This is a genomic window from Thermoproteota archaeon (assembly GCA_003352285.1).
Taxonomy (GTDB): domain Archaea; phylum Thermoproteota; class Nitrososphaeria; order Nitrososphaerales; family Nitrosopumilaceae; genus PXYB01.
Window position 1 is genome coordinate 115,344 of the sequence record QQVN01000004.1, and the last position, 55,962, is coordinate 171,305.

The 55,962-nt window shown below is 37.5% G+C and carries 61 protein-coding genes and 1 tRNA gene (1 of these 62 cut by a window edge); 35 read left to right on the forward strand and 27 right to left on the reverse strand.

The genetic code is table 11. The features are described from left to right. The 3 genes in view from DWQ18_05875 to DWQ18_05885 are tightly spaced (each overlapping or abutting the next) and all read left to right on the forward strand, a layout consistent with a single transcriptional unit that may run on beyond the window. Positions 1-726, forward strand: partial view of a nickel pincer cofactor biosynthesis protein LarC gene (locus DWQ18_05875; protein ID RDJ33567.1) — the 3' portion only. The gene continues 501 nt to the left of window position 1, outside the view; 726 of the gene's 1,227 nt are visible here — the last part of the coding sequence; its start codon lies beyond the left edge, outside the window; its stop codon occupies positions 724-726. Beyond that, a complete protein-coding gene (gene larE, locus DWQ18_05880) occupies positions 723-1,523 on the forward strand; it encodes an ATP-dependent sacrificial sulfur transferase LarE (GenBank protein RDJ33568.1) in 801 nt (266 codons plus the stop codon). Before DWQ18_05875 ends, larE begins: the two co-directional genes overlap by 4 nt. Beyond that, positions 1,520-2,677 (forward strand): cysteine desulfurase, encoded by a 1,158-nt coding sequence (locus DWQ18_05885; GenBank protein ID RDJ33569.1) that lies wholly within the window; start codon positions 1,520-1,522, stop codon positions 2,675-2,677. Before larE ends, DWQ18_05885 begins: the two co-directional genes overlap by 4 nt. A gap of 1 nt (position 2,678) precedes the next feature. Here the strand turns inward: DWQ18_05885 and DWQ18_05890 are convergent, their stop codons facing one another. The 4 genes from DWQ18_05890 to DWQ18_05905 form a co-directional block, all read right to left on the reverse strand. Continuing rightward, positions 2,679-3,500, reverse strand: coding sequence for a PEFG-CTERM sorting domain-containing protein (locus DWQ18_05890; GenBank protein ID RDJ33570.1), 822 nt, complete (start codon positions 3,498-3,500; stop codon positions 2,679-2,681). Positions 3,501-3,578: 78 nt separating this feature from the next. Beyond that, entirely contained in the window at positions 3,579-4,451 is an 873-nt protein-coding gene (locus DWQ18_05895) for a PEFG-CTERM sorting domain-containing protein (protein RDJ33571.1), read from the reverse strand. Between the two features lie 59 nt (positions 4,452-4,510). After that, positions 4,511-5,359 carry a PEFG-CTERM sorting domain-containing protein gene (locus DWQ18_05900; GenBank protein RDJ33572.1) on the reverse strand — a complete coding sequence of 283 codons (849 nt, stop codon included), beginning with the start codon at positions 5,357-5,359 and terminating at the stop codon, positions 4,511-4,513. 247 nt (positions 5,360-5,606) lie between these two features. Next, positions 5,607-6,434 carry a PEFG-CTERM sorting domain-containing protein gene (locus DWQ18_05905; GenBank protein ID RDJ33573.1) on the reverse strand — a complete coding sequence of 276 codons (828 nt, stop codon included), beginning with the start codon at positions 6,432-6,434 and terminating at the stop codon, positions 5,607-5,609. Positions 6,435-6,615: 181 nt separating this feature from the next. Here DWQ18_05905 and DWQ18_05910 point away from each other — a divergent pair, with 181 nt between their 5' ends. The 9 genes from DWQ18_05910 to DWQ18_05950 all read left to right on the forward strand — a co-directional run bounded on the left by DWQ18_05910 (position 6,616) and on the right by DWQ18_05950 (position 18,824). Next, on the forward strand, positions 6,616-6,867 hold the full coding sequence (locus tag DWQ18_05910; GenBank protein ID RDJ33643.1) for a DNA-directed RNA polymerase subunit H: 252 nt from the start codon (positions 6,616-6,618) through the stop codon (positions 6,865-6,867). Further along, positions 6,868-10,215 (forward strand): DNA-directed RNA polymerase subunit B, encoded by a 3,348-nt coding sequence (locus DWQ18_05915; protein RDJ33574.1) that lies wholly within the window; start codon positions 6,868-6,870, stop codon positions 10,213-10,215. Beyond that, positions 10,215-14,018 carry a DNA-directed RNA polymerase subunit A' gene (locus DWQ18_05920; GenBank protein RDJ33575.1) on the forward strand — a complete coding sequence of 1,268 codons (3,804 nt, stop codon included), beginning with the start codon at positions 10,215-10,217 and terminating at the stop codon, positions 14,016-14,018. The genes DWQ18_05915 and DWQ18_05920 overlap by 1 nt, the downstream gene beginning before the upstream one ends. 51 nt (positions 14,019-14,069) lie before the next feature. Next, positions 14,070-15,248 (forward strand): hypothetical protein, encoded by a 1,179-nt coding sequence (locus tag DWQ18_05925; protein RDJ33576.1) that lies wholly within the window; start codon positions 14,070-14,072, stop codon positions 15,246-15,248. Positions 15,249-15,309: 61 nt separating this feature from the next. Then, entirely contained in the window at positions 15,310-16,833 is a 1,524-nt protein-coding gene (locus tag DWQ18_05930; GenBank protein RDJ33577.1) for a tetratricopeptide repeat protein, read from the forward strand. A gap of 90 nt (positions 16,834-16,923) precedes the next feature. Continuing rightward, the gene (locus tag DWQ18_05935; protein ID RDJ33578.1) at positions 16,924-17,235 is read left to right on the forward strand and encodes a 50S ribosomal protein L7ae; all 312 of its coding nucleotides are present in this window, start codon (positions 16,924-16,926) and stop codon (positions 17,233-17,235) included. Between the two features lie 81 nt (positions 17,236-17,316). Further along, positions 17,317-17,781, forward strand: a complete 465-nt coding sequence (locus tag DWQ18_05940; GenBank protein ID RDJ33579.1) for a NusA-like transcription termination signal-binding factor — start codon at positions 17,317-17,319, stop codon at positions 17,779-17,781. Between the two features lie 3 nt (positions 17,782-17,784). Further along, positions 17,785-18,222, forward strand: coding sequence for a 30S ribosomal protein S12 (locus DWQ18_05945; protein RDJ33580.1), 438 nt, complete (start codon positions 17,785-17,787; stop codon positions 18,220-18,222). 2 nt (positions 18,223-18,224) lie between these two features. Then, positions 18,225-18,824: a 30S ribosomal protein S7 gene (locus tag DWQ18_05950; protein ID RDJ33581.1), complete on the forward strand. Its 600-nt coding sequence runs from the start codon at positions 18,225-18,227 to the stop codon at positions 18,822-18,824. Between the two features lie 11 nt (positions 18,825-18,835). Here DWQ18_05950 and DWQ18_05955 read toward each other — a convergent pair. Then, positions 18,836-18,938: transfer RNA gene (locus DWQ18_05955), tRNA-Gln, on the reverse strand. Positions 18,939-18,980: 42 nt separating this feature from the next. Continuing rightward, positions 18,981-19,301, reverse strand: a complete 321-nt coding sequence (locus DWQ18_05960; protein ID RDJ33582.1) for a hypothetical protein — start codon at positions 19,299-19,301, stop codon at positions 18,981-18,983. Positions 19,302-19,335: 34 nt separating this feature from the next. Between DWQ18_05960 and DWQ18_05965 the strand changes: the two genes are divergently transcribed. After that, positions 19,336-20,037, forward strand: coding sequence for a YkgJ family cysteine cluster protein (locus DWQ18_05965; GenBank protein ID RDJ33583.1), 702 nt, complete (start codon positions 19,336-19,338; stop codon positions 20,035-20,037). Here the strand turns inward: DWQ18_05965 and DWQ18_05970 are convergent. Then, complete coding sequence (locus tag DWQ18_05970; GenBank protein ID RDJ33584.1) at positions 20,034-20,234, reverse strand: hypothetical protein; 201 nt, start codon at positions 20,232-20,234, stop codon at positions 20,034-20,036. The genes DWQ18_05965 and DWQ18_05970 overlap by 4 nt on opposite strands. Positions 20,235-20,304: 70 nt before the next feature. Here DWQ18_05970 and DWQ18_05975 point away from each other — a divergent pair, with 70 nt between their 5' ends. Next, the gene (locus DWQ18_05975) at positions 20,305-20,601 is read left to right on the forward strand and encodes a rhodanese-like domain-containing protein (protein RDJ33585.1); all 297 of its coding nucleotides are present in this window, start codon (positions 20,305-20,307) and stop codon (positions 20,599-20,601) included. Positions 20,602-20,606: 5 nt separating this feature from the next. On the opposite strand, the gene DWQ18_05980 is transcribed toward DWQ18_05975, so the two are convergent. Continuing rightward, positions 20,607-21,620 (reverse strand): NAD(P)/FAD-dependent oxidoreductase, encoded by a 1,014-nt coding sequence (locus DWQ18_05980; protein RDJ33586.1) that lies wholly within the window; start codon positions 21,618-21,620, stop codon positions 20,607-20,609. A 115-nt stretch (positions 21,621-21,735) separates the two neighbouring features. Here DWQ18_05980 and DWQ18_05985 point away from each other — a divergent pair, with 115 nt between their 5' ends. Continuing rightward, a complete protein-coding gene (locus DWQ18_05985; GenBank protein ID RDJ33587.1) occupies positions 21,736-22,125 on the forward strand; it encodes a carboxypeptidase regulatory-like domain-containing protein in 390 nt (129 codons plus the stop codon). 129 nt (positions 22,126-22,254) lie between these two features. Here DWQ18_05985 and DWQ18_05990 read toward each other — a convergent pair whose 3' ends face one another. Further along, positions 22,255-22,443: a hypothetical protein gene (locus DWQ18_05990; GenBank protein RDJ33588.1), complete on the reverse strand. Its 189-nt coding sequence runs from the start codon at positions 22,441-22,443 to the stop codon at positions 22,255-22,257. A 135-nt stretch (positions 22,444-22,578) separates the two neighbouring features. After that, positions 22,579-22,773 (reverse strand): hypothetical protein, encoded by a 195-nt coding sequence (locus DWQ18_05995; GenBank protein RDJ33589.1) that lies wholly within the window; start codon positions 22,771-22,773, stop codon positions 22,579-22,581. A gap of 132 nt (positions 22,774-22,905) precedes the next feature. On the opposite strand from DWQ18_05995, the gene DWQ18_06000 reads away from it, so the two are divergent. Genes DWQ18_06000 through DWQ18_06010 form a run of 3 tightly spaced genes read left to right on the forward strand, consistent with a single transcriptional unit; the run spans position 22,906 to position 25,618 of the window. Beyond that, a complete protein-coding gene (locus tag DWQ18_06000; protein RDJ33590.1) occupies positions 22,906-24,639 on the forward strand; it encodes a hypothetical protein in 1,734 nt (577 codons plus the stop codon). Positions 24,640-24,690: 51 nt separating this feature from the next. Next, entirely contained in the window at positions 24,691-25,041 is a 351-nt protein-coding gene (locus tag DWQ18_06005; GenBank protein ID RDJ33591.1) for a hypothetical protein, read from the forward strand. Positions 25,042-25,072: 31 nt separating this feature from the next. Further along, positions 25,073-25,618: a DNA-3-methyladenine glycosylase I gene (locus tag DWQ18_06010; protein RDJ33592.1), complete on the forward strand. Its 546-nt coding sequence runs from the start codon at positions 25,073-25,075 to the stop codon at positions 25,616-25,618. A 2-nt stretch (positions 25,619-25,620) separates the two neighbouring features. Here DWQ18_06010 and DWQ18_06015 read toward each other — a convergent pair whose 3' ends face one another. Further along, a complete protein-coding gene (locus DWQ18_06015; GenBank protein RDJ33593.1) occupies positions 25,621-26,175 on the reverse strand; it encodes a bifunctional (p)ppGpp synthetase/guanosine-3',5'-bis(diphosphate) 3'-pyrophosphohydrolase in 555 nt (184 codons plus the stop codon). Positions 26,176-26,265: 90 nt separating this feature from the next. Here DWQ18_06015 and DWQ18_06020 point away from each other — a divergent pair, with 90 nt between their 5' ends. Beyond that, a complete protein-coding gene (locus tag DWQ18_06020; protein ID RDJ33594.1) occupies positions 26,266-26,442 on the forward strand; it encodes a DUF1059 domain-containing protein in 177 nt (58 codons plus the stop codon). Between the two features lie 278 nt (positions 26,443-26,720). Beyond that, positions 26,721-27,461 carry a hypothetical protein gene (locus DWQ18_06025; GenBank protein RDJ33595.1) on the forward strand — a complete coding sequence of 247 codons (741 nt, stop codon included), beginning with the start codon at positions 26,721-26,723 and terminating at the stop codon, positions 27,459-27,461. Positions 27,462-27,541: 80 nt separating this feature from the next. Here the strand turns inward: DWQ18_06025 and leuS are convergent, their stop codons facing one another. From leuS to DWQ18_06040, 3 genes are read right to left on the reverse strand one after another with little or no spacing between them, the layout of a single operon-like run. Further along, positions 27,542-30,406, reverse strand: coding sequence for a leucine--tRNA ligase (leuS, locus tag DWQ18_06030; GenBank protein RDJ33596.1), 2,865 nt, complete (start codon positions 30,404-30,406; stop codon positions 27,542-27,544). A gap of 4 nt (positions 30,407-30,410) precedes the next feature. Further along, positions 30,411-33,083: an alanine--tRNA ligase gene (locus tag DWQ18_06035; GenBank protein RDJ33597.1), complete on the reverse strand. Its 2,673-nt coding sequence runs from the start codon at positions 33,081-33,083 to the stop codon at positions 30,411-30,413. A 47-nt stretch (positions 33,084-33,130) separates the two neighbouring features. Then, on the reverse strand, positions 33,131-35,347 hold the full coding sequence (locus DWQ18_06040) for a copper amine oxidase (GenBank protein RDJ33598.1): 2,217 nt from the start codon (positions 35,345-35,347) through the stop codon (positions 33,131-33,133). Between the two features lie 162 nt (positions 35,348-35,509). Between DWQ18_06040 and DWQ18_06045 the strand changes: the two genes are divergently transcribed. Continuing rightward, positions 35,510-36,394: a hypothetical protein gene (locus DWQ18_06045; GenBank protein RDJ33599.1), complete on the forward strand. Its 885-nt coding sequence runs from the start codon at positions 35,510-35,512 to the stop codon at positions 36,392-36,394. Positions 36,395-36,432: 38 nt separating this feature from the next. Here DWQ18_06045 and DWQ18_06050 read toward each other — a convergent pair whose 3' ends face one another. Beyond that, positions 36,433-36,738 (reverse strand): hypothetical protein, encoded by a 306-nt coding sequence (locus DWQ18_06050; protein ID RDJ33600.1) that lies wholly within the window; start codon positions 36,736-36,738, stop codon positions 36,433-36,435. A 94-nt stretch (positions 36,739-36,832) separates the two neighbouring features. Here DWQ18_06050 and DWQ18_06055 point away from each other — a divergent pair, with 94 nt between their 5' ends. From DWQ18_06055 to DWQ18_06070, 4 genes are all read left to right on the forward strand, one after another. Beyond that, the gene (locus tag DWQ18_06055) at positions 36,833-37,294 is read left to right on the forward strand and encodes a VOC family protein (GenBank protein ID RDJ33601.1); all 462 of its coding nucleotides are present in this window, start codon (positions 36,833-36,835) and stop codon (positions 37,292-37,294) included. A 71-nt stretch (positions 37,295-37,365) separates the two neighbouring features. Then, a complete protein-coding gene (locus DWQ18_06060; protein RDJ33602.1) occupies positions 37,366-37,881 on the forward strand; it encodes a hypothetical protein in 516 nt (171 codons plus the stop codon). A 230-nt stretch (positions 37,882-38,111) separates the two neighbouring features. Next, positions 38,112-38,423, forward strand: coding sequence for a 50S ribosomal protein P1 (locus DWQ18_06065; protein RDJ33603.1), 312 nt, complete (start codon positions 38,112-38,114; stop codon positions 38,421-38,423). Positions 38,424-38,496: 73 nt separating this feature from the next. Then, positions 38,497-39,132, forward strand: a complete 636-nt coding sequence (locus DWQ18_06070; protein ID RDJ33604.1) for a trimeric intracellular cation channel family protein — start codon at positions 38,497-38,499, stop codon at positions 39,130-39,132. On the opposite strand, the gene rplJ is transcribed toward DWQ18_06070, so the two are convergent. Further along, positions 39,129-39,995, reverse strand: coding sequence for a 50S ribosomal protein L10 (gene rplJ, locus DWQ18_06075; protein ID RDJ33605.1), 867 nt, complete (start codon positions 39,993-39,995; stop codon positions 39,129-39,131). The genes DWQ18_06070 and rplJ overlap by 4 nt on opposite strands. Continuing rightward, entirely contained in the window at positions 39,988-40,650 is a 663-nt protein-coding gene (locus tag DWQ18_06080) for a 50S ribosomal protein L1 (GenBank protein ID RDJ33606.1), read from the reverse strand. The genes rplJ and DWQ18_06080 overlap by 8 nt, the downstream gene beginning before the upstream one ends. 170 nt (positions 40,651-40,820) lie before the next feature. On the opposite strand from DWQ18_06080, the gene DWQ18_06085 reads away from it, so the two are divergent. Next, positions 40,821-41,276 (forward strand): Lrp/AsnC family transcriptional regulator, encoded by a 456-nt coding sequence (locus tag DWQ18_06085; protein ID RDJ33607.1) that lies wholly within the window; start codon positions 40,821-40,823, stop codon positions 41,274-41,276. Here DWQ18_06085 and DWQ18_06090 read toward each other — a convergent pair whose 3' ends face one another. The 3 genes from DWQ18_06090 to DWQ18_06100 are packed head-to-tail and all read right to left on the reverse strand — an operon-like array spanning position 41,277 to position 42,425. Further along, positions 41,277-41,759 carry a 50S ribosomal protein L11 gene (locus DWQ18_06090; protein RDJ33608.1) on the reverse strand — a complete coding sequence of 161 codons (483 nt, stop codon included), beginning with the start codon at positions 41,757-41,759 and terminating at the stop codon, positions 41,277-41,279. Positions 41,760-41,793: 34 nt separating this feature from the next. Then, positions 41,794-42,249, reverse strand: coding sequence for a transcription elongation factor Spt5 (locus DWQ18_06095; GenBank protein RDJ33609.1), 456 nt, complete (start codon positions 42,247-42,249; stop codon positions 41,794-41,796). A gap of 2 nt (positions 42,250-42,251) precedes the next feature. Further along, positions 42,252-42,425 (reverse strand): protein translocase SEC61 complex subunit gamma, encoded by a 174-nt coding sequence (locus DWQ18_06100; GenBank protein RDJ33610.1) that lies wholly within the window; start codon positions 42,423-42,425, stop codon positions 42,252-42,254. 38 nt (positions 42,426-42,463) lie between these two features. Here DWQ18_06100 and DWQ18_06105 point away from each other — a divergent pair, with 38 nt between their 5' ends. Then, the gene (locus DWQ18_06105; GenBank protein RDJ33611.1) at positions 42,464-43,240 is read left to right on the forward strand and encodes a D-tyrosyl-tRNA(Tyr) deacylase; all 777 of its coding nucleotides are present in this window, start codon (positions 42,464-42,466) and stop codon (positions 43,238-43,240) included. Beyond that, positions 43,237-43,536, forward strand: coding sequence for a methylated-DNA--[protein]-cysteine S-methyltransferase (locus tag DWQ18_06110; protein ID RDJ33612.1), 300 nt, complete (start codon positions 43,237-43,239; stop codon positions 43,534-43,536). The genes DWQ18_06105 and DWQ18_06110 overlap by 4 nt, the downstream gene beginning before the upstream one ends. On the opposite strand, the gene DWQ18_06115 is transcribed toward DWQ18_06110, so the two are convergent. After that, positions 43,533-43,988, reverse strand: a complete 456-nt coding sequence (locus DWQ18_06115; GenBank protein RDJ33613.1) for a 50S ribosomal protein L19e — start codon at positions 43,986-43,988, stop codon at positions 43,533-43,535. The genes DWQ18_06110 and DWQ18_06115 overlap by 4 nt on opposite strands. Next, positions 43,972-44,376: a 50S ribosomal protein L32e gene (locus DWQ18_06120; protein ID RDJ33614.1), complete on the reverse strand. Its 405-nt coding sequence runs from the start codon at positions 44,374-44,376 to the stop codon at positions 43,972-43,974. Before DWQ18_06120 ends, DWQ18_06115 begins: the two co-directional genes overlap by 17 nt. Before the next feature lie 188 nt (positions 44,377-44,564). On the opposite strand from DWQ18_06120, the gene pckA reads away from it, so the two are divergent. Both pckA and DWQ18_06130 read left to right on the forward strand, forming a co-directional pair. Continuing rightward, positions 44,565-46,136: a phosphoenolpyruvate carboxykinase (ATP) gene (pckA, locus tag DWQ18_06125; protein ID RDJ33644.1), complete on the forward strand. Its 1,572-nt coding sequence runs from the start codon at positions 44,565-44,567 to the stop codon at positions 46,134-46,136. 37 nt (positions 46,137-46,173) lie between these two features. Then, on the forward strand, positions 46,174-46,416 hold the full coding sequence (locus tag DWQ18_06130) for a hypothetical protein (GenBank protein RDJ33615.1): 243 nt from the start codon (positions 46,174-46,176) through the stop codon (positions 46,414-46,416). Here DWQ18_06130 and DWQ18_06135 read toward each other — a convergent pair. The 3 genes from DWQ18_06135 to DWQ18_06145 form a co-directional block, all read right to left on the reverse strand. Next, positions 46,413-48,185 (reverse strand): HAMP domain-containing protein, encoded by a 1,773-nt coding sequence (locus DWQ18_06135; GenBank protein RDJ33616.1) that lies wholly within the window; start codon positions 48,183-48,185, stop codon positions 46,413-46,415. The genes DWQ18_06130 and DWQ18_06135 overlap by 4 nt on opposite strands. A gap of 225 nt (positions 48,186-48,410) precedes the next feature. After that, positions 48,411-48,653 carry a hypothetical protein gene (locus DWQ18_06140; protein RDJ33617.1) on the reverse strand — a complete coding sequence of 81 codons (243 nt, stop codon included), beginning with the start codon at positions 48,651-48,653 and terminating at the stop codon, positions 48,411-48,413. Between the two features lie 287 nt (positions 48,654-48,940). Then, entirely contained in the window at positions 48,941-49,321 is a 381-nt protein-coding gene (locus DWQ18_06145; GenBank protein RDJ33618.1) for a hypothetical protein, read from the reverse strand. Positions 49,322-49,431: 110 nt separating this feature from the next. Here DWQ18_06145 and DWQ18_06150 point away from each other — a divergent pair, with 110 nt between their 5' ends. Further along, positions 49,432-50,052, forward strand: coding sequence for a hypothetical protein (locus tag DWQ18_06150; protein RDJ33619.1), 621 nt, complete (start codon positions 49,432-49,434; stop codon positions 50,050-50,052). Here the strand turns inward: DWQ18_06150 and DWQ18_06155 are convergent, their stop codons facing one another. Then, complete coding sequence (locus tag DWQ18_06155; GenBank protein ID RDJ33620.1) at positions 50,053-52,074, reverse strand: peptidase S8; 2,022 nt, start codon at positions 52,072-52,074, stop codon at positions 50,053-50,055. 82 nt (positions 52,075-52,156) lie between these two features. Between DWQ18_06155 and DWQ18_06160 the strand changes: the two genes are divergently transcribed. Further along, entirely contained in the window at positions 52,157-53,230 is a 1,074-nt protein-coding gene (locus DWQ18_06160; GenBank protein RDJ33621.1) for a hypothetical protein, read from the forward strand. A gap of 48 nt (positions 53,231-53,278) precedes the next feature. Continuing rightward, a complete protein-coding gene (locus tag DWQ18_06165; GenBank protein RDJ33645.1) occupies positions 53,279-53,899 on the forward strand; it encodes a superoxide dismutase in 621 nt (206 codons plus the stop codon). 17 nt (positions 53,900-53,916) lie between these two features. On the opposite strand, the gene DWQ18_06170 is transcribed toward DWQ18_06165, so the two are convergent. Continuing rightward, positions 53,917-54,309: a cupin domain-containing protein gene (locus DWQ18_06170; protein RDJ33622.1), complete on the reverse strand. Its 393-nt coding sequence runs from the start codon at positions 54,307-54,309 to the stop codon at positions 53,917-53,919. A gap of 55 nt (positions 54,310-54,364) precedes the next feature. Here DWQ18_06170 and pfdA point away from each other — a divergent pair, with 55 nt between their 5' ends. Both pfdA and DWQ18_06180 read left to right on the forward strand, forming a co-directional pair. After that, positions 54,365-54,787 carry a prefoldin subunit alpha gene (gene pfdA, locus DWQ18_06175; protein RDJ33623.1) on the forward strand — a complete coding sequence of 141 codons (423 nt, stop codon included), beginning with the start codon at positions 54,365-54,367 and terminating at the stop codon, positions 54,785-54,787. 9 nt (positions 54,788-54,796) lie between these two features. Further along, on the forward strand, positions 54,797-55,962 hold a 1,166-nt coding region (locus DWQ18_06180), incomplete at its 3' end, for a signal recognition particle-docking protein FtsY (protein RDJ33624.1).

Consider the following 55,962-nt stretch of genomic DNA (forward strand, 5'->3'; position numbering starts at 1 on the left):
AGCTTTTCACATGGTACCACAACAAATCCTGCAAGTGCAATATTGGAGATATTCAAAAACACCTCTATCATAATTAAAGGAGGGCAAGCAGTTGAAGAGCTTACCACTCCTACTGGAGCTAGCATGTTAGTTAATTTGATTTCTTCATGTCAAGAATTTTACCCATCCCTACAGGTGGACGGAATTGGATATGGTGCAGGGTGTAAGAATTTTGAAAATTTTTCCAATGTTTTAAAAATTGTTACAGGAAAAAAATCCACTGGATACATCCATGATTCTGTGCAAATTCTTGAAACAAATCTTGATGATGTTTCTGGAGAAGTGTTGGGAAATACAATAGAAAAAATCATGAATAGCGGAGCAAAAGATGTGACCGTAACATCAGCAATTACAAAAAAAGGCAGACCAACTCATTTAGTATCAGTCATTTGTGATTCTTCAAAAATGAATGATCTCTTAGAGTTACTCTTTTCAGAAACTGGAACACTTGGAATTAGAATTAGGACCTCAGACAGAGTTACTTTGACACGCACCATAAAATCTACTTCTATTGTTATAGAAAACAAAAATTTCATTGTTAATTACAAAACCTCTCCGAATCAGCCGTTAAATTTTAAAATTGAATCTGATGATATTCAAAAAATTTCTCATGAGATAAAAAAATCCTTTAGATATACCGAGGACTTGCTTAGAACTGAAATTAAAAAAACCTTGGAGCAAAAATGAACAAATTAGATTCTCTTTGTAATTGGTTTTCAGATAAAAAAAGTGTAATTGTTGCAGTGTCTGGTGGCGTAGATAGTGCTCTGGTAGCATATGCAGCATATGCCCAATTGGGTAATTCCGCTATTGCAGTAACCGCTGATTATAAGACATTATCTAATGACGAACTAGACTCATCAAAAAAGATCTGCAAAGAAATTGGAATTAATCAAATAATCATAAACTACAGTGAATTAGAAAATGAAGATTTTGTGCGTAATGATAAGAATCGTTGTTTTTACTGTAGGACAGAACTATCTCATTATCTAATCAATATTGCAAAAGAAAACCAAATTGAAACTATAGTTGATGGTACAAATCTTGATGATTTAGGAGACTATCGTCCTGGGTTAGTCGCATTACAAGAAAACAACATCTTACATCCATTAGTGGAATGCAATTTCACAAAAAACGAAGTCAGGGACATCTCAAAAGACATTGGACTGTCAATTCATAATAGACCTTCAAACTCGTGTCTTGCTTCAAGAGTACCTTGGGGACAACGTGTCACTGCAGAAAAACTTACGCGAATTGAGATGGGTGAAACTTTTGTCAAACAAATTGTTGGCGCAAAACAGGTACGCGTTCGTGATCTTGATGGTTCTGCAAAAATTGAAGTAGGTGTTGATGAACTGTATCTTCTCAATGATCCATCAAAAATTAATGAAATTAACATGAAATTGAAATTTCTTGGGTTTTCTTCTGTTCAAATAGATCCTGATGGATATTCACCCGGAAAACTAAATGTGATTGTAGATTGATTTACCTAGATAATGCAGCATCTACACAAATTCATGAAGAAGTTTTAGATGCAATGCTCCCATTTCTCAAGGAACAATATGGCAATCCTTCATCAATCCATAGGTTTGGAAGACTAACTGAAAAGGCAATCAACAAAGCTCGAAAGGAAATATCAGCCCTGATTAATGCTTCTCCTGATGAAATTTTAATTACTTCTGGTGGAACTGAATCAAATAATACTGCAATTTGTGGGATAGCAAACCTGAATGATGGAAATCATATCATTACTTCTTCTATAGAACATGAGGCAATTTTGGAACCTTGTAAAAAATTAGAAAAACAAGGATTTGATGTGACCTACCTTTCGGTAAACAACAAAGGACAGATTAATCCTGATGAATTAGCCAGTGAGATTTCTGATAAAACATGTCTTGTTACAGTAATGTTTGCCAATAACGAAGTTGGTACGACTCAACCAATATCGGATATTGCAAAAATCTGTAAAAATCATAATGTACCATTTCATTCTGATGCAGTTCAGGCTGTAGGAAAAATTCCAATTGATGTCAAAAATCTAGGGATAGATCTACTCTCAATATCTTCTCATAAAATTAATGGTCCAAAAGGAATTGGCGCCTTATTCATACGAAATGGTATCAATATTGATCCATTAATTCTGGGCGGGGGACAAGAACACGGCTTAAGATCTGGAACAGAAAATGTTTCAGGAATTGTAGGCTTTGGAAAGGCATGTTCCCTAGCTTATCAAAACCTTAATGCAAATATCTCCCACATGAAAAACTTGCGAGATTACATGGTATCCAAAATCACAAATGAAATCTCTCATACCACATACAATGGACATGAAACGCTTAGAACCCCAAACAATGCCCACTTTACATTTCTTGGAGTAAATGGTGAGGATCTCATCATAAAATTAGATGAGAATGGAATTGCGGCATCTACTGGATCTGCATGTTCTGTAAAGACACAAAAGGCATCTCATGTTTTACAATCAATGGGTTTTTCTCATGAGAAAATTACTGGTTCATTACGACTAACTGTAGGGATTTTCAACACAAAAGAAGAGATTGATTCTACAGTTGATATCCTCAAAAAAGTAGTTTCTGAATTACGTTCTGTATCTCCTTTCAAAGAAAAATATGGATTCTAGATTAAATTCTCATTCTGAGTGGATTTTTTGACGTCGCTGCAATTATTGAGATAATTGCTACTGCCAAAATCAAGGCTGCAATTGCGCCAAATTCTGGTACTACACAAGTACCGATTATTTCAATATCTGAATCACCTTCTTCAAAATTTATAGTAATAGTTCTTGATGCAGAGTTTGTATCTTTTTCTGAATATGTCACTTCTACACCGTCAATTAGAATTATGAAAACATCATCACTACCATTACACATGTTGACTTTTGCATCTATTGATTCCCTAGGGAGCTTTAAGGTTATTGCTCCATCTGCTGTTGAATCAATAACTGTGATTAACGCATAGATGTCTGGATCAATTAACATATTTTTGACAGTACCTCCTTTGATTGAATACTCTACATCAAAGGTTCCTGATGTACCGGCATCAACTTCGAACCTATCTGTTGTCTCAACCATTGCCTGCTTTGTTGCAAATTCAAATGTTGCCTCTGCAACTACTCCCTGACCATATGATGCTCTAACTGTATATTCTCCATTATTTTTCCAAAGGGGACCTTGTGCTAAGATAGTCTTTGTAAACGTACCATCATTTGCTACGTTAAGCTGTGCAACTTCTACTAGGTTTCCTTGATGGAATAACTGAAGTGTAACCGGTGTCTCTCCAATTACCGTTGTAACGGTTCCTGAAATTACAATGGTTTCTCCTTCTGTGTATATACTCTTTGAAGAACTAACAGATAGTAGTGATTGTGATTGTGCAAATACAGGAATTACACTAAACGCAAAAACTCCAATTATTATTACCACCAGAAGATTTCGCACAAGCAACTTGTAGTGCAATTCTATATTTCCTTTACTATTATGAAATTAGCTAGAATAAATGAAAAAATGAAAAAAGTGTAGTTGTTAGTATTTTGGCATAATACTAAGTCTTGATCTTGCAGATACTGCAATTATTGAGATAATTGCTACTGCCAAAATCAAGGCTGCAATTGCGCCAAATTCTGGAATTACTTTTGCACCAAAGATTTCTATCTTCTCAGCCCCTCCAAGGAACATTATGGTGATTTCGTTACCGTTGATAGTAACATCATCCCATTGTTCGCCATCAACTAAAATGGTGTGAACGCCACTGATGATTTCTTGTGATGGAGTCAAAGTCAATGTACCGTCATTAACAGATTCAATCATTATTACTAATGATTTGCTTGCTGTATTGATGCTTGCACTTGTTACTGAGCCAGTAGATATTGTAAATGGAATGCAACTTCCACTTGCATTAAGTTCTGATGCAGAACATACTTTTGGTTTATCTGTAGATTTGCCGACTCCGCCTGTTAGTTCAACAAGTACTCTATTGTTGATATCTTGTGAACCATATTGAGCTCTGATAACATAAGTTCCGTCATATTTCCACAGGCTTCCTGCAGTGTTTAATGCAGTCTTGAATGTTCTATCTTGATTTACATCAATTTGTTGGACAGTGACAATATTGTTTGATGGGCTTACCACAGTTATTGTAACTGGGACTCCTGTTTTGTAATATGCAACTGTGCCGCTAACATTGATTGTAGTGTCATGACCATAAGTTTTCTTGTCAGTCTTGACCGTTATAGGAATCTCATTGTCTGCTGAAGCCATGGCTTTCTGACGATTATCAGCACCGTCACAATCTGGACAGGCTTCTTCAGAATAAGCGCCAAAGGCTGCTGGTGCAACTGATAAAGTTCCTACTGTGGCCAATATGGCTAGTAGTGCGTACGTGGTACGAGTATTCATCTTGTTTGCGAATTAACAACGTCTCTATTTATGTATATTTAAAAAACCTAGTTGGCGATCTAGTATTTTGGCATAATACTAAGTCTTGATCTTGCAGATACTGCAATTATTGAGATAATTGCTACTGCCAAAATCAAGGCTGCAATTGCGCCAAATTCTGGAATTACTCTTCCGTCGATAATTTCAACTTCTACAGTGCTCTTGAATTGACCGCCTTCTCCTTGTTGAGCAGTAATCTTGTAAAATCCATCTTGTTTCCATAGTGGACCACCAGTTGTGATCTTTTTCTCAAAGTTACCATTGATGTCTGGTAAAATCTGAGCAATTGAAACTACGTTTCCATTTGGTGCCTTTACTGTGAGTGTAATATCATTAAATGATGTTGTATGTCCATTTGCTGTAATAGTTGTAGAACCTTCAATTGCATCTGCAAAGAGCGTCAATCCTCTCTCTGGTTCTAATGCTGCTACCCTTCCATCCTCAAGAGAAGAGATGAATGCATATGGTGTTATGACTTTGCCGCCTTTAACTTCTACTTCTAAAGCGACTTTGAAAATTCCACCTGTTCCTTGTTGAGCAGTAATCTTGTAAAATCCATCTTGGCTCCAAAGTAAACCACCAGTGTTTATTTTAGCTGCATAAGTTCCATCTGCAGTTGGAGTTATCTGAGCAATTGAAACCACATTTCTGTTTGGTGCTGTTACTGTAATTGTGATATCTGAGGTTCTTGTTGTTTCTCCGCTGATATCAATTTGGGATGGTCTACCTTCTGCAGAAGCAGTTAATGAGATTCCTCCGGCAGCACTTGCAAAGCTAAATGATGAAACGGAGATAATTGAAACTGTAAGTAAAACTACTAAAACTGCCTTTTGATGGTTTTTCCCGAAATTCAATTTACAAGATTCCATACGATTGTCTATATTTATGTATATATGCAAAGATCCATTTTACATATCCCAAGGTCTGTTTTTGAACTTTTTTCATTTTTTGATCCTTTTGGATCTTTGAATCTTTTTAGATATTGGTAATCTGTGGACTTGGAAAAACTGTATTATCTATTTACGAACTCTTATGTCTTGGATTTCATAAACAGATCCAACTGGGATACTCTAGAGCTGGTTTTGTGTATTTAAAAAATGAAAAAAAGTAAAAGATCTAGTATTTTGGCATAATACTAAGTCTTGATCTTGCAGATACTGCAATTATTGAGATAATTGCTACTGCCAAAATCAAGGCTGCAATTGCGCCAAATTCTGGAATTACACAGGTACCGATTATTTCGATTACTTCAGATCCTTCTAGGAATGAGATAGTCAAAGTCCTCATGTCTGAAGTTAACACTTCATCAAAGTCCTCTTCTTGACCATCAATCAATACGAAGAAATCGTCATCTTCACCACTACAGCCACCTAGTTTTGCATCTATTACTGCTCTGGGTAAGTTAATGGTTAATTGACCATCGCCAGTTGTAGATATCTCTAAGATTAGAGACTTTGATTCCTCATCTGGTGTGATGCTAAGTAAGCTTCCACCAGTAATAGAGTATCCAATTGCAAATTCTCCAACTTGTATTGTAGGTCCTGTTGGTTTTGTGCCTGGTTGTCCTGTTGATCCACCGAATTCAAAGGTAGCTTCAGCAGTTCTAGATTCAGTACCGTAGAGAACCTTTACAGTGTATGTTCCTTTTGACTTCCAAAGAGCTCCACCAGCAGTTAACTCAGTACCAAATTTTTTGTCGGTACCGACGTCAAGTTGTTTTACAGTAACCAAGTTACCATTTGCTGATATGACTTGTAGGGTCACAGGAAATCCTGAGAGAAGTTCTTTGACTTCTCCAGATATTATTACAGTGTCTCCATCAGAATATGAAGGAAGATCTGTACTAACACGGATTGGTTCTACGATCTGTCCAAAAGCTGGTGTTAGTCCGATACTTGCAACTAAAATTGCAGATAAAGCTAACACCGAAAGACGAGTACTCATCGAATAATCGCTTCAACCTATACTATTTAAGGTTAAGAAAAATATTCTTGACTAAAAAGAAAAAACACGGAATTTTTTTCTGGTTTTCAGATTAGATATATATTAACCTCTCGGTGAGTTTTTGACAGTTTGTCAGTGTTCTTATTATCTACAGCTAATGTTCTTGATGAGGTCGCTTAAAATGGCATCTAAGAAAATCCCAATTTTAGTTCCAGATCACGTTTATGTTCCAAAACACGAAATCATGACAAAAAAGGAAGCAGAAGAAGTATTGCAAAAATTCAACTGCCAACCAACAGAACTCCCACTTATCTTTGTAAATGATCCTGCGATTATGGGACTTGGTGTAAAACCAGGTGATATGATTAAGATTACCAGAAAAAGTAGCACTGCTGGCGACAGCCTATACTATCGATACGTGGTGGAAGTCTAAATGGCAGATCCATCAAACAAACGTTGGCCTATCATTCAGGATATTCTAAAAAGAGAAGGAATTGCAAGACAGCACTTAAACTCATTTGATGAATTTTTAGAAAGAGGACTACAAAGCATAATCAACGAAGTTGGACAAATTGAAATTGAGAATGCAGAATATCCATACAAGATTCAGCTTGGAAAAGTAAAACTTCAACAACCAAGAATGATGGAACTTGATGGTTCTATTACTCACATCACACCAGCAGAAGGAAGACTACGAAATGTATCATACTCTGCACCAGTTATGATGGAAGCAAGTGTTGTAGAAGATGGGAAAATCTTAGAATCAAGATTTGTTCACATTGGCGATATTCCAGTGATGGTGAAATCAAATGCCTGCATATTACATAATTTCTCAACTCAGAAATTAATTGAACATGGTGAGGATCCAAACGATCCTGGTGGATACTTTATCATTAACGGTTCTGAGCGAGTTATTGTAGGACTAGAAGATCTATCTTACAACAAAATTATTGTAGATAGAGAAACAGTTGGTGGTAACGTTGTATTCAAAGCTAAAGTATATTCTTCAATTGTTGGCTATCGTGCAAAATTAGAACTAGTAATGAAGAATGATGGCTTAATCGTTGCTAGAATTCCAGGTTCTCCTGTTGATATTCCAGTAGTTACTTTGATGAGAGCACTGGCATTAGAATCAGACAGAGAGATTGCAGCATCTGTTTCTTTAGTTGATGAAATTCAAGATGAATTAGAAGCATCATTTGAAAAGTCTGGAGATGTTCCAACATCAAAAGATGCTATCATCTACATCAGTAAAAGAATCGCACCTGGTATGTTAGAAGAATTCCAAATCAAACGTGCAGAGACACTGCTTGATTGGGGACTATTACCTCACTTGGGAAAACATCCTGAAAACAGAAAGGAAAAAGCACAATTCCTCGGTGAAGCAGCATGTAAATTATTAGAATTAAAACTTGGATGGATATATGCAGATGATAAGGATCACTATGGTAACAAAGTAATCAAATTCGCAGGTCAGATGTTAGCTGACCTATTTAGAACTGCATTTAGAAACTTGGTCCGAGATATGAAATACCAATTAGAGAGATCAGGTCAGAAGAGAGGAATTAATGCAGTTGCTGCAGCAATTAGACCTGGAATTGTTACTGACAAACTAAACAATGCAATTGCTACTGGAAACTGGGGACGTGGACGAGTTGGTGTAACTCAATTACTTGATAGAACAAACTATCTCTCAACAATTAGTCATCTGAGAAGAATTCAATCTCCATTGAGTAGAACTCAACCAAACTTTGAAGCAAGAGACTTGCATGCAACGCACTTTGGAAGAATCTGTCCAAGTGAAACCCCAGAAGGTTCAAACTGTGGTCTTGTAAAGAACTTGGCATTATCTGCAATTATTTCAGTAAACTCTTCATCTGAAGAAATTGTTGAAAAATTATACGATCTTGGAACAAACCACTTTTCTGATGCAAAAGAAGATCTCAAAAAAGATGGCGCTAGAATATTTGTTGATGGACGACTAATTGGATATTACAAAGATGGAGAACAACTAGCAGAGTCATTACGTGAACTCAGAAGGAGCTCAAAGATTCACCCACATGTAGGAATATCTTTCCACAAACCAGAGATTGAAGGTGCAACAAGAAGACTATACGTAAACTGCAATGCTGGCAGAGTCTTAAGACCATTAATTATCATAAAAGATGGAAAATCATTACTTACTCAGGACTTACTAGATAAGATTTCAAAGAAATTACTTTCTTGGAATGATCTAATCCGAATGGGAGTAATTGAACTAATAGATGCAAATGAAGAAGAAAACTGCTTTGTCACCTTAGATGAAAAGGACACAAAGAAACACACTCATCTTGAAATCTTCCCATCTGCAATTTTGGGTGCAGGCGCATCAATCATTCCTTATCCAGAGCATAACCAGTCTCCAAGAAATACATACGAATCAGCAATGGCAAAACAAAGCCTTGGATTTTCTACACCAATGATGAATACCAGTACTTATGTTAGACAACATTTCATGCTTTATCCTCAAACACCAATTGTTACTACAAAAGCAATGGGATTATTAGGATTAGAGGATAGACCAGCAGGTCAAAACTGTGTTGTTGCAGTTTTACCATTTGATGGATACAATATTGAGGATGCCATAGTTCTCAGCAAGGCATCTGTTGATAGAGGACTTGCTCGTACATTCTTTTACAGAATTTATGATGCAGAAGCTAAACAATACCCAGGTGGTATGCGAGACAACTTTGAGATTCCAAATGCTGAGGATAACATTAGAGGTTACAAAGGTGAAAAAGCATATCGTCTATTAGAAGACGATGGTGTTGTAGCAACAGAATCTCCAGTACTTGGTGGTGATATCTTGATTGGTAAAACCAGTCCTCCAAGATTCATGGAAGAGTATAGAGAGTTTGAATCAACTGGTCCATACAGAAGGGACACATCAATCGGTGTAAGACCATCAGAAACCGGAGTAGTTGACACAGTTGTCATGACACAATCAAACGAAGGTGGAAAGATGTACAAGATTAGAGTTAGAGATATGAGAATTCCAGAGATTGGAGACAAGTTTGCATCAAGACATGGACAAAAAGGTGTACTTGGAATTTTAGCAAAATCTGAAGACCTACCATATACTAAGGAAGGAATCTCTCCAGATGTTTTGATTAACCCACATGCATTCCCATCTAGAATGACAGTTGGAATGTTTATGGAATCAGTTACAGGAAAGGCAGCAGCTCTTCGAGGCAAGAAATTTGATGGCTCTGCATTTGTTGGAGAAAAGATGGATGAAGTAAAAGAAGTAATGGAAAATTCCGGCTTTGAATATTCTGGTAAAGAGATAATGTATGATGGAAGAACTGGAAAATCATTTCCAGTAGAAGTCTTCATCGGAGTAGTATACTATCAAAAATTACACCACATGGTGTCTGATAAGATACATGCAAGAGCAAGAGGACAAGTTCAGATGCTTACAAAACAACCAACCGAAGGACGTGCCAGAGGTGGTGGATTGAGATTCGGAGAGATGGAACGAGATTGTCTAATTGCATATGGAGCATCAATGATTCTCAAAGATAGATTACTTGATGAATCTGACAAATCAGATATCTTTGTCTGTGAAAGATGTGGTCTAGTTGCATATCATGATGTTAAACAAAGAAAGTATGTATGCAGAGTTTGTGGTGACAAGGCAAAAGTCTCATCAGTATCTGTTGCATATGCATTCAAATTATTACTACAAGAGATGCAAAGTCTTAACGTTGCACCAAGACTTTTGATAAAGGAGCGAGTATAATGTCGATTCAAACTGTAAAATCTATTGACGCCATACGATTCTCTGTTTGGTCTCCAAATGAAATCAGAAAGTACTCTGTTGCAGAAATCACTGCACCTGAGACATATGATGAGGATGGAATGCCTGTACAAGGTGGATTAATGGATGGTCGATTAGGAACCCTAGAGCCAGGACAAAAATGTCTTACTTGTGGAAACACTGCAGCAAGATGTCCAGGTCACTTTGGGCACATTGAGTTAGCTGAACCAGTTCTTCACATTGCATTCATTGATAATATCTACAAATTGCTTCTTGCAACTTGTCGTTCTTGCTCTAGACTAAAACTCACCCAGGAGGATCTTGATGAGTTTAGAAAAATTAAACAAAAAGAGGCAGCTTATACTGTAATTTCTCAAAAGAGAATTCCAGAACAAATTCTTGACAAAGCAAAAAAAGCAAAAGAATGTCCACATTGTGGTAAGACTCAGTACGAGTTAATCTTTACAAAACCAACCATATTCATAGAAAAAACTGAGATTGGTGAGCATCGTCTATTACCAATTACTATTCGAGAAAGATTCTCACAAATTCTTGATGAAGACTTGCTTTTACTATCATATGATCCTGCAACAGCAAGACCTGAATGGTTTATCCTTCAAGCATTGCCTGTTCCTCCAGTTACTGTAAGACCATCAATCATTTTAGAAACTGGAATTCGCTCAGAAGATGATCTTACACACAAGATGGTAGATATCATCAGAGTTAATCAAAGACTAAAGGAGAGCAAGGAAGCAGGAACTCCGCCATTAATCGTTCAAGATTTAGTTGACCTATTACAATATCATACCACTACATACTTTGATAACGAAGTATCTGGAATTCCACAAGCACACCATCGTTCTGGAAGACCACTCAAAACACTAACTCAAAGACTAAAAGGAAAGGAGGGACGATTCAGAGGTTCACTTTCAGGTAAGAGAGTTGACTTTTCTAGCAGAACTGTAATTTCACCAGATCCTAATCTAGACCTCTCAGAAGTTGGTGTTCCAGAATCTGTTGCAATGAAGCTTACAATTCCAGAAATTGTTACTGAATGGAACATTGAGCGAATGAGAAAACTTGTAATCAATGGACCAAACATCTTTCCTGGAGTCAACTATATCGTTAGACCAGATGGTGTAAAAATCAGATTAGACTTTGTTGAAGACAGAACAACAATTGCTGAAACTATTGAGATTGGATATCTAATTGAGCGACACCTACTTGATGGTGATATTGTCATGTTTAACCGACAACCATCACTTCACCAAATGTCAATCATGGCACACTATGTCAAAGTATTGCCTGGAAAAACATTCAGATTACATCCATCAGTATGTCCACCATACAACGCAGACTTTGATGGAGATGAGATGAATCTTCATGTTCCACAAAGTGAGGAAGCAAGAGCAGAAGCAATTCTTCTTATGCGTGTTCAAGATCAATTAATCTCACCAAGATATGGTGGCCCAATCATTGGTGCACTCCGTGACTTTGTAACTGGTTCTTATTTGCTAACAAAAGATGATACCAGACTTTCAGTACAAGAATTTTCAAACCTTGCAATGCTTGCAGGATACAGTGATGAATTACCAAAACCCGCAGACAAAGGAAAGGATGGCCCATTATACACTGGAAAGCAATTATTCTCATTATTCCTTCCAAAAGACTTCAACTATGTCATGACTTCAAAGTGGTCAAAGGGAACAAAAGGAACACCAAAGGATGTTGTAATCAAAAACGGCGAATTAATCAGCGGTGTTATTGATAAATCATCAATTGGTGCAGAAGAACCAGAAAGTGTTTTGCATAGAATTGCAAAAGACTATGGTAACGAACCAGCAAAGAAATTCCTAAACTCTGTCTTAATTGTTGCAAAGCAGTTTATCACTCATTATGGTTTTAGCTATGGATATGGTGACCTTGAATTATCTGAAAAAGCAAGACAGGGAATCTTTGATGATATCCAGACAAGCTACACTGCAGTAAGCGACTTGATATCTGAAGCAAAGAAGGGAACACTAAAGCTAACTAGAGGTCTTTCAGCAGATGAAGCACTAGAGGCATACATTGTTAATGAATTATCCAAAGCAAGAGACAAGGCAGGCTCCATTGCTGATCAATCACTTGATGATAACAATGCAGCAAAGATTATGGCAATTACTGGCGCTAGAGGTTCTGCACTAAACGTAGGACAGATGGCAGGTGCATTAGGACAACAGTCAAGACGAGGTCAACGTCTTCTAAAGGGATACAACAACCGTGCATTACCTCACTTTAGAGAACATGACGATAATCCAGATGCACACGGATTTGTAAAATCAAACTATAGGGATGGATTGTCTGCACTAGAATTCTTCTTCCACGCAATGGCAGGAAGAGAGGGATTGGTAGACACTGCAGTTAGAACCCAACAAAGTGGTTACATGCAGAGAAGACTCATCAATGCACTGGAGCATATCAAGCTGGAATACGATGGAACAGTTAGAGACCCACACGGACACATTATCCAATTCCTTTATGGTGAAGATGGTATTGATGTGGCAAAGAGTGACCACGGTGAGGCATTTAATGTTCACAGATTAATTGATTCTCAAACAATTGTAGACTCTGGTAAAAAGGCTACAAAAGAAGAGATTACTGAGCTTACTAAAAAATACACAAAGACATTCAATCCAAGACTAAAGAGTATCGTCTCTGAAGCATTATTGGATTCAAAGCTCAGCAAAGAAGGAGTTGAGAAGATTTGCAAGAAAGGTCTTGACTTGTTTAACAAAGCAAAGGTAGAGCCAGGACAAGCAGTGGGAATCGTTACAGCACAATCAATTGGTGAGCCTGGTACTCAGATGACATTAAGGACATTCCACTTTGCAGGTATTAGAGAAAGAAACGTAACATTAGGTCTTCCAAGATTAATTGAGCTAGTTGACGCACGCAAAAAACCAGTTACTCCAACTATGGATATCTACCTAGATGAAGAATCAAAGAAATCCCGTGAGAAAGCAATTGATGTAGCAAGAAATGTACTTCAAACCAAAGTTTCATCACTAATTGCAAATACGGAAACAGATTATGCAACTGAAATAAAACTGAACCTTAGTGCAAATAGACTGCGTGAGAGAGGTTGCACCGTTGCTGACGTTGAAGAAGCATTATCTTCCAACAAGAAATTCAAGATTGAAACCCATGGTGAACTAGTAGTTCTAAAATTGGTTGAAGAATCCGATGCACCAACAGTAATTACAATTAGAAATAAAGTTCTCAATACAACAGTAAAGGGAGTTCCAGATATAGAGAGAGTTACCCTTGTTCAAAAAGATGATGAATGGGTTATTCAAACAACTGGTTCAAACATTGCCAAAGTCTTGGGAGTCCAAGGAATTGACAAGAAGAATGTTAGAACAAATAATGTCTTTGAGATTGCCGGAACTCTTGGAATTGAGGCAGCAAGAAACGCTTTGATTAATGAACTAAAAACAACTCTAGAAGATCAAGGATTGGAAGTTGACATTAGATATATCATGTTGGTATCTGATTTGATGTGTTCTAGAGGATACATGCAACAAATTGGTAGACACGGAATAGCTGGAACAAAAGACAGTGTTCTTGCAAGAGCTGCATTTGAGATTACAGTTCCAACAATTGCACACGCTGCACTTGGAGGAGAGGTTGAACAACTAAAGGGAGTTACAGAAAACGTCATCGTTGGAAGTAACATCCCAATTGGAAGTGGAACTGTAGACCTTTACATGCAAGTATCAAAGAAAGCACAAACTAGTGCATAGTGCACTCACCAAGTGTTAAATTCAATCAAGTAGAATAATTATTGAAATCATTTGTTAATTCTTTTTGCACTCTTGTCGTTTTTTGCATTTGCAGAAGAGACACCCGTTTATGACCAGCCTTTTTCTCCAATCTACTTTGATAAACCCGTTTACACCTGGACTGATAAAGTAAGGATTATGATTGTGGCTCCTAGCTGGAATGCACACAATGACGCAATAGACTCAATTGGTTCTGAGTCTAGTCATGCAATAAAGATCTCAACTCGTGATAAGTCACTTAAACCATACAAGTTTACTGAAACTGAATTAAACTCTGGAATATTTACTGGAGAGGTAATTCTTACGGGATTTTTACATGATGCCGATGGTGACGGTACATTTGATACACTGCCAAGGACTATGGGAAATGGTCCTAACAACGGATATCTTGAGGCTGACAGAGAAGGTGCAATTACAGTTTCATTTGAATTTGCAGACGGGGTTATCCTAACAGAGTCTGCTGGACTAAGCTGGAATCTTGGCGATATATCCTTTTTACAAAAACAATACATGACAAATGATCAGGCAGTAATACGCATTATTGATGCAGACATGAATCTAAATCCAGAAGGAGTTGATCAAATACCTGTTAGAGTTTCATCAAGCTCTGATGTTGCAGGAATTACTGTAGAAGCAATAGAATCATCACAGGATTCTGGTTTATTTCAAGCAACGATTTTTTTTACACAAACTGATACTTCCAGCGGAAACAGACTTTATGCAAAACCTGGCAACACACTAATTGCAAAATATGAGGATAACACACTACCAATCCCACATTCAAAATCTGACAGCTTGGAAATTACAGCAACTGCTGTGCTTGAATCAAACATTCCGCCACTAGATCGTATTACTAGTGATTCAATGGAAATAGTTTCAGTCACTGGCAACAAACTCACAGATCTTTTTGTTGACGACCAACTTCAAATTTTAGGAAATATCAAAAACGAGCAAGAATTTTCCCAAGACTTTGTTTTTGTGTATCAGATCAAAGACGAATCTGGCACCATTACTACACTATCTTGGATATCTGGCTCACTTGATTCCTATCAAAAATTATCAATGTCACAATCATGGAATCCTCTAACTTCTGGTACATACACAGTTGAGACTTTTGTTTGGAGTTCTTTAGGATCTCCCATTCCATTATCTGAACCAAGATCAGAAACATATTTTGTTTCAAAAAACTAGAATTTCTTCTACGTATAATTTCTACGTGAGCATTAAATAGAAAAATAAAAAAATTATTTTGTTGGGCACAAAAATTATACTTTTCCTAGCAATTGCCAGTTGCTTTATTGTACCTGCATTTGCGGATTCTGGCATTTTACTTGGTACTGATAAAGAGGAGTACTCTGTAGGTGATACCCTTACTATCACAGGGGAAGTTGAAGAAAAAAAGATGCCATCTCTGGCATTACGTGTTTATGATCCAGATGGAGCCATACTATCTGCAAACAATGTTGAGATTTTGGATGATAATTCCTTCTCAAAGACAATCTCCCTTGTAGCACCATTTTATGAAAAATCTGGAGAATATCAAATCAAGATTGACTATGGAAAGATTAAGACTTCAGAGACATTTTTGATATCAGGAGAATCAATACAAGAAACTACTGTAACTATTATTCCTGAAATAACAGAATTTTCTGCAGAAAAAAATGAGTACACAGATGGGGAATTTGTAACTATACGTGGTAAAGTGTCATCACAAGAAGAACCGACTGTTTTAATTGGAATATATGATCCATTTGGAATTCCAGGAGGATTTTATTTTGGTGTTCTTGATGCAAACAATGAATTTGAAATCTCTTTTCTAATTGTTGATAACGTTAACTTCAAAATAGAGGGAACGTATTCTGCAGTTGCTCATTATGCAGATTCTGAACAAACTGCATACTTTGATTATGTGATGTACCAAGAAGAACCGATTCAAACACCAATTGTTACTGAAGAAGAACTTGATGCACTAGAGGAATCATTTGATGCATTAGAAGATGAGATTAACGATGAGCTCAAAGAGCTTGAAGAGACATTAAGAGAACTTGAAAATGAATTAAAAGAGATTGAACCAACTACCGTAGCTACAAAACAAAATAACATAGTAAGTGATGTCAAACCAAAAAAAGAAACTGCTAATACTAAAGTAGTTTTAGAAGAGGAACCTCAAAAAAATCTTAGTGTTGAGGACATTGAGCTTGGTATTATGCTAAATGAAATGGCACTTAGATGCGATAAGAGTACGCTAATTGATGTGGTGTCATACTATGATGGGATGGGACCTGCGCTGTTTAGATTGTGTAAATACTCTGAGGCAATTTCATTTTTTGATCAGGACTTAAGTAAGAATCCAAAAAACTTAGCAGCAATAACAAACATTGGTGCAGCCTTGAATAAGCTTGGATTATTTCCACAAGCAATTCAACAGTTTGATTCTGCATTAGAGATTAATCCAAATTATATTCCTGCACTAAACAACAAGGCAAACTCCCTTTCTCAAATGGGAAATCATAATGAAGCACTTTCATTATACCTGCAGGTATTAGAAATCGATCCCAAATTTTCTACATCAAAAATCAATATGGACACTACTCAAAAAAATATCCCTGTGAAAAATCTAATTTTTCAAGAAAATGAACAAAAACCAACGCCAATAATCTCTAACCAGGAATCTCCCAAAGTCATCAAAACAATCCCACAAGAAAACGAATCTGATAACTTTTTTGAGAAGATTGGCCAGGTATTTGCCTCCATTGGAAGCATCTTTGGATTCTGATTCGAAATAGTTTTTCTTCTCAGATCATATCGTTGAGCTGCAATAAATCTATAAAGGTCTCATTCATCGATGGATTACAGGTAAAATACAATGGGTAAATTGTTAGAGAAAGCACTAAAAGATGCAATAAAAGAAGATCAGTGCACTTTTGGTTCCAAACAAGTAGTAAACACTATTAAAAATTCAAAACTTGTAGTTGTCTCTCAATCCCTTGAGAAAAATATTTCCGAGAAAATTTCAGAAGATGCAAAAAAAAGTAAAGTACCAACAATTCAATTCCAAGGTTCTTCAGTTGCATTAGGAAGACTTTGTGGATTGCAGTTTAGAGTTTCAACAGTCTCGTTTACATCACTTTCTGATGCAAACATAACATCAATTATCAAAGAAGCCGAAACTGAATGATGCGAATAAAAACCTTACCAACTTTCAGAGCAATTGAAAGTTTAAATGACACACAAATCGTTCGAGAACAAAAGGAGAATTATGACACAATCAATTAAACTGACAACTGATCAAATGCGATTAATGTCGCTATTTCAAAACGTAACTGGTGCTACTGCACGAGATTGTGTCGAAGATGAAAAACAAAATCGAGTTATCTTCGTTGTGAATAATGGTAAAATGGGCCTTGCAATTGGTAAAGGCGGTTCTCACATCAAATCCCTTCAAAACATTGTCAAAAGAAACGTCGAACTAGTCGAATATGACGATGATCCTGCTAACTTTTTAAAAAATATGTTAAATTCTAAACTGGTTTCTGAAGTAAAAATAAATAAGCGATCTGATGGTTCAACTCAGGCAATAGTTATGGTTGATCCAAGAAAGAAAGGAATTGTAGTAGGACGTGAAGGTCGAAATGCTGAAAAAGCAAGGCTACTTGCAAAACGATATTTTGACATTTCTAGTGTACTGATTAACAGTCCTGAAAGAGCTACATTGGAGTTGTAAGTAATGGCAAAGTCTCCTCTTGGTCTATTTGCAGGTCGTGTGTTGAAAGCAAAACGTAAACGACAACGATGGGCAATCTCTACATACAAGAGAAGAAAACTTGGTTTAGATAAAAAAGCAAACCCATTGGGTGGTGCACCTCAAGCAAGAGGAATTGTTTTAGAAAAAGTTGGTGTTGAAGCAAAACAACCAAACTCTGCAGTTAGAAAATGTGTTAGAGTACAATTAATCAAAAATGGAAAATCTGTTACTGCATTTTTACCACGAGACGGTGCAATGAACTTTATTGATGAACACGATGAAGTTCATGTAGAAGGTATGGGTGCTACACAAGGTGGTGCAATGGGAGATATTCCTGGTGTTCGTTACAAAGTATTCAAAGTAAATGGAACCTCATTACATGAACTAGTAATTGGAAAGAAGGAGAAGCCAAGGAGATAGGAATGCCTGAAACTCAAAACTTGATGTTATTTAGAAAATGGGACCTTGATGGAATTGAAATTAAAGATCCTGGATTAAAGACTGCAATATCTCTACGAAAGATGATCACTCCATACACCTATGGTCGTTCTGCACTTAAGCGATTCAACAAAGCTGATGTTAACATTGTTGAAAGATTAGCAAACAAACTAATGCATTTTGGAAAAAAATATGCAAAGAACACTGGTCGAATGACTGGAAAGAAAGCTAGAATTCTCAACACCATTAAAGCTTCACTCGAAATTATCCATCTAAAGACTGGAAAGAATCCAATTGAGGTACTAGTTAGGGCAGTAGAACACTCTGCACCAAATGAAGATACTACAAGAATTGTTTATGGTGGTACTGTCTATCATGTATCAGTCGATGTTGCACCATTGCGACGAGTTGACCTTGCACTAAGATTTATCGCAGATGGTGTCAAGGAGGCAACATTTTCTAATCCTAAAGCAATTGAGGAATATCTTGCAGAGCACCTAATCTTAGCTTCAGAAAACGATCCCAATGCTCCTTCTGTAAAAAAGAAGAACGAATTAGAAAGAATCGCACAAGCATCAAGATAGAATTTTACCAGTAGCCCGAGGCAGATTCGAACTGCCGTCCCCGCGTATCCACTCCTGAGATCCAGAGCGCGGAATCCTTAACCTAAAATTATTTGGCCACTAGACTATCGGGCTACCAAGAAAGACGCTGTTTGGTTAGAATATAATTATTTGTAGTTACCTGATCTTTACTTCGTGAATCGCTGTTGCATAATCACATTCAGCTTTTAGTCTCATGTATGGGATCAATCTAAAATGAATGCAGTACAATGAATTCTCTTTGTAGATAATTCCTTTTTGTAAAAGTGACACAAGACCCCTTGATGTCTTTGAGATATCGATATTGTTTTTCTTGCATATTTCGTCTCTTTTCTTTTGGTACTGATCAAGTGTAAAGACGACATCGTTTATTTCTAAAATTAATGGCCAAACGATTTCTTTCCAAACAAATCGTCTGTTCTGCGTTGCTGATGCATACTTGCCTTTATCACTCAACATTAATAACATCTCCAAATCCGATTATAAGTTATCGTTGTCCCTAAAAGAAATTGAAGAATCACTTACTCTTTTGGAGAAAAACTGGGATGTTGATGAAACAATTCATAATTTTATCTTAGGAAAAATTCCAAAAGTGACGGAAAAAGCTGTTAAAGTAAAAGATGTCGTCTTTCATATTCCATATTTAGTTGAACAAGAAAAATTTGTTTTATGGAAATGTTTTTGGCCTGATTGTCATAATTGCTGTGACAGACAAGGAAGATTGCCACTAACATCTGATGATCTAATCACAATTGGTGCAGGACTCAAGTATCAAAAAGTTTCTGATTTTATCAAAAACGAAACCGTTACTGCAACATGGGAGGAGCCAAGTCCTGGTGGCACTACAGTAATGACTAACATCAATCTGAAAAGAAAAAAAGATGAGACAGAAGCAGATGATGGTACACATATCTCATGCAGATTCTTAGATGAAAAAGGAGGATGCAGTATGCATCCAGACCGGCCCGGAGTTTGCTATCTTTATCCGTTTTCTACCTGGCTTGAAAACGAGCAGGGAAAGGCCAGAGTGCATGCAACATTTCAATTTACAGGTGACTGCCCAGGATTTTATCTTGCTGACTCCATTGATGAAATGAAAGAAATTCTAAAAGAATACTCTGAAACAATTTACGATTACAACATGAAATCAAATAGAACAGTACGTGAGAACTTTGGTTCTGTAAGCTTTGTCTAGAATCTGATCAGATTTTTTATAATATCTTGAATTACTGCTACCTCTAACTCTCGCTCTTTTATCGTCTGTTCATTCCACTTTCTCATAAATTCTGATTTTTGATCTAGTTTTTGCATCTCTATTATCTGATTTTTTAGCTCATACTTGTACTCTTGAAGTCTATCTAATGCCTTGTTGTGCCTTTCCTTTGCATCCATACTTACTATTTGTAAGATCTGGCAATTAAGAATTTCATGACATAAATTACTCTACGGTTTAGCGTATACTATGGCAGAAAAAATTACTGCAGATTCACTCAAACAAAACAAAAACTCGTATGTCATCATTGATGTCAGAGAAGCCGATGAGCTAGCTGGCGGTAAGATAGATGGTTCAATTCACATGCCACTAGGTCTGGCAATTAGAAATGCAAAGAAAAAGCAGATTGAAGATATGCGGGGTAAGAAGATTTGCACATACTGCGGTACTGGATACCGTGGAAACATTGCAGCAGATGAGCTTGTAAAAGAGGGTTTTGATGCTGTAACCCTAGAAGGTGGATATCCATCTTGGGGACAATCTTAGATTTTTCATGCTTTGGCTACCTTCATTAGGTCAGCCATCTTAATGTCCATTCCAAATCTCTTTTCATTCTTTTTCATGTAACGAAATATTGCCAAAAAGTCTGGAAGTGATTTTAGAATTGAAAAGTCCTTGTGAATTTTTGCTCTGACAAATTTGAATACTTTTGCATAAACCTTGTAGTGTTCCTCAACAGCTTTTTCATATGCCTTAAAGTCATTCATGTTATCTAAGAATAATTCTACACACTGCATTGAAGGAATGATTCCTTCTCCAAGTAGGGCATAAACCGTACCAATTGATTCTCCAACTCCAACAACCTTTCCAGAGTAGTATGGTTTGCATCTATCCGGCGTTGCCAGTCTAATCGGCCTGCCTTTTGTCTGTAGAACCTTTCCTCCATGCTTCTTTAGAAAATCATCGGTTGCTTTGATGTGATTCTTTCTATAATCGCCGGCTCCTATGTGTGCTAAATTCTTTCCTAGCGGAAAATACCAAAAGTATCCTGACATTCCAGGAAATGGCTCAATGTAAAAGTCATCGTATGGGACACCGTTTTCATATTCAACTTTGTATTCATAAGTTGGCAGGAAAAAATCCTCTTTTAGCTTTGGAAGATATACTCTGTGAAATCCAGTACAATCCACAATCATATCGTATTCTTTTTCCAACTCTTCTAAGGATGGTGATTTGCCATAGATAACATTGCAATCCTTGATAAAATCCTGGATAAGACCAAGCTTGTTGTATGTGCAAAGTCCGTGTAAACCAATATCAAACTTTACGTCATTGTTCATCTTTACATGCATGTTTTTGCCATCATGAATTAGGAAATCATCAAAATTTCGTCCAACCTTTTTACAAAAATCTTCTAAAACTGGTTTTATCGTTCCCCATGCACAGATTGAATCATGTCTTTCTTGAGGCATTCGCTCATAGCCAACGGCCTCATGTTCTGTGTTTTTGAGTCTGGCCAAAAGATACGAGCCAGCAACACCCATTCCCATAACTGCTATCTTCAATGATGAAATTTCTTATTCGGCCTAATAAATAGACTATTTCAGAAATCACCTAGTGGCATAGTGATAAATGCAAAGAGAACGTACTTGTTCCATGAGAATCCTCCTTGTATCTTTGATGGTACTATCTGCAGTATCTGTCGGAACAATTTATGCTGAGACATTAGATACAGAGATTCGTTTGTTCCAGTGGAGAAGCATTCAGGTAAATGCCGGATACGACATTGCATTTTCTGGAAACCTCAAAGATTCTTCTGGTAATCCAATACCGCATGCTGAAATCTTGATACGAGTTGATGGAGTCTGTCCTGATGATGGACTCATTGCAAGTGGAATTACCGATGCAAAGGGTCGGTACTTTATCATGACAGAAGCAATGCATTGGGATCCTGACGGTCTAGTACGTGCAAATGCGGTCTTTTTTGGTGATACAAAGTACTCACCATCTGAATCAAGGGATCAGCTAATCGTTGTCTTTCCATCAGCACATGGAAAATCATGTTACTAGTAGAATTTCTCAGTAAGCCATTATAAGCAAACAACACTCGTAGATTCATTGAGCAATATTTGTTCTAAAACGTCCTATCCGTAAAACATCAAGGGATGATGAAGAATGATCTCATTCAGAGTCTTTTGATTAAATTAATAATTGTGTAAAAGAAGCAGACTTTTTCTCTTTGTTTGGGCATGATTTTCCTTCGCCGTCCCCGTATCCGTCGCCACCATCAGGGGTGACAGAACCGGATTCGGCGTATGCATGCATTGGTGCAAGAGCAAACATTGCAGCAACGGCTACAATCACAAAAATCGCTAGTCTTGCATCCATGATACTATAACGTCAAAATAAGATTTAAGGTTTCTTTGGAATTTATTGGACATACGGCACTAGATTTCAAACCGGACAATTTTTTCTAGGTTCCGCTAACAATCATCGGTTCGTGGATTACTAACAAATTGAAATCTAGTATCGTGATTTTTTTACTGTAGCTACTTTTTTCTGGGAGAATACTGCCTTCTTTTTCTTTGCAGATGGCTCTATCTTGTCTTCTTTTACTGCCTTGCCACTTCTTCTTGCTGCCTTTTTTACCTTAATTCTCATCTTTTGGTTTTTTTGATTCTTTTTTATCTCCTCAGAGGATGCGTTTCTTGATACCATGGCTATACTATGTCATCACAACTAAAAAGCCTGACGTATAGAGCCTACAAATTTCATTGTATGCAAGTGATCTTAAAATAAATATGATAATTCATACCGTGAAATGTGCAATCAAAGTTTGTATTTTCTTTAATGCTTTTTGGAATCTTTATGATGGCAAGCCCATTTCCTATGGTTTCTGGATATGGTGGTGATGTTGACCCTTATGATAATTCATTATCTTGCAGAGATGGCTTTACGGTAGTAATTCGTGCAAACAATCCTGATCCAATATGCTTACAGATTCCAACAGCGGAGAAATGGGTAAAAAATGGTCTTGCATCATATCCTGATTCAGTACTGCCTGAATCTTCACCTGAAGTATCAGAACCAGAACCTGTTCCAGAAGAGATTACACAGGAAACTGCTCCATTGGAAGTTGAAAAAGAAGAAGCACTTGAACTACTCTTTGTTCAGACTGCAAAGTCTGCTGAGCTAAAACCAATCTTTGGGGCACCATACACTCACAAGTTTTTCTTGTATGATGTGTCCCCTACAGTCATATACTTTTCAGATAGACCATATAGAATTTCTGGACTTTACAATCTAACTGACTTTATGCAGATTTGGTATTTGAGCCAAGACAGCTTTTCAATTGATCCACCTAATGTAGCAATAGAGACGTATGCAGGAGGTATTCCAACTACAATCATTGCAGAACTTTCTTCACCAATGTATAATCCTGACACTAAAACGATGGTGTACAATGCAAAGATATCATCTGATGGAAAAATTCCTGCTAAACTTGACTCTGTAGCATTATTCATTGATAACTGGTTTACAAAGACATGGCATCACATCAAGCATTCTGTCAGTCACGATTACCACAAGATTAAGCATGAAGTTGACAAGGTTACAAAAAAAGTCGTCCATGTTGCAAAGAAAGTTGAAAAAACATCTGAAAAAGTTGGCAAACAAGTCTATGAGCATGCAAAAGATCATCCACTAGAAACTGCAGAGAACCTTGCAGAAGATTATGCAAAATATCGTAAGGACCTAACAGAGGAAGCAGCACAGGATGCAAAGAATCTTGGCGAGCACTCTGCTGAGGACCTTGGTGAATTGACAAAGGACTCGATAGAAACTGCTGGTGAGGCAGGCCTTGATGAGATTGAAGGAAAGGGTGGTGCTGCTCAAAAAGAATGGGAGAAAGGCGGCAAGGAGCTAAACAAGGAAGCAGAAGATGACGCTGAAGACATTGGCAAAGAAGGATTAGATGATACTGAAAAGATTGGCAAACATGCGTTATCTGATGCATGTGACACTGCCTCTGATGCAGGCACCAGTTGCGGTGATGTAGAGTCTGACTATGAGGGAAAACATGAATCCTCATCAAAAGATACTAGTTCTACATCAAAATCTGAATCCAGTACTGCACTACCATCAACAAATGTACGTGAGGACTCTACCTCTGATAGTTTTGATCCTAAATTTACTCAACAACACAAGCAGTGGAGTGGAAACATTGATACTGGAATTGAAAAGGCAGCTAATCTAGCTTATCATACATTTCAAAAGCAAGAACAAAAGGGAATCAGTACAACTAGTTCTCTCAAATCACAACTAGATACCATGCAGACCCAACTAGAAGATCTTCTAACCCAAAAACAACAGTATCAAACAACTCTATCCCGAGACGCCCAAGATGTTACTGCAAAAAAAGATCTAGCTAGCATTGATGAAAAAATATCTGCACTAGAAGAATCAATCAAGGATTTGTCCTCTAAAAAAGACAAAGCAGAATCTGACTTGAAGAGTCTTCGAAAAGGATTGGAAAAAGTGGCAGAATTTAGCCTTGAGCACAGTCATGGCGGAGACGCTCAGTAATAAAAAAAAATTCGAACTGATAAAATAGAAGATGCTTTGATCAGGTAGATAATGTCTGATAGAGGTAGCTATCGAAAACCATTTCGACATAGATTTGGCCAAAAAAAATTCAAGCAGCCAGCACCTACAATGGAGGATAAGATCAAGAGCTTTGTAATTAGAAACTCTCGTAATGGATTCTTTACCAAAGTAAATACACTGTCATTCAAGTTTGAGATAACAAAGGATGAGGCATGGAGCCTAGCTGGAGGGTTATTAGCTGATAATGTTTTAGAGTGCACTCATGATGAACGTGGTGATGCAAAGCTTTGTGAGGCTGGAAAGCTAGATGAAGTACAGCAAAAGGAATATTCCAGAATGGGCGCAAAGAAGAATCAAAAGAAAAACCCAAAGAAAAACTAGAGATTAATTCCTCTGAAAACTAAACAAAACCATGAAACGATGTAAGTGGGCTGAATCAGAGCCAAATGTAACATATCATGATACAGAATGGGGTGTTCCAGTACATGATGACAGAAAACTCTTTGAAATACTGATTCTAGAGGGTGCACAAGCTGGATTATCATGGGTTACCATTCTAAAGAGAAGAGAGACATATCGTGCTGCATTTTGCAACTTCGATATATCTAAAATATCAAAATTTACTCAAAGGGATGTCAATCGCCTTCTAAAGGACAAAGGAATTATCCGAAATAAACTCAAAATAAATTCTGCAATAAACAACGCAAAAAGATTCCTAGAGGTGCAATCAGAATTTGGATCCTTTGATAGATACATCTGGGAATTTGTTGACTTTACTCCCATCAAAAACAAATTCCAAAATGCATCAGAGATTCCTGCATCGACTACTCTATCCGATAAAATCAGTAAAGATCTGAAAAAAAGAGGATTCAACTTTGTTGGAAGTACTATATGTTATGCATTTATGCAGGCAGTAGGAATTGTAAATGATCATACTACTGATTGTTTTAGGCATTAAATTCAATCAAGCTTAATTGGTCTTTGGTGCTTCTCTTTTAGAATTTCATTTATTCCCTTGATGATACTCTCAATTTTTGGATAGTCTGATTTTTTTTCTATCAAATCATTTTTAATTATTCCAAGATAATGTAACATTTTGTTAGTTGCCTTTTTTCTTTTGTTCTTTGATATCATAGAACTATCTAGTGATTTCAAATTTGCAGAAATGTCGCACAATTTTATCAACTTTGCCTCAAATGGAGCTCCCTGAAGCTGCTTTACATATTGTATTTCAATCTCTTTTTTTGGTAAATTCTTGTCTTTTGATAATGTTGATACCAACACTGCAACACGTTGTCCAAATCTTTCATAGACATCATCAAATGTTGTCTCTGTTGATTCCATGGAATCATGAAGCCAGGCAGCACATAGAACATCATCATCAGTGACTCCGAGGCTCTTTAGTCTACTAACTACCGCCTCTAGATGGATAATATCTGGAGTTATGCCGTCTGCCCTGGTCTTTCCTTTGTGTTTTTCTCTTGCGTATAGATAGGCAGTTTCAGATTTTGTCATGTTTCTGATGGTTCCCTTCCTCACTTAATCTATGCTGAAATACCAAATCTTTAAAAAATAAATTAAATACTTGGAGTTTGAAATTTTATCATGACAAAAAGTATTAGCTGTAAAGATGCAGGAAAGGATTGTTCTTGGTCCGCATCTGCACAAACAGAAGCTGAACTAATGGAAAAGGTAGCTGCACACGTAAAGACAGATCATAAAGAGATAGATCTTACACCTGAAAACATTGCTGGAATAAAGTCATTAATCAAAGAATCCTAATCAGTACTGTTCCTTACTTTTTATCTTGAAATTCTAGTTATTCTGGTGAAGAATTTGGATTGTGTTTTTTGCAATAGTAGCGCGTGACTGTTCCCTTTCCTTTCTCCTGAGAATAACTCCAAGATGCAGGTTCACCACAAACATAGCACACTACCATGGTACTCACCAAATGAGATCAAGTTTAACTTTTTTGTTGGATTCTCATCAATTGATATCGCTTATACTCGCACTAACAAGCGTGAAAAAACTTAACTGAGTTGAATTCATAAAATTCTGTTATGGGTTTGTTGGACAGATTAAGTCGTACATTTGATGAATATGGATACGACCTAGATGGTTATGACAAAAATGGTTATGACAAAAAAGGATACGACAAAAACGGGTATGACAGGGACGGATATGACAAAAATGGTTATGACAAAAAGGGGTTTAACAAAAAAGGGTTTGACAAAAAAGGATTTGACAAAAAAGGATACGACAAAAGAGGATACAAAGACGGATATGACGAAGATGGATTTGATTTCAAGGGTTACAATAAGTATGGATTTAACAGAAATGGTTATGACAAAAAAGGATATGATAAAGATGGATATGACATTCGGGGCTTTTCTATAGTTGGAATTCACATCGATACAAAAACTGCTTTCGATAAAGAGGGGTTTAACAAAAAAGGATACGACAAAAACGGGTTTAACAAAAATGGATATGACAAAAAAGGATACGACAAAAATGGGTTTAACAAAAATGGTTATGACAAAAAAGGCTTCGACAAAAACGGGTTTGACAAAAATGGATATGACAAAAACGGATATGACCTAAACGGGTATGATGAAAACGGATACGATAAAGACGGATACAACAAAGACGGATATGATCAAAATGGATACGACCGTAATGGGTATGACGAAGATGGATACGACAGTAACGGATATGATCAAAATGGATATGATCACCTAGGTTACGACAAAGAAGGATACAACCAAGAAGGATACAACAAATTCAATAAAAAGAAAGTCTAGTAAAATAATTCACCACAAGAAGGGTATCGGAAGAAAGACGAATTATAACGGGAATGCTTCTTGATTCGAATCATCAATATCTATTCTATCAGTATAGCTGGCTTGTATGGCCTTGCATGCCTTGCCTTTCCCTTTGGATCATAGATGTTATCATCAGCTTCTGAAAACACCTGCATCTCTACACCAAAGTCACTCTTAATCAACGCAGGCAATTCCTTTGACAAAAGATTCTCCTCATCAAAGTCTTTTGCTTCAAGCTTTGTCTTTCTAATTTCGGTGGGTTCCGATAAAATGTCCTTGATTGTCTTTTGCACAAAGTCTGGATTCTTTTTGATGTTTACAGTCTCTGGATTTGCAATTAATTCCTTCATGATTGCACCCATGTTTGTCTCACCATCCATCACTCTTTTCAAAATTGAATGATATGCAGTGACCTTAAATGGTTCTGCAGTGTATATTGTGATTTTTTTCGGTGACATCTTTGTTACCTTGAGGATGTTTGCAATATCATCAATGATTGACTTTAACAAGTTCTCAGATTGAATCGCAGTACTATCAAATGAGTCTACAGAAATTTCAGGCCAGCTAGATTGTGATGCCAAACCAGATTGTCCTAGTATCTCCCACATTTCTTCCGATACATGTGGTGCAAATGGCGATAGCATTGCTACACGAATCGAGTTTACTTCATGCAGTATTCCAGAATAATCCTCTCTCTTCTTTGCATTAACACGCTTGAGATACCACTGCAAATCCCCTTCAAATGAGAATAAAATATCATGTAGAGCCTCTCGCAGTCTCATCTTTTCAATCGATAGTGATACATCTGCAACCATTGATTGTGCTTTACTCTTAATCCAGGAATCCTCTGCCTCAAGATTGCTTGGTTGCCCGGGCTTTAGTTTTGTACACTCTTCCATTAATGCCTCTAGCTTGTGCTTTATTCCAGCAACTGATTCTAAATTAAAATCTGCATCCTGTAACAGCTCTGCTGAAATTATAATTGCAAGTCTAATTGGGTCTGCACCATAATCCTGAATTGCTTTTCGCAATGGAATGATGTTTCCCATTGATTTTGACATCTTTTTTCCATCCATCAATACAGAACCGTTTACTACAATCTCTTTTGGCCACTTTTCTTCTGGAAATATTGCAACATGATTAAGAACAAAGAATGTCAGGTGGTTTGGCACCAAGTCACGACCAGAATGTCGTGAATCAACTGGATAAAAGTATGAAAACTCGTCTTTAATCTTGTGAATTGTTTCAGCTGGAATCTTTGTTATCTCTGATGCTGCATCTGCGTTTCCTGCACCAAAGAAAATAAAATCAAAGAATTCTTTTGATAGGTTGTCTGGTTTTAGCTCTCCTGCATTGACATATTTTGCCAAGATATAGTACGCCATGTAAATTACAGAATCTGATAGACTCTCAACAATCCAGTCCTTATCCCACGGCAGCTTTGTACCCAATCCGTGTTGTCTTGCACATGCACGCTCTCGCAGCCACCCGATTACATAGTTAAACTCTCCACGAATCTCTTGTGGAAGAATGCTCATTTCTTCAAAACATTTTGTAGCTTTTTCCTTCCATTTTTTGTCACCATAGTTTAGAAACCATTGATTATTGAGAATCTTTACAACACATTCTGTGCCGCACCTGCATTTCACAGGAGTATTTGTCAACTCAAGCAAAATTTCTGAATGTTTCTGGGAATCAAGCCACTCTTTTATGATGTCCTTTGCTTCTGAAACTTTTTTTCCTGCAAACTCTCCGCATGTTTGCTTCAAGACTCCCTTGTAGAACTCTTTTTCATAGATCTCCTTTGTGGCATCTTCCAGCTTTGCATCATCCTGGTTTGCAACCCCAAACTTTTCACATGCTTCCTTTGCAGAATAGTCACCATACCCTTCTGTCTGAATAATCGAAATTGGCTGTATTTTTGAGGCTAAATCATGCCCATTTTTCTTCAAATCAGCCAATGCCTGCCAGTCAAATGGGGCATGTGCAGGAACTGACATTACCAAACCCGTTCCAGTTTGCGATTCTACAAAGCTAGCTTCAAGCATTGGAATCTTTTCATTTCTATGTGGAACTGTCACCTCTTTACCAACTAGCTCAGAGCCCTTTATCTCGCCATCATATGTTATCTCTCTGTCCAAAAATTCTAGCTTATATGCACACTCTGCACTAACAATCCACTTTACACCATTCACTGAAATCTTTTTGTAAACTGTATCTGGATTCACCCAGAGATTTGTAACACCAAAAATTGTTTCAGGGCGTAGCGTTGCAGTCGGAATGATGTAATCCCCAAACTGAAACTTTATCAGAATATATTCTGTAAAGTCTGGCTCCACATCCCCAAGTGTATCATGTTGTGACACTGGATTCTGATCCTTTGGACACCACCCTACGGGGTGAGACCCCTGTATGATCAGTTTTCTGTCACGTAATGTGTTAATCTGCCATTCGATAAACTTTTGATACACAGGATCAATTGTTGTAAACTCTCTTCTCCAGTCAATAGAGTAACCCATCTCAATCATTCCAGCTTTTATCTCTTCATGGAAATAGTCTGCAATTTTTACTGGTTCAACAAACTCCTTGATGGTTTCTTGCGGAACCTTGTACAAGTTTTTTAAATTATCAATTAGCTCTGCATCCCCATCCTCAACTCTTTTTGCCATTCCAAGTATTGGAGTTCCAGTATAGTGAAATCCCATTGGAAACAAAACATTGAATCCCTTCATGCGATAGTATCTTGCATGGACATCAGCTAGTGTGTATGTTCTACCGTGTCCGATGTGTTGTGGTGAATTTGGATAAGGATACGCCACTGTGATAAATTTTTTTGGTTTATCGTTAGGATCTGTCTCAAAATGTTTCTCTGAAACCCATCTGTCTCTCCATTTTTTTTCTATACTATTCCAGTCTATTTCCATTGTATCATCCTAAAATCATTGACTTTGCCTTTTGGATTGCAGCGTCTTTTTTAGATGTGTCTTTTCCTCCCCCTTGGGCAAATTTTGCATCTCCGCCGCCTGAACCGCCTAAAATTCCAGCAATTTCCTTCGCAATATCGCCTGCTTTCATGCCTGATTCCTCTCCACAGTATACAATTGCACGAATTGTTGGACCTGATTCAAAAATTCCACAATATGCAGCCTTTGATTCTGCTTGAATCAGTTTTTTGCCAAAATTAATGTGAAAGAATTCATCAAAATTATCACTGAATGTAAAGCATCTCTTTTCCTTTACCGTAACCTCTTCAAGATTTCCAGACTCTCCTGCAGATACTCGCTCAAGCAAAACTGGAATCAACTCCCTTGCTTTTTGTTTCTGCTCTTCTCTTTGCTTTTCTAGCTTCTCTCTGTTTGCAGCTAACTCCTTTTCTTTTGCAGCTAGCTCCTTTTGTTCTGTAACGTATCGGTGTGCTGTTTCACCTGATACAAACTCTAATCTGACAACTCCGTCCTGGATTCTCTTTGTTTTTGTAATCTTTATGAGATCAATGTCTCCTGTCTTTTTTACATGCGTTCCACCGCAGGCTTCAACATCAAAGTCCTCAATGGATACAATTCTAACTGATTTTACTGGAACAACTCCTCCCTGATAAATTCTAAATCCGTACTTTTGTTCCGCAGTTCCTCTGTCATAGTAGTCAATTGAAATCGGCATGTTCTTTTTTACAATGCTGTTTGCCTTTTCCTCAATCTTTTGAATCTCGGAATCAGTCAGTGCAGAGTGGTGCGTGATGTCTAGTCTTGCATGATCTGCTTCTTTGAATGCAGAGTGCTGCCAAACCCAAGAGCCCAGCACACTGCGTGATGATGAGTTTAGAACGTGTGTACTGGAGTGATTCTTTGTAATGTTTCCGCGTCTACTCGCATCAACCTTGCATGCAACTGTCTCTCCTTCCTTTGGTGTTCCACCCTGCAGCTGATGCACTACAACATCGCCGTGTTTGTTAACATCAATTACTTTGAATCCAGCTATACTACCATAGTCTGGCTCCTGTCCTCCACCTCTAGCATAAAACGAAGTTCTATCAAGTACTATAGAGTCATCAAAAACTTTGAGAACTTTAGCATCAAACTCCATTGGGTCATCTTTGTAAAATAACATGTCAGTTTCTGGGAGGCCCTCTAAGGGAAGATGCTCAATTGTCTTTTTCTTTTCTGATTGGTGCAAATCTGATAATTTTGAGTAAAACGTAGAGGGGATCTCTGAAATTACCTGCAATTCTTTGAGATAATCAGGCGTGATTCCGTCTGATTCGTACATTGTGATTAACTCATCTACGCTTGGAACCTTCTTCTTTGCACGAAGATTGTTTGCAATCTTTTCCATTCTGGATTTTGATTCTTCATACCTGCTTGATTCAACCTTGATAATCTTCTTGACATCCTCTCTTGCGCCATCAAGCTCAGGATATGTATGCTTTAGATAGTCAACATGCGTATCAATAAGGTCATCAATGTCTAGTTTTAGCTTCATGTTATCCATCGTTCCAATAATTCTTCGTAGCATCATCCGCAAGTTGTAACCTCCACCAACGTTACTGGGTAATGCGCCATCTGATATAGCAAAGATTAGCGTGCGCAAGTGATCAGCAATCAGATATGCACCTTCAATTGGTGTGATGATTCGCCTTAACTGTTCATCAGATAGTCCAGAATTTTTTATTGCAATCTTTCTTACGTCTGTCAAGTCCTCAAAGTTATCCAAATTCTTTGCAATCTCTGTAAAGTATTTTGTAAGTAATGTGGAATCAGAATCAATTCCAATTTTTTCAAACAATTTGTTTGTAATCGGTCCAAAGCAGCAATCATATGCAGTCGGTGTACCCATTGTAATCCACGCAAATCTCTCAAGACCTGCTCCCATGTCAATTACTTTTTGGTCTAGTGTAGTTGCATTGTTTAGCTCCCCCTGAAATTCTGTAAACACTGCATTTCCAATCTCCAGTCCTCTAACAAAATATTCCAGCGATGATCCAAATGAACCGCCGCCTTCCCAAACGTCTTCAACAAAGACAACTTCGTCTCTCTTTATTCCAAACTGATCCGTAAGTAATCTAAAATCCAAATCAACACACTCATCCTTCCAGTATCCTTGAGAGTTTGGAACAGAGTGCTGACCAATCATACAAAAGCTAGAAAAGTGTCTTCCAGTGACGCCAACATTTTCCAAGTCCTTGAACCTAAGACATGTCTGCGGAACAACTAACGGATTTGCAGGAAACTCAAAGACAACTTTTGAACCCATTATTCTTTGAAAGTCTACAATTGATGCAATGGTAAAGAAGAGATCTTCTCGCCATCTGCACACTACTGGATATCTATTCACTGATGTGTGGCCATTTTTTACAAAGAATGACTCTACCTGCTTCCATGATTCTGTATAATCAAATCTCTTACTTGTGGGGGGATTTCCTATGAAGGAGTAGGTATCAGAGCCGTGGTCAGGGCAATGAATTCTATTTGCATCCAGAGTCCAAAAGAATCTCTTGCATGTGGCACATGACTTGCGCTCAAATCCTTGCTCTTCGAATAGCTTTACCTTGTAGTACCTATCAGAATCAGCTGAAAATTTTGCTAAAATCTCTTTTTTCCCCAATATCTGCACTCAATAGAGTCCAGTATTAAGAAATTCCGTCGCTGATTTTATTTCATGAACGGAATTATCTTTCCAGTCTGTGCTATGTGAATTGACTTTTTCTCACTAAGATTCTCAATGTCATTCATCTTGATAGAGCCATCCATTACCGTATACAATGTATTTTCAATGTAAAATGATCTGGCTGGCATGTAAGAGTAATTGTAGCTGCTTCCCTCAAAGTGAACGATGGTTCCCTTTTCCTTGAATCCTTTACTGTCAAATCCATAAACATAGAATCCATTCCATGTCTTGTATTCTGGTGCTCTAATACTAGAGCCGGAAATTGAATCAACATTTCCTTTGATTGGAATTGACATTATGTTTTTGCCCTTGTCAAGCAACAATGACTTGTGGTTGTAAAGAGCCTCTGAATCAGTAGAGCCATCGCCAATCAATATGGTGTCAATCTCCTTTGGATTCTTCAGGTCACTTACATCAAAGAGTGATACCTTGACACCAAGCGTCTGAACTCCTCCCCATTGGTTTACCTTTGTGTCGCGCCCAAATCCAATAATTGTGTCCTTGTCATATGGCTGCAAATAGTTTGAGAATCCAGGAATCTTTAGCTCACCTAGAATCTTTGGCGTGTTGGTTGAAAGATCAATTACAAAGAAGGGATCAATCTGCTCAAATGTCACCAAGAATAGCTTGTCGCCCATGAATCTAGCAGAAAAGATTCGCTCATTTTCTGCAATCTTTTCCAGCTTTCCTACTGTCTTTAGTGATTCATCTAGTACGTAGACATTGTTTGACGTTATTGATTCCCTGACTGAAAAAGAGTTTGAAGTTGTAGCGATTCTGAATTTACCATTGTGCTCATCCATTGAGAACTGGTTCAGTGGATACCCATTCACTTGGCCATTTGCAATGTACTTGAAATTCCCATTATCAAGGTGAATCTTGTGAATCTCAGTCTTTTGTGTGTCTTCTCTTACCTTTGTATCGTATTCTGCAATTGCCTTGTTGATTTTATCATAGAGACTGTCCTTTTGGTCCTTTGACATTGCATTGTATGTATCCTGTAGGACCTTCTCAATTTGATTCCATTTTGAGAATGAGTCTGCATCTGAATTTTGAATTGACTTTATCTCATCTTGCGCAGATTGGGGCAATAATGGAACAACTACCAAAAAGAATCTGTCTTTTTGCATCGTTTCATAGAATGTGTGAGGAAGATTCTTTTGATATGTGATAAACAAGTTGTCTTCTGAAACAAAAATTGTATTAGAATGACCCATCAAGAATGATTCAGAGTTTATCAGATCACCAGATACTGAGAACGCACTTACAGTGTTAAAGTTGTAATTTGGTTCTGGATTTGGAAAGCGGTACACATCTGGTGCAAATATTGCATCTTCAGTGATGATTCTTGGAATAATTGGGTTATAGTAGTCAACTCCGCTTGTAGTCAAGAGGTAAACTGTGTCATTAATCATCCTAGAATTGTGATAGTAACCATCAATCTCATATGTGCTAATTATTTCTGGATTCTCTTTGTCTGATACATCAATGATTGTGGCAATAGTCTTTGGAGTGTAGATTCTCTGTGGGATGTAGTCATACTCTGCGATTCCCATAGTGTCCCCAGAACCATGATAAAATATCACGAGATTATCTCCATTTAGAAACATGTTCTCAAGGTTTTGTTGTTCGACATCTAGTGCAACTTTGAGTATTACTTTGGCAGATTCTGCTGGATATGCCTCAATTATAGTAAGACTGTTTTGTGATAATACGTATAGATATTTTCCATCTGTTTTGATAAAGTCTGGCTCATCTACATTTTCAACCTGAACATTTGTCTTTGAGAAATCTACACCTGTTCCAACTCCACCATCAAATTCATCCACTCCAGCCTGTGGTTCTGCCATTGGTGGAGCACCAGGTGTTGGTGCAGAAGTTGGCATGGGCTCAGATACTGATTCTACCATTCTTCTTTCTAGCATCAAGCCGTCATCAAACATGAAAACCCCGCCTCCTCTGAATCCACTGTTTAACTGATTTTGAATTACAGATTCAGCTAAATACTCTTGAACTTCATTATAGCTTGCAAATTTTATCAGAGAACCTGATTCCTCCATTGAAGAAAATTTTGTAATTGTAGGCTCCTTCGTTACATCAACATTATTTGAAATGGCATCCTCAGGATCTAATAGAAGAATAGCTGCAAAGAGACCGACTATGACAACTGCTGCTATAATTCCTAGAACTAGTTTACTCATATCGTGCTCCAAGACAAGTTCGAATATTTAGAACTTGCTCCTATTTTCTCACCGACTATCAAAATCATATGTTTCCAAATAACATATTTGAATAAAGGCTTTGATTAAATTTGGTTTTAATCAAAGGTTATTATGTAACTTTGACAATTTAGGTAAGGCAATATGAAAACAAACTTTGTACTTTTCTTAATTACTGCAATCGCACTTTCTGGCTTTATGATGATGCCTAGTGTAAGTGCTGCACACCATGATGCAAAACTAGATTCTTCAATTAAATTATCAGTTGGAGAAACAGCTGAGATTAAATCAAAACAACTAGCTATCACACTTGACGATATTTCTGACTCGAGATGTCCAAAGGATGTAACTTGCATCTGGGAAGGTGAAGTAACTGCAACTTTAAGCATTACAAAAGGTGATGACAAATCTTCTACAATTGAAATTAAAACTAGTGAAACCACTTCAGTTGAATTTAGCACCTATTCCCTAACGTTGACAAACACAGAACCATATCCTGAAGAAAATATGGAGATCAAAAAAGAACAATATGTTATAACACTACTCGTTGAAAACATGATCAAAACTCCACTAGATCAATTCAAGTCTGGAATATCTTCGAAAGATATAGTGTGCATGGATTCGCTTATTCTATTACTAAAATATGATGACTCACCTGCATGTGTGTCTCTTGAAACTTCCACAAGACTAGTAGAACGTGGATGGACTTTGGTAGAGTCTGCAATTGACAGCTTTGAAGAATGCACAGCAGCGGGAAATCCAGTCATGGAATCATACCCAAGACAATGCAGAACAGATGATGGCCAAACCTTTGTTGAAGAGATTCCATCAAGAATGGCAAGTCCAGAATATCAATGCAACAACTTTGGCGGAACCTGGCTTGAGGAATTTAATGAATGTGAATACATCTCATCTGAGCAGTGCTCAGAGTTAAATGGTGAGTACTTTGAATGTGAATCTGCATGCAGACATGATCCTGATGCACAAGTCTGTACAATGCAGTGTGTTCCAGTCTGCTCTGTGAAATAAACTAAATATTTAGAGATTTGTAACAAAATTTAACGAGTCTAGAAAACATACACATAGTTTGCGCCAGTCTCTTTTGTTAATCCTGATTTCATTCCCTTCTCAATAAAGTACTTGCAAATCTCTAATGAGTCATCTTTGTTTACAGTAAACCACTGTTTCCAAAACTTTGTATTTTCTCCTTGGTTTGTAAACTGCTTTTTTCTAGGAGTTGGTCTGTCAGTATTTCCAATCTTCCAGTAGCTATAGTCCTTATGACCCTCACTCATTACCATTGCTTCAACCTCCATGATGATTTCAGACATGGTTATTCTTTTGACTCGATACATTTGCATCTTCGATTCCATTTGGACCAGTAAATAATCTCTTCGTATAATTTTCAATGAGCTCAATTTCCAAATCTTGGAAAATTTCTAAATACTTCTATGGGTCTAGTATTGTATGGTTGATGCAATTCCAAAAGGATTTTCATCTGTTACTCCTCATCTTGTAATCAATGATTGTGCAAAGGCACTTGACTTTTACGTTAAAGCATTAGGAGCTCATGAAATCTATCGCAGCATGATGCCCGATGGAAGAGTAATGCATGCGATGATTCAACTCGGCAGCTCTATCATTATGATGGCAGATGAATTTCCAGAGATGGGTGCAGTTGGACCAAACAAACTTGGTGGTTCACCTGTTGTCATGCATATCTATACTGAAGATGCAGACAAGCTATTCAAAAAAGCAGTTGATGCTGGAGCAACACCGATAATGCCAATTAGTGATATGTTTTGGGGAGACAGATATGGACAAATTCAGGACCCTTATGGACACAGGTGGGCAATTGCAACTCATACAAAAGACATTGCACCACAAGAGATGGAAAAGGCAGCAAAAGAAATGTTCTCACAAAAATAGTAACAAAAAATTCTATACCTGGCCACACAGAATATACCATCAATTAAATACAATATAACAAGAGGCTAGTTGTGTTTGGCAAGAAAGCTCCATCAATGAAAGAAGGCGTTCATGTCTTTGCTGCAAGACCAAATGGAAAGTACAAAAAGTTTCTCTTTGGAGTTGTAACTGGTGTTGATGGTTCTAAGATTGGCATTAACGGATTACTAATCAATCCCATTGGATTGATAAACAAGGTAGAGCAAGGAAAAGCAGGACCCCGCTCTGCAGAAATTTTAGAAAATCCGACTTCTGAGAACTGTATCTTTGGATTAATCTATAGAATTGAGCAAGACAATTTCACAGATGTTCTTGACCAGTACAAAGACAATGTTGTAATAATTCCTCCAAAGGTTTACAATATTTTGGATGGATGGGTAAGAGAATCACTACCTGAACTAATCAACAATGTTTTGTCATTACCTCCTGGTGCAGAAAGAGACCAGGCAAGACGTACTCTAATCAATAGAAAAGACACGCTAACTGATAAGAATCTCAAACAAAATCTTTATTCTGTATGTAGAAGCCTCAAAATTTTAACTCAATAAGTTTTCAAATTTTTAATTTGTAGAGGGCCACAATTTTACCGGGATGACAATTTTTGTGACCCTCCACATCTTTGCAGATGGCTGGCTTTGATGATTTAGATACTTCACTGAATATCATAAAGATAGATTTTGTAATGTGGTATGCCTTTTAGATCTATAAAATTTAGAAATGAAAATCGCAGTTGATTCTCTATAGTTTTATATTACTCCCCCAGTCAAAGACCGATACGATGGAATACGTTTACGCTGCATTACTATTGCACAAACTACAAAAAGATGTCAATGAGGCAAACCTTACTTCCGTAGTAAAGGCCTCTGGAGCTGAGGTAAACGAGGCTCAGGTAAAGGCACTTGTAGCAGCACTAGCAGATGTAAACATTGAAGAAGCAATCAAAGCAGCTCCAGTAGCAGTTGCAGCAGCCGCAGCACCAGCAGCAGCCGGTGACGCAGGTGCAGCAGAAGCAAAGAAAGAGGAATCAAAAGAAGAGGCTGGAAAATCCGAAGAAGCTGCAATGGAAGGATTATCTTCTCTGTTTGGATAAAACCTAAAATTTTCTATTTTACATTTAATTTTCCACCAATGTTAATTATTACTCCCTAGCTTCTCAATATGGCTTGGTAGATTTTTCAGTTCCAGCAGAGGTATTCATCTACATTTTAGATCTCTTTGGTACAATGGCATTTGCAGTCACTGGTGCATTCAAGGCAATCGAACACAAGTCTGACATTGTAGGAATTTTGATTCTAGCAACAATTACTGGTGTTGCAGGCGGTACAATTAGAGATGTGATTCTGGGAAGATATCCGCCAAACTCTATTGCAGATCCTGCATATGTTGGAATAACGGTTGCCACTGGAATTGCAATATTTCTATTATACTCACGACTCAAAAAACATTGGAATGTATTTCTAAAATTTGATGCAATAGGATTGGGCGTCTTTACCATTATTGGTGCAACATTTGCATATCATACATTTGGATTAAATTTTCTAGCAATTGCATTTGCAGGAATTCTTACTGCAATAGGTGGTGGAATTTTACGTGATGTCTTTGTGAGCCAAACACCTATTGTCTTTGTCAAAGAGTTTTACGCATCCGCAAGCTTTGTAGGGTGTGTAGTGTTCTTTGTCATTCTAAGTATTGGCGGTGAACTATACTCTGCATCAATCATTGGAATATCACTAGTAACTGGATTAAGACTAGTTGCAATGAAGTATAACTGGAATCTTCCTAGAGTAAAATCTGATTAAGCTGGCTTGTAGTCTTTTGCTTTTGATGCAAGACCTTGTGCATGTGCATGAGCCTTTTGTAGAATTTGCTCTTTTGTCTCGTCTGTCATATATCCAGATTCTACTGAAACAGAGCGTGCAGATTGTGCAGCCTTTGCAAGTATCTGGGATACGTTTTCTGGTGTGACATATGCTGCCTCTATGGATAATGATATTGCTTCTTGGTGTGCTTGGGCAAACTCGTTTCTGATTGCCTCAATATCGATAACTAACTCTTCTTTCTTGTAGAGTAGTCCTTCTTCGAGTGCACTCTCAAGTGATACTCCTGCCTCTACTGGCTTGATGTCTAGTTTTCCAAGTAGTGCTGCTAGTTTAGTGTTAATCACCTCGCCCTTTTTGACTGGGGTAGAATCCTTTGAAATCCAAATTGTTCCTTGGTCAATCTTTGTTGGAATCTTTGCTTCTTTGAACTCTGTAAGCATTGGACCTGGGGCAATTCCAGTGTTCTTTGCTGCAACAACAACATCCATGCTTGCAATATCTCCACCTCTTGCTGGCATCATTACTTTGTTTTTTGCAAGTAAAAGATTCAGTTTCAGTGGTGACATGTTTGTGAAAAGTAACATGCATTGTCCCTTTAGCTGCTCAATTGTTTCTTTGAGTCCTGGAACATCAACTTTTGATAATGCTAGCTTTGCAACTTTATCTTTGATTGCAACAAACTCTACATCATCTTTTAATTTTTTTCTGAGTGGAAGAATTTGTGATGCTCTAACTTTATCCATCTTGATTAGTGCAAGAACTTTGTATTTTTTTGGAAGCTCTTGAAGCTGCTGATACATCTGTGCTTTTCTTTTAGGATATTGGGTTCTATTCTCATGCATTCTTCTTCTTCACCTGTGGTACTTCTTTGACAAGTTTTCCCATTGTTGTTTTAATCATAATTTTTTTGATGTTCTTGTCACCGCTTGGTAATTTTTTCTCAATTGTGTTAATCACAGTGTGTGCATTTACTGCTAGGTCTTTGTTATCCATTGTCTCATCTCCAATTTTGCAAGACAATGACAATGATGCTCTCAGTCTAACTCTAATTGATGATCTGAATCTTTGCAGGAATGATTCAATTGGTGCATTAAATGGAACAGGTGTTGGCATCTTTCCTCTTGGACCAAGAATTTGTCCGAGTACCTTACCTACAACTGGCATGAGTTGTGTATCTGCCAAAAAGAAATCATAACTATTGATAAATTTACGAGAAGCTCTCTTGTCTGCTCCCATCTTGTTTAGCTCATCTTCATTTACAACTCTGTCTGCTTTTGCATTTTTTGCCTTGGTTCCCATGTCACCTTTTGCCAATACGCATACACGAGCTGGTGAGCTAGTCTTTGGAAGCTGAATGGTCTCATTAAGCGAGAATCCTTTCTTTACATCAATGTCTTTGAAGACCATTATCAGTTCTACTGCTTGAGTGAACTTTCTGTCCTTGTCGCCTTCCTTGGCCTTTTTAATCATTGATTCTAACTCTGCATCAGAAACCATTATGCAAGAAATTCAGAAACCCTATTTAAAATCGTTTAGAGGTTGCCGTTTGAAAATGTACAGTTATTTTCAAAAAATCAGATAATTCTACTAGGATTTTACCAGTTTTGGATTTTTTTTTGTAAAAAAAACCTACATTTATTAACGTCAAGAAAAGATTTTGACAAGCATTGCACCGCTTTGATGAACTTGACATGAAATTACTCTTTGAGTTAACAAAGGACGGTTCAATCTCTGTTCCAAATCTATCAAAGAAGCTAAACATCAATGCATCGGTGCTATACAGCCGAATAAAGCGCCTGATGAAAAAGAAACTCATCAAAAAATTCACCATAGTAATTGATGACACTCTCTTGGGATTTGGAGTAAAGGCCTCAGTTGGAATAAACCGAGATCCAAAACTAAAGGAGAGCATTCACAAGCAGCTCATGGAGATTCCAGACGTTGTATCAATCTCCGAAGTCACAGGCAGATTTGATATAATGATTCGAGTCTTTGCTGAAAATCTAGAGGCACTTCATACTGTAGTTATTGAAAAGATTGGCAAGATTGATGGAATTCAGGGAACCGAAACATTTGTCGAACTGCAAAAAACCGAAAAGGATCCGGTATATCTGATAAAATAACTACTGGAACTTTGCGTCCCATTTACCCTCATTAATCTCTGCAGTGATATCTTTAGGAGATTTTCCTTCCACCTTGATTCCAAGGCTTCTACAGGTACCAATGATGGTCTTTGCAACTGATTTGATTGATGTGGCATAAGATGTCTCTAGTTTTGTCTTTGCTACTTTTACCACTGCATCCATTGGAATATCTCCAGCAAATTCAGTGTTTGGAGTGCCTGAGCCTTTTTGAACTCCTGCCTCTTTCATGATTAATGCTGCAGCAGATGGAATGCCAATCTCAATTTCATACTTTTTGGTATCTGGATAAACTGAAACCGTAACTGGAACTTTCATTCCATCAAAGTCTTTTGTCTTTTCATTAATGGCATTGATGACTTCCATGATGTTTACACCCATTGGACCAAGTGCTGGACCTAATGGAGGACCTGCTGATGCTTGTCCGCCTGTTACGAGTGATGAAATTTTTTGTGCTTCTGCCATGTTGATTACCTCATTTATGAAAATTTAATCCTTGCTAACTGGTTGAAATCTTTAGATAGTTAGCATCGACTGTAACTGGAAGTTGGTATGATGCATCTAGTAACACTACCGTTGCCTCTTCCTTTTCATGGTCAATTCTGGTGATTGTGGCCTTCATTCCCTTAAATGGTCCACCAGTGATCTCAACTGTGTTGTCTACTGCAAGTTGTGTCACAGTTGATTTCTTTACCAAGTATCCTTCAATATCCTTAAACTCTAATTCTCCACGAAGCTGACCTCTGATGTGCCTTACTCCCTCAATTGCTGCAAATGCGTTGTTTGGGTCTAGTGCTTCAATTACAACATATCCTTTGAGATTATCAACAAGTAGTACTGACTGGATGTTGATTTTGCCCATCTTAGCTCTCGCTTCCATAAGGTTCATGACAACTTTTTCCTGTCCACCAGTTGTCCTAATTGCAAAGAGATGAGATTTTACTTCTTGAGACAATTTTATCCTTCTAATGTGAAAACTGAAAATACAAACTGAATTATAAATCCAATCGTGCCGACGCCGCCAATTCCAAGTAGCACTAGTCGCAGATGCTGCATATAGTCATCTTTGTCTGATTTTCTGGTAATTTTCATGGTGTTTACCATATTCTTCAGAGTCTGCTTGGGGTTCATTGCCTGAAATTAATAAGGTGTCTTTATATCTTTTATCTGTGGATTTACTCGTAGCCTATCAAGACGACCCAGCAGGTCACAATATGGCCAAATTCATATCAAAAGATATGAAAAAAAATGGAGATATTTTTCGTGGCACAAAATACGATTTACTGATAATTCCAACTCCAGCGATTTCAGCTGATTGGCTCGAAGAAAAATATCATTATGATGGGTTTATCTTTTTATCAAAACATGCAGCAGAATCAGGAGTTTTGGCACTCACCTGTCATAGTACAGGAAATTTTTCTGATGCAATGTTTGGAGGAAATAATCGTCAAGTAGCAGTACCATATCCAAACATACAAAAAAAATATCTACAAACTTTGGCAAAAAACCATGATTCATTTTCAGAGTTTGATATCACAATAGAGGCAACTCATCATGGACCCACTGCTTTATCAAAGCCTACAATCTTTATCGAGATTGGAACCACTGAAAAACAGTGGGCAGACAAGAATCTATGCAATAAAGTGGCAAGTCTAGTCAAAGAAACCCTAGAATCTGAAATCCCGAAATATCCTGTGGCAATCTGTTTTGGTGGAACTCACTATCCATCAAAGTTCACAAAAGAGCTTTTGGAGGGAAAACACGCACTAGGAACTGTAATTCCAAAACATGGCCTAGATGCACTCGATGAGGAATTATTCAATCACATTATTTCTCAAAACAAGGATGCAAAGACTGCACTACTTGATTGGGGAGGTTTGGGTCAAAACAAACAAAAGGTTTTGGATTTCCTAAAGACAACTGATCTTGAGGTCATTAAACTTTGAATCTTGAAAATCGAGTTTACAAGAAATTGCTAGAGGTCCCAGAGGGCAAGGTCACAACTTATGGTGAGCTGGCAAAAGCAGTTGGTCTAAAAAATGGACAACGTGTAATTGGCAGAATTATGAACAAGAATCCTTATCCTGTAATTGTTCCCTGTCATCGAGTCATAAAATCAGATGGCAAGATTGGCGGATATGCATATGGAGAGGATGTAAAAAATGCGATGCTATCAAAAGAAGGAATCTCAATTAGAAAGGGAAAGATTCAGGAATTAGAAAAAACGATACACCGATTCTAGTCGTTTCGTTTTTCAATTGCTTCATTGATTAGTAATCTAAGGTGAGCCTTGTTTCTGACTGTGGCACCACCAATCTTTTTGTAGAGTTCCTTAAACTCTGGATTTGTAATCTCTTTTCTGTCCTTTGCAACTTTGAGGATGTATCGCAATGCGCGGACATTTTTAACATAAACTTCTTTCTTGCCAACTCGTGCACCCATTCGTCCTTTCTTGGAACCTGCCTTTGCTCCCCTCTTCTTTTTCTGTAGTGCCTTAAAATGAGCACGACCATGGGATGTTCCCTTGAATGACTTTATCTTAATTGTATTTGCAGTAATCAAACTGCGAATGTTCTCTCTTGTAATTGCATCTGCAATGTCATCTAGATGATCAGAATCAAAACGAATTCTATGGATTCCGACTCCAGTCATTCTGGAGACGAGTCTCTTTTTTGCTCTAAGATTTATCGGCACCAGCAGACACCCTTGCGTTGAAAACTTTGAATTTCTTTTCTAATGCTTTTACTATGATTTCTTTTCTCTTTTTTGTTCCAACACCGTGACCAATTCTTAGGCCATCAGTCTTTGGATTCAATTTTTCTAAATCTGCAATATTGTAAACTAAATTATCTGTATATCCAGATGGATGTAATCCTCGTGATTCTTTTGGAGCGCCGTATCCTACTTTGACAAGTCCAGGTCTGCCTCTGCCCTTTTGTTTTCTCTGGTGATTATCGATTCCTTTTGGTTTTCTCCAAGAAGTCTCTAATCTCTTGTATCTCCAGCTCTCTCCTCTTCTAAATGCTGGTCTGCTCTCGACAATCTTTTGTCTTACCTCGAGCTTCTCTTTGTTGATCGGCATGAGATGACTCTTGAAATTTTAAATAAATAGGTATCTCAAGGTCTCCTCTTCAGATTTTTTCTCATCGGAAAGAGATAATAAGGAAATTTGGGGCGGATCGATTTATCTATGATTATTTTGGCTGTAACTCTAGATGACCTATTGGAGGTCTTTGGATGACTGAGCAGGCCAAAATAACAACTGAATTTATGAATCAAATTCAGTCTTTTGGAATTTCACCTTCCAAAGTCCACAGAAATCTATCTGTCGAGCAGCTAATCGATACTGCAGTTAAAAAAAATGAGGGTATAGTGACTGCATCTGGCTCACTCTCAGTAAAGACAGGCAAGTACACCGGGCGTTCCCCAGACGATAGATTCATTGTTTATGATGATGTGACTCATGATACCGTAGACTGGGGAAAGATAAACCACCAATTTCCAGTAGGCAAATTTGATAAGATTTTTGAGAAGATGAAAAAATTCGTGGAAGGAAAGGAGCTATATGTCTTTGATGGATTTGTTGGCGCAGACAAAGAGAACAGATTGGCAATTAGAGTAATTAATGATCATGCATGGCAAAACCTCTTTGCAAGACAGCTCTTCATTAGGCCTTCATCGGCTGAGCTTTCAGAACACAAGCCGGACTTTACAGTAATGTGCATTAACGAATTTGAGGCATTGCCCGAAGTCGATGGAACAAACTCTAATGTTTTCATTCTAATTGATTTGACAAAAAAAATCGTACTCATCGGCGGAACAAGCTATGCAGGTGAGATGAAAAAATCAATGTTTTCAGTAATGAACTTTCTTTTGCCATCAAAGGGAGTTTTCCCAATGCACTGCTCTGCAAACATTGGCAAGAGCGGAGACACTGCACTCTTCTTTGGATTGTCTGGCACAGGAAAGACAACTCTGTCTGCAGATCCTGACAGAATGCTAATTGGTGATGATGAGCATGGTTGGTCAGACAAGGGTGCGTTTAACTTTGAAGGTGGATGCTATGCAAAGTGCATCAATCTAAGTCAAGAAGCAGAACCACAAATTTGGAATGCAATAAAGTCTGGTGTAGTTTTAGAAAATGTTGTAATTAACAAAGAGACACTAAAACCAGACTTTGATGATAACTCATTAACTGAAAATACACGAGCTGCATATCCACTTGATTACATTCCAGGTGCTGTGATTCCAAGTGTTGGAACACATCCAAAGGTAATTGTTTTTCTTACAGCAGATGCGCTAGGTGTCTTGCCTCCAGTATCTCGATTAACTAAGGAAGGTGCAATGTATCATTTCATGTCAGGATATACCAGCAAATTAGCAGGAACTGAGCGAGGAATCAAAGAACCAAAGGCAGTATTCTCTGAATGCTTTGGGGCACCGTTTATGCCAAGACCAGCTTCTGTATATGCAAAGATGCTTGGAGAGAAGATCAAGAAGCACAACACTGTGGTTTATCTCATCAATACTGGCTGGTCAGGCGGCCCATACGGCGTAGGAAAACGCGTGAAAATAAAGTATAGTCGTGCTATGGTAACTGCTGCAATAAATGGCTCACTTGATATTGTAAAGTATCGACACGATGATTTCTTTAACCTTGATGTTCCAACCGAATGCCCTGATGTCCCATCTGAGATACTTGATCCAAAACATACTTGGGAGGATAAAGACTCGTATGACCTATCTGCAAAAAAACTTGCATCCATGTTTGTTGATAACTTTAAGAAATTCAAAAATGTCTCACCTGAGATCCTAAACGCAGGTCCAAAGGTATCCTACTGAAATTTGGATATTTAATTAAATATTTTTTCCACGTGATTTGTGCGTCTGTCAAATCTCACAGCTCTTCTATCCTCCTAGAATTGAGATTTGGCATGACAAGGTGAAAAATATTAAAAACTCAAATGATGTAAGGTTAACCATGATGACCTCACCTCCTGACCCAAAACTCGGTGATGAGATATGTCCTATCTGCAAAAAGGCAAAGAGCAAGCACACTCCAGAAGAGATGTTATCTTGCTCTAGAAAATTAATCGAATCTAAAAATTCTGAAGATGTTTAACTCTTTTCTGATATCTTGATTCCAAATGGCAATGTAATGGTGAATGTGGTTGGGTTATTACTAACTGATATGGTACCGCCGTGTTTCTCTATGATGTTTTTGCAACTTGCGAGACCTAGTCCAGTGCCTGTCTGTTTTGTAGTAAATAGCGGCTCAAATATCTTTTCCATACTTTCTTGTGGAATTCCCTTTCCAGAATCTTGAATGGTGATTCTTACACTATCGTTATCCTTTTCAAAATTAATGCTTATCTCTCCTTCCCGTCCTACTGCGTGTAAGGCATTTTGAATTAGATTTGAAAATACAGCTTGAATCTGAATGGTATCTACTGGAATCGAAACACCCGAGTTTGGAAGACTCAATTTGACATCAGGTGGAATATCAAATGATGACACTGACAGATTCAGTAGATCAAGCAAGTCTGCCTCTTCCATTTTGATTTCTCTGTTCCTAACAAAATCCAGTACTTCTGTAATCTGCCTTTCCATGCGCTCAACTGCCCTATTCATCATGGCAAATTGCCTCTTTTCGTGCTCAGATAAAACATCTCTTCTTGCATATTCCATTAATTCAAGTGAATTCTTTACAACACTCAGGGGATTTCGCAAATCATGAGCAATTCTGGATGCTAATTCACCAATTGCAGCAAATCTTGTTTCATTGAGAAGTTTAACTTTATTTTCTCGTAATGTATTTTCCATAGTTTGAATATCTTTTGATAATTGACTGATTTCATCATTCCCCGTTAGTGTTACATTTGTTGTAAGCTCTCCATCAGCAATCTCTTTTGCAGCAGTAGAGAGTTTTCGAATTCTTTTAGTAAATGCCTTTGAGAAAAAAACGGAACCACTTATGGTTGCTATTATTACAACTCCAAGTGAGATCAAAGTCATGTCCCTAATGCTATTAATCGTTGAAAATGCTTCATCTTTGTCAATCTTTACAGCCAAACCCCAATCAGTTATCTCGATATATCTTGTTGCAGCAAGAACTGGTTCCCCTCGATAATCAACAGTGGATAGATGAGTATCCTCATTTTTCATTAATGCTTGGGTTATTGGTACTTCGATCTGTTCTTTTAGAATAACTCTGTTTGCGATGGCATTTTCATCAAATCGTAGTGATGTGATAAACATTGCATCTCCGTTATTATCTCTCATTGCAAGAAATGTCTCACCCGTATCTCCTAATGCAGTATAGTCTGATGAAATTTCAAGTATTGTTCTTGGGTCAACTTTGATAACTAAAACTCCTATGGTATTGCCATTCAAAATTAAAGGACCCGAAATGCAGATCTCTGGAGAGTTATCTAAAATGTTAGTACCAAATGTCAAAGTGTTTTTTGTATATCCATCAACAAACATTTTTTCTGCAGACATTGTTTTTCCCAAAATGGATTCTTCAGTCGAAAAGATCACCTCACCGGATGTATTAATAATAAAAACAGTATCGATATCTCCTATCGAATCTTTTGCATCTTTGATTATCTCTTGAATTTTTTCTGCATCTTCTGCATTTCCATTTTGATTAAACTGTTCTAGACTAATTCGCAATTGAGTTCTACTCGTAATTCCATCTAGTCTTTCAAAATTTCGATCAATTGATTCTTCGACTCTCTTTTCCTGAATCGATGCAATTCCGTCAAGTTTCTCTAAAACATCATGTGTGATTTTGCTCTTAGCATTATCATAATTTATCACGCCAACTATGCCTATGGCTGGTATGCTAGTAAGTAGGAAAATTACTAGGATCTTAGTCCTAATATTCATGAAAAAATGTCTTTTCTGTCAATATTAAAGGAATGCTTGGATGATTAAACAAACTAGTAATGTCTGATGGGTCTTGCTTGATGATTTGTAATTTGATGGTGCATTTCAGCGTGATTTACCTCTTTGAATTCTAGGTCACAGCGGTAACACTTCCATGCATTCATCATGGTTATCTTATACAAATTTTGTATTTAACAACAATGAACGATTTGTCTTTTTGAAAAATTATGCATATGATAAATTCCTTACATGGCTTGAATCGTTTCTAAAGACTTGGTCGAATCTTTTCTGCAAAAGTTGTTCTGCCTCTTTTGTAACTTTTTTCCCAAGCTTGTCTACCTTTTGACAAAACTCTATTGCCGGAAGAGACTTTAGATTATCATACTGTTCGGCAGTCATGACTCCGCCGTAAATTTTTGTCTGGTCTTTGAATTTGAATCTGACAGTCACGTCATTTCCAGCATACACGATTTACCTTATTCTAATATAATATTCTAGGATTGATGGTGTTCATTTGAACAAACACATCCATACATACCATACCGCAAAACCATAGAGCATCTTTTAATGAAAAAAGATGCGAGAAGATACAGATGATTGACTATACAAAGTACCTAAAGTGTCCTGACTGCAAAAAAAATGAGCCTTACTGCCCTGTTCATAGAAGAGAGGTAGAAAGGCTACTCGGCATGACACAGTGCTAGATATCAATCAAGTATCGACTCCTTAATTTTACTTGGTGGCGTATTTACAGCTTAGTGATTTCTTTCTACGTATTCTACAATCTTCATGATATCCTTGATGTATTCTGGTTTTTCACCTTCGATGCTGACAAATAACATGTGGCCATTTTGCAAAGGCACTGTTATTCTCTTTATCTTTTCATATCCAACTATGGCGTACTGTCCTCTCCCAATCTTTTCGGCTAGAGTATCACGAACTTTCCATGTTTCAGCTGCCCTTTTCAGCGACTGCTTTGTTTCATCAAGGGTCAATATGTTATCTACATTGTTTCTGTGACTGTTCCAAAGTATGTTTCCATCCTTGTCGCATACTGCAGCAAATCTTGCATACTTGTTTGCCTCCATTATCATGCTTACAAGACGACCTTCGGGGTCATCTACCGTTTGTGACATGTGCCAATAACGGCATTTTAGATGATAAGGATGTTCATGGTTTTTGTAAAAATCTGTTTAAATTTTACACCATATTCAAATGATTGTTAATTTGGTAAAAATTCTGTCAAATGCTTAATAGTTCATTTGAATTTTTCCCCTTTATGAAAAAGGCCATCAGCATTGGGATTATAGTTGCTGCAGTTGCTGTAGGAATTGGTTTAGCCAGTCCGCTATTCTATGAAAGACAAATAGATGAGCCATTGCCTGTGGCATTAAACAAAATCGAAGAAGGACTGACACTTGAAAAATTCACCAACATGGAAGACTCTGCACAAGAATCACTAGTTCAAAAGATGCCAGAAAAAACAAAGGCAATGATCATGGAAGAGATGGCAAAGACTGAATCCCAAGTTTCCGAAGAGATGAGTGATGACTCTGTATCAGTTCTAAAGACCGGCGAGTTTGAGGGATTAGTTGGCCACAAGGCAATGGGTACTGCAAAGACAATCATGGTTGGTGATGCAACATATCTGCGATTTGAAAATTTTGAGGTAACAAACGGTCCTGATTTGCGAGTATATCTTACACCTGGCGGGGATGTAAAGCAAGGAATTCATCTTGAGAAGCTAAAAGGAAGCAAGGGTGACCAAAATTATCTTCTTGAGGGAATTGACACTGATACATATGATACTGTTGTAATTTACTGCCAGCCATTTGGCGTTTACTTTGGCCAGGCCATGCTTTCTTGACTATCTTCTAATTCTCATTCCAACTAGTCCAAGCAATCCTATAATCAAAACAAGTAGCATTAGTGTTCTTTCAGGAATTCCAATGATTCCAAATACATCAATGTCGCCATTTGCCGAATGAATGCTTACTTTTTCGTATGCATCAAAGGTTTGTCCATCAGAGGTAATCTTTGCATCAACCCAAAAATCCCCATTCTCAAAGATTTGAACTTCTGCATCATTGTTTGGAGTTGATGATGTAGTGTACTCTTTTCCTGTCTCTTGATTAGTAATCGTAATCTTTGCAAATGTCCAATCTTTAGGATGATTCACGCCAATTTGTAACAGTCCGTTTTCTTCTGAAATATCCAATGAAGAAATGGTTGATTTTAGGATAATTGGAATATTGTAAGTTACCTTGTTATTATCAATGTAAAGTCTGCCCTGATACTCTCCTGCCATATCTTCATTTAATGAAGCACTAACCAGTATCTCATTTCCAATTTGTGTATGGTTAATCACTAAAATGTCGGGGCTTTCATATCGTATCTTCAAATCTCCAATCTCTCCATTTATTGGGCGAATTACTAGTGATTCAGTCTTTAGCTTATCTTGTGATGAAATGTAATAATTCAGATATGGTGGCAAAATTATCAGATTTGCATCAAATGCTTTTGTGACGTTTAATCTACCAGAGCCTGAAATCTCCATTGGAAATTCATTCCCATATGCATCAGATACAGCATCTGACGTGCTCACAAGAATTGACTTTATCTCTAAAGGAGAAAGATCCGGATTCTTTTGTAATAGTAGTGCTGCAGCACCTGTCACATGTGGTGCTGCAAAACTAGTTCCGCTTGTAAAGTTGTATCCTCCTCCAGATAGTGTAGTGTTTACAAATGCACCAGGTGCCACCATGTCTGGTTTGTTGTAAAATGGCGATACTGGACCACGCGAGCTAAAGTATGCAACAAAGTCTGGATTGTAAAACACATGCAGCTTTCCAACGGTTTTGTTCTCAAGCATCTTTTGAATTTCTAATCCGTCTTCCCTTGACATTGATAGTGCTGGAATTCTTGGATAGTAATCAGGATCTGAGAATTCATGGAGTAGCTCTCCAAGATAAATTCCCTGTTCATTATTGTAAATTAGTACTGCTTTGGCACCTGCATCTGCAGCATTTGATTCCTTTTCAGAAAAGTAAACAAGCTCGTCTTTGACATCACTTCCCCTCTGTACTAACAGAATACTTCCATCAAAGTCTCCAGTAAGGTCTCTATCTCTACCATACTCTCCAAAGAGAATTTCTCCTTCTATTGGGGATGACAACTTTTGGGTTCCCACCATTGGCAGAACCTGAAACTGTTTTTCATTAATCTCAAGTGTGGCAACAAGGCTTGAAGTAATGTTATTGTACGTTGCACCAACTGTAATTGAATTTGCATTAATTCCTGGACTGCCAATGCTTCCCAATGCTGGACCATCATTTCCTGCAGCTGTTACAACAATGATTCCACTTTCAATTGCCTGATTGACTGCAGCATCAATTCGGGAATTTGTCTTGTTTACGCCAAGGCTGATGTTAATTATGTCGACTTTGTCTACAATTGCCTGCTCTATTGCCTTGATGATTAGCTCTGAAGAGACTGATTCTCCATCATCTGAAACCTTGTATGCAACAATCTTTGCTTTTGGAGCAATTCCAATAGTCTGACCATCAGCTGCTATGATTCCTGCTACTTGAGTTCCATGACCATTAGTGTCAATTGGAGGTCCATCCTGAACAAAGTTCTTTCCTCCAGTTACCTTTCCATCAGGTCCAAACCCCAAAAGATCTGGATGATTAAAATCAATTCCAGTATCAATTACAGCAATTGTAATTCCATCTCCATCAAATCCTAATTCCCTTGCTGTATTGATGCCAATGTATGGCGCACTCTTTTCAAGATATAATGTAGCAGAGTCATCTAGTGGTGATAGGGCAAGAATCATTCCAAATATTCCAAAAATGATAATGAAAAACAATAATTTTACAGAGTTCATGTTACTATGAAAATTGCATATCTATTCTAATGTTTAACGTCAAATAGAAATAGTCCTTGATAAAATTAATTCATGCAGGGGTATGGGTCTATTAAAAAGAAACAAGGTCAAAGATGACTTTGAGAAAAAATCACAGGAGAATGAGGATCTAGAAAAATTAACAGCTCATCGATATCAAAATGAGCTCAAATACTTGGAAACAGAAATTCAAGTAAACACTGATAATCTCAAAATTCTGACAGCTCAGATCTCCTCAGCAAAGGAAGAGACAAAAAAGAGAAACGAAGAACTTGCATTAGCTAAATCAAAATTAGATGAAATAACAAAAAAGCTACAATCAAAGACTGAAGAATACTCCGATTTACTAAACGAGATACAAAATGCAAAATCTGCAAAGTTTTCTGCACCTGCTCCAAAAGAGTCTTCAACTAAACTTTCAAGAGAAGAACAAGAGCTAGAATCCAAGGTTAAAAAATCACTAGAAACACTAGCTGAAATTGAATCAAAACAAAAATCCACAAATGAAACCTTGCAAAAAACACTTGAAAAGATAGAACAATCCAAAAAAACATTGGAGGATTCTCAATTGAATTTATCATCTGAGAAGACTCTGCACACTAAACTGTCTCAGGAAATTGAATCAAAGAAAAAAGAACTAGAATCAATTAACGAGATGATTTTACAACAAAAAAATCACATCAAGGATATAGAGTCTCTAAAACAAAAGAATTTAGAATTAAAAAAGCAACACGATGATCTGCAGTCAAAGGCTTCAAAATCCCAGTCAGTATTATCTGAAATTGAATCAAAACAAAAGATTGCAAAAAGGGATCTTGACTCTAGCCTTGTAACCCTTGAATCTTCAAGAAAGGAGATCAAGATGTTAAAATCTGAATATGAGGATGTCTCAAAAAAGATCACACTTGCTAGACAAGAACTCAAGTTTATAGATAAACAATTTGCTAACCTTGATGAAAAGTATGCATCAAGAAATATTGTAGATGCAACAAATGCAATAGTGACATCACTGAACACCAAACTACAAGATCACAGAAGAGAGCTTGAGGCAATGAGAAATGCTATAGTTCAAGAGAAGCAAAAATACGAAGAAGCACAACTAAAGATAGAAACACTGAAGTCCAAACTCAAAAACTAGCCTAAAAATCACAAATCAATAAATTATGTGCGGACAACATTGCATACTATGGGTAAATACACACTTCCTGAAATGCCATATGCATACGATGCACTAGAACCGCATCTTGATGCAAGGACTATGGAAATCCATCACTCAAAACATCATCAAGCCTATACAGACAAACTCAATGCAGCCCTAGAACAATGTGGGGCAGATGTTCAAAACAAAGACATCATTGAGATACTTGGTGATCTAAGTCAAGTACCGGATGCTCAAAGAGGAGCAGTCAACTTTAACGGTGGTGGTTTCGATAATCACAGGCTATTTTGGAACAATATGAAACCAAATGGCGGCGGAGAACCAGGCGGTGCAATAGCTGACGCTATCAAGGCATCATTTGGAAGCTTTGCTGACTTTAAAGAAAAGTTCTCATCAACCACTGCAACAATTCAAGGCAGTGGATGGGGATGGTTAGTATACAATCCTTCATCAGGTAAGGTTGAATACAAATCAATGCCAAACCAAACTAGCCCAAGAACTGAGAAATTAGTTCCACTGTTGGGTTGCGATGTTTGGGAACATGCATACTATCTCAAATACCAAAACAAGAGACCAGACTATATTGCAGCCTGGTGGAATGTTGTTAACTGGGATGAGGTAGAGAAGAGATTTTCTAAAGCCAAATAAAGAATATTCTTTATTTTTTATTTTTCATCTAACCAGACGTTCTTGATGTTTTTTTTGTCACCAATTGCAAATGCAATTCCTTCCCATCTTTTTGAATACTTGTTTTCAAATCTATGCTGAACTTTTGGTGGAATGAAGATCATTGTATTGGGCGTGATTACTTGGGTCTTCTTACCGACCGTTACTTTGCATCTTCCTTCTAATGAATAAACTACAACATACTCGTTTTGATGAATATGCATCTGGTGAACGTCACCTGGCTCGATTCTAGCTTCTAATCCGATGATTCTGCTTCCCTTGATCTTCTCATCTAACATGAGGCGAATCTTTAGCCTGTCTGAGGGATGATCATCATATGGATGAATCCATTTTGATTTTGACTTGAACAATTTTGCTTGTTGCTTTTTCATTGTCCTCTAAAATCCACGAATGAATTTATAACCATCTGTTAGAATTTGGATGTAAATGAGTGAAGAGCAGGCCCAGCAATTATTGTACCAATTACAAATGCTTGAGGGATATGTAGGAGATCTTGCACACAGAGAAAATACACTAGTTACAGTTCTTCAAGAGGCAATCTCTGCAACAGAATCGCTAAAGGAATTAAAGACAAAACCTGATGCAAGCTCACTTGTCCCTGTAGGCCTGGGAACTTTTGTGAAATCAAAAATTTCATCTAATGAAAAAGTAGTTCTAAACATTGGTGCCGGAGTTGCAGTCGAAAAAGACACTGATTCTGCAATTAACTATCTTGAGGCAAGAATTAAAGAAATTGAAGTTGCATTACAAGACGCATCTGCTAAAAAACGTGATGCAGAGGCACGATTAGAGCATGGAAAACAGCAGATTAACCAAATGATGCAGTCATCACGCTCCCCTCCACAATAATAGATTGACATGTTTGACAAACTACGAAATTCCTTTTCCAATGTAGCTAAAAGCCTTGGAGAGCGAGAACTAAAAGAAAAAGACATTGATGAAATCCTCTTTGAGCTTGAGGTATCTTTACTGGAATCTGATGTAGCAACTGAGGTAATTGATGAGATAAAATCTGAATTAAAAACAAAGCTGATTGGCTCAAAAGTTGATAAAAACAAATTTGAAGAATTTGTAAAAAACAGTCTAATAGAAATTATCTCTGGACTGTTTGATTCTGCTGGCACAATTAATCTAATGCAAAATATCACTGACAAAAAATCATCACCCGAGCCATACATTATTTTATTTGTTGGAATAAACGGCACTGGAAAGACTACAAGCCTTGCAAAACTTGCACATCTTTTATCAAAATCAAAATTCTCAGTAGTTATTGCGGCAGCTGATACCTTTAGGGCTGGAGCAATTGAACAGATTAGGGAGCATACAAATCGTCTTAATCTAAAACTAGTGGCACAAAATTATGGCTCTGATCCTGCTGCAGTCGCCCGTGATGCAGTCTTATATGCAAAATCTCACAAGATTGACTGTGTACTGGTAGATACTGCAGGTAGGATGCAGACAAGTAAGAACCTCATGGAGCAGATTGCAAAGATTACAAATGTTGTAAAACCTGATTTTAAAATTTTTGTAGGTGATTCTCTAGCAGGAAACGATACTGTTAATCAAGCAAAAGAGTTTCATGAGCATGTAAAATTCGATGCATCAATTCTTACCAAAAGCGATGCAGATGCCAGAGGCGGTGCTGCATTATCAATTGTCAAAGTTACATCTACTCCAGTTTTGTATGTCGGAGTTGGTCAAGAGTATGATGATCTAAAACCATTTGACAAAGATACATTTCTAGAAACAGTATTTGGTTCTAGTAAAACTTCTAGTACTCCATCACTGCAACCAAAAATTTCAAAACCTATTGAACAACAAAAAGATGAAACTGTTGAAGAATCAAAAGAAATCATAGAAGAGAGTGAAGAAATAGAGGAACCTGAACCCATCCCAGAAAAGAAACAAGAACCAGAGTCCCCTCCAGAACCAAAACCAGAACCAAAACCAGAACCAAAACCAGAACCAAAACCAGAACCAAAACCAGAACCAAAACCAGAACCAAAACCAGAACCAAAACCAGA

Coding starts and splice junctions, on each gene's coding strand:
- DWQ18_06040 (RDJ33598.1), bottom strand. CDS start 35,347: ATGAGTAAACTAGTTCTAGGAATTATAGCAGCAGTTGTCATAGTCGGT.
- DWQ18_05990 (RDJ33588.1), bottom strand. CDS start 22,443: ATGGATGCAAGACTAGCGATTTTTGTGATTGTAGCCGTTGCTGCAATG.
- DWQ18_05960 (RDJ33582.1), bottom strand. CDS start 19,301: ATGTTGAGTGATAAAGGCAAGTATGCATCAGCAACGCAGAACAGACGA.
- DWQ18_06065 (RDJ33603.1), top strand. CDS start 38,112: ATGGAATACGTTTACGCTGCATTACTATTGCACAAACTACAAAAAGAT.
- DWQ18_06155 (RDJ33620.1), bottom strand. CDS start 52,074: ATGAACTCTGTAAAATTATTGTTTTTCATTATCATTTTTGGAATATTT.
- DWQ18_05975 (RDJ33585.1), top strand. CDS start 20,305: ATGGCAGAAAAAATTACTGCAGATTCACTCAAACAAAACAAAAACTCG.
- DWQ18_05985 (RDJ33587.1), top strand. CDS start 21,736: ATGGTACTATCTGCAGTATCTGTCGGAACAATTTATGCTGAGACATTA.
- DWQ18_05905 (RDJ33573.1), bottom strand. CDS start 6,434: ATGAGTACTCGTCTTTCGGTGTTAGCTTTATCTGCAATTTTAGTTGCA.
- DWQ18_05970 (RDJ33584.1), bottom strand. CDS start 20,234: ATGGATGCAAAGGAAAGGCACAACAAGGCATTAGATAGACTTCAAGAG.
- DWQ18_06020 (RDJ33594.1), top strand. CDS start 26,266: ATGACAAAAAGTATTAGCTGTAAAGATGCAGGAAAGGATTGTTCTTGG.
- DWQ18_05895 (RDJ33571.1), bottom strand. CDS start 4,451: ATGAATACTCGTACCACGTACGCACTACTAGCCATATTGGCCACAGTA.
- DWQ18_05915 (RDJ33574.1), top strand. CDS start 6,868: ATGGCAGATCCATCAAACAAACGTTGGCCTATCATTCAGGATATTCTA.
- DWQ18_05900 (RDJ33572.1), bottom strand. CDS start 5,359: ATGGAATCTTGTAAATTGAATTTCGGGAAAAACCATCAAAAGGCAGTT.
- DWQ18_06100 (RDJ33610.1), bottom strand. CDS start 42,425: ATGAACCCCAAGCAGACTCTGAAGAATATGGTAAACACCATGAAAATT.
- DWQ18_06005 (RDJ33591.1), top strand. CDS start 24,691: ATGTCTGATAGAGGTAGCTATCGAAAACCATTTCGACATAGATTTGGC.
- DWQ18_06090 (RDJ33608.1), bottom strand. CDS start 41,759: ATGGCAGAAGCACAAAAAATTTCATCACTCGTAACAGGCGGACAAGCA.
- DWQ18_06010 (RDJ33592.1), top strand. CDS start 25,073: ATGAAACGATGTAAGTGGGCTGAATCAGAGCCAAATGTAACATATCAT.
- DWQ18_05995 (RDJ33589.1), bottom strand. CDS start 22,773: ATGGTATCAAGAAACGCATCCTCTGAGGAGATAAAAAAGAATCAAAAA.
- DWQ18_05940 (RDJ33579.1), top strand. CDS start 17,317: ATGACACAATCAATTAAACTGACAACTGATCAAATGCGATTAATGTCG.
- pfdA (RDJ33623.1), top strand. CDS start 54,365: ATGAGTGAAGAGCAGGCCCAGCAATTATTGTACCAATTACAAATGCTT.
- DWQ18_06050 (RDJ33600.1), bottom strand. CDS start 36,738: ATGGAATCGAAGATGCAAATGTATCGAGTCAAAAGAATAACCATGTCT.
- DWQ18_06160 (RDJ33621.1), top strand. CDS start 52,157: ATGGGTCTATTAAAAAGAAACAAGGTCAAAGATGACTTTGAGAAAAAA.
- pckA (RDJ33644.1), top strand. CDS start 44,565: ATGAATCAAATTCAGTCTTTTGGAATTTCACCTTCCAAAGTCCACAGA.
- DWQ18_06120 (RDJ33614.1), bottom strand. CDS start 44,376: ATGCCGATCAACAAAGAGAAGCTCGAGGTAAGACAAAAGATTGTCGAG.
- DWQ18_06135 (RDJ33616.1), bottom strand. CDS start 48,185: ATGAATATTAGGACTAAGATCCTAGTAATTTTCCTACTTACTAGCATA.
- DWQ18_06055 (RDJ33601.1), top strand. CDS start 36,833: ATGGTTGATGCAATTCCAAAAGGATTTTCATCTGTTACTCCTCATCTT.
- DWQ18_06145 (RDJ33618.1), bottom strand. CDS start 49,321: ATGTCACAAACGGTAGATGACCCCGAAGGTCGTCTTGTAAGCATGATA.
- rplJ (RDJ33605.1), bottom strand. CDS start 39,995: ATGCATGAGAATAGAACCCAATATCCTAAAAGAAAAGCACAGATGTAT.
- DWQ18_05920 (RDJ33575.1), top strand. CDS start 10,215: ATGTCGATTCAAACTGTAAAATCTATTGACGCCATACGATTCTCTGTT.
- DWQ18_06000 (RDJ33590.1), top strand. CDS start 22,906: ATGCTTTTTGGAATCTTTATGATGGCAAGCCCATTTCCTATGGTTTCT.
- DWQ18_06165 (RDJ33645.1), top strand. CDS start 53,279: ATGGGTAAATACACACTTCCTGAAATGCCATATGCATACGATGCACTA.
- DWQ18_06025 (RDJ33595.1), top strand. CDS start 26,721: ATGGGTTTGTTGGACAGATTAAGTCGTACATTTGATGAATATGGATAC.
- DWQ18_06150 (RDJ33619.1), top strand. CDS start 49,432: ATGCTTAATAGTTCATTTGAATTTTTCCCCTTTATGAAAAAGGCCATC.
- DWQ18_06045 (RDJ33599.1), top strand. CDS start 35,510: ATGAAAACAAACTTTGTACTTTTCTTAATTACTGCAATCGCACTTTCT.
- DWQ18_06080 (RDJ33606.1), bottom strand. CDS start 40,650: ATGGTTTCTGATGCAGAGTTAGAATCAATGATTAAAAAGGCCAAGGAA.
- larE (RDJ33568.1), top strand. CDS start 723: ATGAACAAATTAGATTCTCTTTGTAATTGGTTTTCAGATAAAAAAAGT.
- leuS (RDJ33596.1), bottom strand. CDS start 30,406: ATGGAAATAGACTGGAATAGTATAGAAAAAAAATGGAGAGACAGATGG.
- DWQ18_05945 (RDJ33580.1), top strand. CDS start 17,785: ATGGCAAAGTCTCCTCTTGGTCTATTTGCAGGTCGTGTGTTGAAAGCA.
- DWQ18_06015 (RDJ33593.1), bottom strand. CDS start 26,175: ATGACAAAATCTGAAACTGCCTATCTATACGCAAGAGAAAAACACAAA.
- DWQ18_05910 (RDJ33643.1), top strand. CDS start 6,616: ATGGCATCTAAGAAAATCCCAATTTTAGTTCCAGATCACGTTTATGTT.
- DWQ18_06170 (RDJ33622.1), bottom strand. CDS start 54,309: ATGAAAAAGCAACAAGCAAAATTGTTCAAGTCAAAATCAAAATGGATT.
- DWQ18_05950 (RDJ33581.1), top strand. CDS start 18,225: ATGCCTGAAACTCAAAACTTGATGTTATTTAGAAAATGGGACCTTGAT.
- DWQ18_05935 (RDJ33578.1), top strand. CDS start 16,924: ATGGGTAAATTGTTAGAGAAAGCACTAAAAGATGCAATAAAAGAAGAT.